The organism is Kineococcus auxinigenes, assembly GCF_050871525.1.
Taxonomy (GTDB): Bacteria; Actinomycetota; Actinomycetes; order Actinomycetales; family Kineococcaceae; genus Kineococcus.
Window position 1 is genome coordinate 57,672 of sequence record NZ_JBKBCT010000001.1, and the last position, 57,671, is coordinate 115,342.

A 57,671-nucleotide genomic window follows, 5' to 3' on the forward strand; every position below is an offset into this window, starting at 1 on the left:
CTCCAGGCGCGCGTCCAGCCGGCGCCCGTGCCCGCAGAAGTCGGCGTAGCTGGAATCGCCCATCGCCAGCACCGCGAAGCGGGTCGACTCCAGGCGGGGCGCGTCCGGGGCGCGCAGCGCCGACCACAGGGCCGCGCCGTTGTCCGGGGCGTCGCCGTCGCCGAAGGTGCTCGTGACCACCAGCACGGTGCCCGCCCCGGCCACGGCCCCCGGGTCGGTGGTGTCCATGGCCCGCAGGTCCACGGCGTACCCGCCCGCGCGCAGCTGCTCGGCGAAGGTCTCGGCGCGCTCGGCGGCGCCACCGGTCTGCGAGGCCCACAGCACCGTCACGCGCTGCGCGGGGTCCTCCTCGGGCGCGCGCGAGAACATCCCGGCGAGCAGCCCGTCCACCCAGGCGCGGGTGCGGGTGTCGAAGGGCGCGGACGGCGGCAGCACCGGCACGCCCGTGACCCCCTCCTGACGGCGCCCCTGCAGCACGCCGTCGAGGTAGGTGCGCTGCACCTCGTCCAGCGCCGGCGGCGCGGACGCGGCGGCGACCAGGACGGGCGGCTGCGCGTTCTCGTCCGCCGCGCCCTCGTCCGTCGCGGTGCCGCCGGTGCCGGGGCCCCCGGGGCGCGGGCCCACGCGGGTCAGGCGCACCGCGCTGACCTTGAACTCCGGCTGGAACGAGACCGGGTCCACCGCGTCGTTCGTGACGGCGTTGACGGCCAGGTACTCGCCGTAGGAGTCGTTCCAGTGGAACGGCGCGAAGCAGCCGCCCGGCTGGACGCGGTCGCTGACGCGCGCGGGCAGCACGGCGCGCCCGCGGCGGGACGCGATCTCCACTTCCTCGCCCTCGGCGATCCCCAGGGTGCGCGCGTCGTCGGGGTGCACCTCCACGAAGGGCCCGGGGTCCAGCGCCGTGAGCCTGGCGACCTTGCCGGTCTTGGTCATGGTGTGCCACTGGTGCTGCACGCGCCCCGTCGTCAGCACGAACGGGTGGTCCTCGTCGGGCAGCTCCGCGGGGTCCACGTGCGGGCGGGCGAGGAACTGCGCGCGCCCGTTCGGCGTGGCGAAGCGGAAGCCGTCGCCGGCGCGGTAGCGCACCGGGTTGCGCCGGCCCTCGTCGCCGGGCGGGCTGGGCCACTGCGCCGGCCCGCCGCGCAGCTTGGCGTAGTCGATGCCGCGCAGGTCGTACCCGGTGCTCGGGTTGGCGAACCGGCGGATCTCCTCGAACACCTCCTCGGAGGACGAGAACGCGAACGCCTCGCCGTGCCCGAGCTCCGTGGCGACCATCGCGATGAGCCGCCAGTCGGGCAGCGCGTCGCCGGGGGCGTCCACGGCCTGCGGCAGCAGGGTCAGGGTGCGCTCGGAGTTCACGGTGACGTACGTGGACTCCGCCCACAGCGCCGCCGGCAGCAGGACGTCGGCGTAGGCGGTGGTCTCGGTGTCGGCGAAGGCGTCCTGGCAGACGACCAGTTCCGCCGCCTCCAGGCCCTCGACGACGGTGCGGCGGTTGGCGACCGAGGCGACGGGGTTGGTGCAGACGATCCAGCACGCCTTCACCTCGCCGGCGGCCATCCGCTCGAACACGTCGACGGTTCCGGTGCCGGTGTCCGGGCGGATCGTCCCGCGCGGCAGGCCCCACACGTCCTCGGTGAAGGTGCGGTCCTCCTCCACCAGGACCGAGCGCTGCCCGGGCAGGCCGGGGCCCATGTAGCCCATCTCCCGCCCGCCCATCGCGTTGGGCTGCCCGGTCAGGGAGAACGGCCCGCTGCCGCGGCGCCCGATGGCGCCGGTGGCCAGGTGCAGGTTGCACAGGGCGTTGGTGTTCCAGGTGCCGTGGGTGCTCTGGTTCAGCCCCATCGTCCAGCACGACATCCAGTTCCCGGCCTCGCCGATCCAGCGCGCGGCGGTGCGCAGGTCCTCCTCGGCCACCCCGGTGACCGCGCTGACGGCGGCGGGGGAGTAGTCCGCGAGCAGCGCCTCGACGGCGTCCCAGCCGTCGGTGAACCGCTCGACGAACGCGGTGTCGACGTGACCGGCCTCGACGATCAGGTGCAGCAGGCCGTTGAGCAGGGCCAGGTCGGTGCCGGGGCGGATCTGCAGGAACAGGTCGGCCCGCTCGGCCGTGGCCGTGCGGCGCGGGTCCACCACGATCAGCTTCGCGCCGGCCTTCAGCCGGTCCGCCATCCGCAGGAACAGGACCGGGTGGCAGTCGGCCATGTTGGCGCCGGTGACGAGGAAGACGTCGGCGTGGTCGAAGTCGTCGTAGGAACCGGGCGGGCCGTCGGCGCCCAGGGAGGACTTGTAGCCGGCGCCGGCGCTGGCCATGCACAGGCGGGAGTTCGACTCCAGGTGCCGCGTGCGCAGGTACCCCTTGGCGAGCTTGGTCGCCAGGTACTGCGCCTCCAGCGACATCTGCCCCGACACGTACAGGGCGACCGCGTCGGGGCCGTGCTCCTCCACGATCGCCCGCAGCCGCGCGGCGGTGCTCGCGACCACCTCCGCCAGTGCGGCGTCGACCGGCTGGGCACCCCGCTCGGGGCGCACCGCAGCCCGCTCCAGCCGGCCCCCGGCCAGCATGAACTCCGCGCTCGTGGCGCCCTTGGTGCACAGGCGTCCCGCGTTGGCCGGGTGCTGCCGGTCACCGGTGACGCCCTGGGCGGTGCGCCGGCCGGTGACCGGGTCGGTCCGGACCTGCAGGACGATCCCGCAGCCCACGCCGCAGTACGAGCAGGACGTGCGCACCGTCCGCGGGGAGGCGTCGGTGGAGGTCTCGGGCGCCATGGGCCCAGCAGAGCCGATCCGTGTTTCCGGGGCGTTTCCCGGCCGTCACGCCGGGGCTGCCTCGCCCTCACAGCGGGTGCTGAGCGGTGAGATCGCGGTGCGGGTCAGTCCCGCAGGTCCAGCCGGGCCACCTGCGCCTCGTCCAGCTGCACGCCCAGCCCCGCCGTCGAGGAGCGCAGCTCGTCGATGCTGCGCGGGCCCACGATGGGGAACGTGGGGAACGGCTGGGCCAGCACGAACGCCAGCGCGACGGCCGTCGCCGGCACGCCCAGTTCCGCCGCCAGCTCCTCCGCCCGCCGCTTGCGCTCGAAGTTGGCGTCGCTGTAGTAGCAGCGCACCAGGTCGGCGTCGCGGCGGTCGGCCGGGTCGGCGCGGGCGAAGAACCCGCGCGCCTGCGAGGACCACGGCAGCAGCGGCACCTGCCGCTCGGTCAGCCAGCGCTTGGAGGCCGCGTCGGTGACGTGCTGGCACCCCGCCCAGGGCACGTCCAGCGCCTCGGCCAGGCCGAAGTGGTTGCTGAGCACCGAGAAGCCCCGCTTGCCGTTCGCGGCGGCCCACGCGTTCGCCTCGTCGAACCGCTCCAGCGTCCAGTTGGAGACGCCGAACACGCCGATGCGCCCGGCGTCGGCGTGCTCGTTGAGCACGTCGACGAACTCGCCCACCGGCACGTCCAGGTTGTCGCGGTGCAGCAGGTACAGCTCGGCGCGCTCGCGCTGCTGGTTCTCCAGCGACTCCAGCAGCTGCCACGTCATGCCCTGCGGGGTGCACTCGGGGGTGTGCCCGCCCTTGGCGACGACGACCGCCTCGGAGTGCAGCCCGCGGTTGGTCAGCCACTGCCCCAGCAGCTTCTCGTAGCGGCCCTGCCCGTACCACCAGGACGTGTCGAACGTCGTGCCGCCGGCCTCCCAGAACGCGTCGAACAGCGCGGACGCGTGCGCGAGGTCGGGCTGGTTGTCCACGCCCATGACGACGCGGGACAGGGGCTTGTCGAGCCCTTCGACGTTGCCGTAGCGCATCGGGTTCGGGGAGGCGACCCGCAGCGGCAGGCCGGAGACGGGGGGGATCGCGGCGGTGTCGCGCTCGAAGGGGTAGCGCACCCCGACCGCCGCGCGCCAGCGGTCGAGCACCGCGGACGTGGCCAGGGAGTCGTCCAGGGAGTGCTCCACCGCACCGGCCGAGACGTCCTCGCCGCGCCCGGCCGCCTCGGCCAGCCGCGCCAGCGCCGCCGCCTCGGCGGCGTAGGGCAGGTGCCCCTCGGTCTCGGGGCCGAACGTGATGACCTGCTCGGGCTCGCCGGCCCGGCGCAGCACGATGCCCGTGCCGGCGCCGATCGCCCACGGGTCGGCCAGGTGGATCGAGCCGGCCGAGCCGTGCACCGCCACCGCCGGCGGCTCGGCCAGGCGCACGCCGGTGCGCACCGTGGCGGTGACGCCGCCGTCGAACTCCAGCGCGGCCACGGCCCACTCGTCCACCCCGGTGGGGCCGACCGTGCCCGACCCGCGCAGCGAGGTGAGCACCGCCGGTCGCCCCAGGGCGGCGGCCGCCACGGCGCGGGCCATCGTCACGGGGTAGCCGCCCACGTCGAGGATCCCGCCGCCGGCCAGGTCCGCGTCGAACAGGCGGCCGGTGGGGGAGCCCGCGGCGAAGGAGAAGCTCGCGTCGACGTGCAGCACCCGCCCCACGGCGCCGGAGCGCACCAGATCCAGCAGGGCGCGCTGCTGGGGGTGGAAGGCGTACATGTACGCCTCCAGCAGCACCCGTCCGCTGGTGCGGGCGGCGTCCACGACGGCCATGGCGCTGCCGTGGTTGGGCGCCAGCGGCTTCTCGCACAGCACGTGCTTGCCGGCGCGCAGCGCGGCGATCGCCAGGGGGGCGTGGACGGTGTGCACGGTGGCGACGTAGACGGCGTCGACGCCCGGGTCGGCCAGGACCTCGGCGTGGGTGCCGGTGCGCGCGCCGGGGGCGACCTCGTCGGCGAACGCGCGCGCCCGCTCGGCGCCGGAGCTGCCGACGGCGACGATCTCGCCGGCCCCGGAGGAGGGCAGCTGGGAGGCGAAGCGGCGGGCGATGGAGCCGGGGCCGAGCACGGCCCAGCGCAGGGGGGCAGCAGGGGGCGTCACGGGACGCTCCTTCGCGGTCGTGGGGGAGCACCGTGATCGGTCACGGCGGCCCCGGGAGCCTAGGGAGGCGGCGCACGGCCGGTCAACGCCCCCGCCCGCCGGGGCCCCGCGCCCGCGCCCGGGCCGGCTCCGGGACCTAGGATCGCGGGGTGAGCCCCGACACCCCCGCGAACGCCCCCGCAGCGCAGCCGGACGGTCCCGTCGCGGCCCCCGGCGTCGACGTCAAGCCCCGCAGCCGACAGGTCACCGACGGCCTGGAGGCCACGGCCTCGCGCGGGATGCTGCGCGCGGTCGGCATGGGCGACGAGGACTGGGTCAAGCCGCAGATCGGCGTGGCCTCCAGCTGGAACGAGATCACCCCCTGCAACCTGCCGCTGGACCGCCTGGCCAAGGCCGTCAAGGACGGCGTGCACGCCGCGAAGGGGTTCCCGCTGGAGTTCGGCACGATCTCCGTCTCCGACGGCATCTCCATGGGGCACGAGGGGATGCACTACTCCCTGGTCAGCCGCGAGGTCATCGCCGACTCCGTGGAGACCGTGATCAGCGCCGAGCGCCTCGACGGATCGGTCCTGCTGGCCGGCTGCGACAAGTCCCTGCCCGGCATGCTCATGGCCGCCGCCCGCCTGGACCTGGCCAGCGTGTTCCTCTACGCCGGCACGATCCTGCCCGGCCGGGCGAAGCTGTCCGACGGCAGCGAGCACGAGGTCACCCTCATCGACGCCTTCGAGGCCGTGGGCGCCTGCGCGCGCGGGCTGATGTCCCGCGAGGACGTCGACACCATCGAGCGCGCCATCTGCCCGGGCGAGGGCGCCTGCGGCGGCATGTACACCGCGAACACCATGGCGGCCGCCGCGGAGGCGCTGGGCATGTCGCTGCCCGGCAGCGCGGCCCCGCCGGCCACGGACCGCCGCCGCGACGGGTTCGCGCGCCGCTCCGGCCAGGCGGTGGTGAACCTGCTGGCGAACGGGATCACCGCCCGGCAGATCATGACCAAGGAGGCGTTCGAGAACGCCATCGCCGTGGTCATGGCGCTGGGCGGCTCCACCAACGCGGTGCTGCACCTGCTGGCCATCGCCTACGAGGCCGAGGTGGACCTGACGCTGGCGGACTTCGACCGCATCGCGGGGAAGGTGCCGCACCTGGGCGACCTGAAGCCCTTCGGCCGGCACGTCATGGTGGACGTGGACCGCATCGGCGGCATCCCGGTGGTCATGCGCGCGCTGCTGGACGCCGGCCTGCTGCACGGGGACACCCTGACGGTGACGGGCCGGACGATGGCGGAGAACCTCGCGGAGATCTCCCCGCCCGACGTCGACGGCGTGGTGCTGCGGGCGCTGGACGACCCGATCCACCGCACCGGCGGCATCACGATCCTCTCGGGCAACCTCGCCCCGGGCGGTGCGGTCGTCAAGAGCGCCGGGTTCGACTCGGAGGTCTTCGAGGGCACCGCGCGGGTCTTCGAGCGCGAGCGCGCGGCGCTGGACGCCCTGGAGGACGGCACGATCGGCGCGGGCGACGTGGTCGTCATCCGCTACGAGGGCCCCAAGGGCGGCCCGGGCATGCGCGAGATGCTCGCCATCACCGGCGCGATCAAGGGCGCCGGGCTGGGCAAGGACGTGCTGCTGCTGACCGACGGGCGCTTCTCCGGCGGCACCACGGGGCTGTGCGTGGGGCACGTGGCGCCCGAGGCCGTGGACGGCGGGCCGATCGCCCTCGTGCGCGACGGCGACCCGGTCCGCCTGGACGTGGCGGGCAAGACGCTCGAGGTGCTCGTCGAGGACGCTGAGCTGGCGCGCCGCCGGGAGGGCTGGGAGCCGCTGCCGCCGGTGTTCACGCGCGGCGTGCTCGCCAAGTACGCCAAGCAGGTGCAGTCCGCCTCCGTGGGGGCCGTCTGCAGCTGAGCGGTCGTGAGCCGCCGGGGCGCGGTGTCCAGCACGTGGACCTGCTGTCCACGATGTGAGACGTGACGCCCCGGCGGCTGACACCGCCGGGAGGGGCGACTACCGTGCTGCTCATGCGGTTCCTCGTAGCCATCGGACAGCGCGCCCGCTGAGGTCGACGACGATCGACCCGCCGAGCGCGCGACCCCTCACCCACCTACGCGGCGGAGGGGTCTTTTCGCGTCCGGCGCACCGAGCGGCCGGTCGCGTCCGACGACTGCAGGACCCGAGCCGCACCGCCGAGGAGGACTCCAGATGGCCCACGAGCCGATCAGCACCACGCCGATCAGCACCACGCCGGCCGGCGAGCAGGGCCCCAGCGGCCTGCCGCTGGACCCCACGCTCCCCGTCGCGTCGCTCACCGGCGCGCAGAGCCTGGTCCGCTCCCTGGAGGCGGTAGGGGTCGAGGTCGTCTTCGGCATCCCCGGCGGCGCGATCCTGCCCGCCTACGACCCGCTGATGGACTCCCCGCACGTGCGGCACATCCTCGTGCGCCACGAGCAGGGCGCCGGGCACGCGGCCGAGGGGTACGCCGTGGCCACCGGCAAGGTGGGCGTGTGCATGGCCACCTCCGGCCCGGGCGCCACGAACCTCGTCACGCCCATCGCGGACGCCAACATGGACTCCGTGCCGATGGTGGCCATCACCGGGCAGGTGGGCGCCGCGGCCATCGGCACCGACGCCTTCCAGGAAGCCGACATCGCCGGCATCACCACGCCGATCACCAAGCACAACTACCTGGTGACCGACCCCGCCGACATCCCGCGCGTGATCGCCGAGGCGTTCCACCTGGCCGCCACCGGACGTCCCGGCCCGGTCCTCGTGGACGTCGCCAAGTCCGCGCTGCAGGCGCGCACCTCCTTCGAGTGGCCCACCTCGGTGGACCTGCCCGGGTACCGCCCGGTCACGCGCCCGCACGGCAAGCAGGTCAAGGAGGCCGCGCGGCTCATCGCCGCCGCGCAGCGCCCGGTGCTGTACGTCGGCGGCGGCGTGGTCAAGGCCGACGCCTCCCCGGAGCTGCGCGCCCTGGCCGACCTGACGGGCATCCCCGCCGTCACCACGCTCATGGCCCGCGGGGCCCTGCCCGACTCCCACCCGTCCAACCTGGGCATGCCCGGCATGCACGGCACCGTCGCGGCGGTGGCGGCCCTGCAGAAGTCCGACCTGCTCATCACCCTGGGCGCCCGCTTCGACGACCGCGTCACGGGCGAGCTGTCCAGCTTCGCGCAGGGCGCCAAGGTGATCCACGCCGACATCGACCCCGCCGAGATCGGCAAGAACCGCGCGGTGGACGTGCCCATCGTCGGCGACGCCAAGCTGGTGCTGGCCGAGCTGACCACCGCGGTGGCCGCGGAGTTCGAGGCCAACGGGCGCGCCGACACCACCGCCTGGACCGAGCAGACCCAGTCCTGGAAGCGCACCTACCCGCTGGGCTACACCGAGCCGGACGACGGCACCCTCTCGCCCCAGCACGTCATCGAGCGCATCGGCGCCATCGCCGGCCCGGAGGCGGTCTACGTCTCCGGCGTGGGCCAGCACCAGATGTGGTCGGCCCAGTTCGTGAAGTACGAGAACCCGCGCACCTGGCTGAACTCCGGTGGGCTGGGGACGATGGGCTACGCCGTGCCGGCGGCCATGGGCGCCAAGGTGGGGCGCCCCGACACCGTCGTGTGGGCCATCGACGGCGACGGCTGCTTCCAGATGACCAACCAGGAGCTGGCCACCTGCACCCTCAACGGCATCCCCGTGAAGGTGGCGATCATCAACAACTCGAGCCTCGGCATGGTCCGCCAGTGGCAGACCCTGTTCTACTCCGAGCGCTACTCCAACACCGACCTGCACTCCGGCGACCACTCGACGCACTCCGCGCCGGTCCCGGACTTCGTCAAGCTCGCGGACGCCTACGGGTGCGTGGGCCTGCGCTGCGAGCGCCCCGAGGACGTCGACGCCACCATCGAGAAGGCGATGGCGATCAACGACGTGCCCGTCGTCGTGGACTTCCGCGTCCACCGCGACGCGATGGTCTGGCCGATGGTCGCCGCCGGCGTGAGCAACGACCAGATCCAGTACGCCCGCGGGCTGTCCCCGGAGTGGGACCGCGAGGCCGACAGCGACGGCGTGTCCAGCGACGACCCCGCCGCGCAGAAGGTGATCTCCTGATGAGCCGCCACACCCTGTCCGTCCTGGTCGAGAACCGGCCCGGTGTCCTGATGCGCATCACCTCGCTGTTCGCGCGCAGGAACTTCAACATCCACTCCCTCACGGTCGGACCGACCGAGCGCAGCGAGATCTCCCGGATGACCATCGTCGTCGACGTGGCCTCGCAGCCCCTGGAGCAGGTGACGAAGCAGCTCAACAAGCTCGTGAACGTCCTGAAGATCGTCGAGCTCGAGGACGACGCCTCGGTCCAGCGCGAGCTGGTGCTCGTGAAGGTCCGCGCCGACGCCTCCGCCCGCGGCGAGGTCGTCGACACCGTGGCGCTGTTCCGCGCCCACGTCGTCGACGTCTCCCCGGACGCGGTCACCGTCGAGGCCACCGGCAGCCCCGAGAAGCTGGCCGCGCTGCTGCGCGTGCTGGAGCCGTTCGGCATCCGCGAGCTCGTCCAGTCCGGTGCCGTCGCGCTCGCGCGCGGCGGCCGGGCCATCTCCGACCGCGCCCTGCGCTCGGCCTGAACCACCCACCCGCAACGCACGAACCGACGAGGAGAGAACCCCACGTGGCCGAGATGTTCTACGACGACGACGCCGACCTGACCAGGATCACCGGCAAGAAGGTGGCGGTCCTGGGCTTCGGCAGCCAGGGCCACGCCCACGCCCTGTCGCTGCGCGACTCCGGCGTCGACGTCGTCGTCGGCCTGAAGGAGGGCTCCAAGAGCCGCGCCAAGGCCGAGGAGCAGGGCCTGCAGGTCCTCACCCCGTTCGAGGCGTCCAAGGCCGCCGACGTCATCATGGTCCTGGTTCCGGACCACCTGCAGCGCGGCCTGTACGCCGAGGCGATCGAGCCGAACCTGACCGCCGGCAAGGCGCTGTTCTTCAGCCACGGCTTCAACATCCGCTTCGGCTACATCAAGCCCCCGGCGGACGTCGACGTCGTCATGGTCGCCCCCAAGGGCCCGGGCCACCTGGTGCGCCGCGAGTACGTCGACGGCCGCGGCGTGCCGGTCATCGTCGCGGTGGAGCAGGACGCCACCGGTGGCGCCTGGGACCTCGCGCTGGCCTACGCCAAGGCCATCGGCGGCCTGCGCGCCGGCGGCATCAAGACCACCTTCACCGAGGAGACCGAGACCGACCTGTTCGGCGAGCAGGCCGTGCTGTGCGGTGGCGCCTCCGCGCTGGTGCAGACCGGTTTCGAGGTCCTCACCGAGGCCGGCTACCAGCCGGAGGTCGCCTACTTCGAGTGCCTGCACGAGCTGAAGCTCATCGTCGACCTCATGTACGAGGGTGGCATCGCCAAGCAGCGCTGGAGCGTCTCGGACACCGCCGAGTGGGGCGACTACGTCTCCGGCCCGCGCGTCATCGACGCCTCGGTCAAGGAGCGCATGAAGGAGGTCCTGAAGGACATCCAGGACGGCACCTTCGCCCAGCGCTTCATCGAGGACCAGGACGCCGGCGCCCCGGAGTTCAAGCGCCTGCGCGCCGAGGCCGAGCAGCACCCGATCGAGGCCACCGGCCGCGAGCTGCGCAAGCTCATGGCGTGGGTGAAGTCGGACGACTCCGACTACGTCGAGGGTTCCGCCGCCCGCTGACACCGCGCGTCCCGTGCCCCCGCGTCCCTCCCGGGACGCGGGGGCGCGCTCGCTCCCGGGGTCGGGCAGTGCGACGGCCCCGCCTCGGCGAGGCACCGCGCCGCTGCGTTCAGTAGTGTCGCCGGACACGGTCGAGGACCGGGTGCGGACGGGGGTGGGCGTGGTGGCGGACGTCCTGGCGTGCACGAGGTGACGGGTGCCGAGGGGCTGCTGCCCGCGGACGAGCAGGCGCGACTGGCCGAGTGCGTCCGGGAGCCGATCCACGTCCCGGGAGCGGTGCAGCCCCACGGCGTCCTGCTGGCCGCCGACCCGGCCACCCTCGAGGTGGTCCAGGTCAGCGCCAACTGCAGGCAGCTGCTCGGTGCGGAGGTGCACGAGGTCCTGGGGCGCCCGCTCGAGGCCGCTCTCGGGACGGGGTGCACGCGGCGGTTGCGCACCGCTCTCGCCGCGTCCGACGACGCCGCGGTGCCGGCGCTGCGCGCCAAGGTCGGCGGTCTCCCCGTCGACGTGAGCGCCCACGCCTCCGGGGACCTCCTGGTCGTCGAGGTCGAGCCCGCCGGCGCCGTCTCCCCGGCTCGTCTCCTGGCCGACCTGCACGCCGCCACGGGTCGGCTCCTGCGCAGCGGGACGATCGAGGAGGTGCGCACGGCGACGGCGCAGGAGGTCCGCCGCCTCACCGGCTTCGACCGGGTGATGGTGTACCACTTCCACCCCGACGGGCACGGCGAAGTGGTGGCCGAGGACCGCGTCGACGAGGTCGAGCCGTACCTGGGCCTGCACTACCCGGCTTCCGACATCCCCGCCCAGGCGCGCCGCCTGTACCTGCTGCAGCAGTCGAGGCACATCGTCCTCGGCGCCGACGGACCGGCTCCGCTGCTGCGCCTGGCCGGCACCGCCGGTGGCCACGACACGGCCCCCCTGGACCTGAGCCACGCCCACCTGCGTGCCGTCTCCCCGCACCACGTGCAGTTCATGCGCAACATGGGGATCGCCGCCAGCATGTCGCTGCCCCTGGTCCACGACGGCGAGCTCGTCGGGATGGTCTCCTGCGGGGACCGCCGGGCCCGGCACGTCCCGCACCCCCTGCGCCAGGCCTGCGAGGTCCTCGCCCAGCAGCTCACCTCCCGGCTCACCGCGCTGCACGAGACCCGGCAGCTGAGCCGGCGCCTGGAGGTCCAGCACGTCCGCACGCGCCTGGTGGAGCAGATGGTCGGGGCCGAGGACGTCTCCGACGGCCTGACCCGCGGGGAGGTCACCCTGCTGGACCTCGTCCCCGCGCACGGCGCCGTCGTCTCCCTGGAGGAGGAGCTCGTCCAGGTGGGTGAGACGCCGCCCCCGGCCGAGGTGCTGGCGGTGGTGGAGCGGCTGCGCAGCACCGAGGAGGGGGACTTCCCCCTCGTCAGCGACGCGCTGGCCCTGGAGCGGCCCGACCTCGCGGGACTGCTGCCGTCGGTGGCCGGGGTGGTGTTCGTGCCCTTCGGGGGCGACCGCGACTACCTCCTCTGGTTCCGCCCCGAAGTGGTGCAGACGCTGGACTGGCTGGGGGAGCAGTCGCTGCAGAACCGGGACACGCCCCTCTCGCCGCGCAACTCCTTCTCGTCGTGGCGCCAGAGCGTCTCCGGCCGGTGCCTGCCCTGGGACCCGGTGGAGGTCGCCGAGGCGTGCGAACTGCGGCGCGACATCGACGCGGTGCTGCTGCGCCGTGCCGAGAGCCGGCTGGCCCACCTCGGGATGCACGACGCCCTGACGGGCCTGCCCAACCGGCGCCTGCTCATGGACCGGCTCGGGCACGCCCTGGACCGCCACCACCGGGGAACGGCCGTGGCGCTGCTGTTCATCGACCTGGACCGGTTCAAACTCGTGAACGACTCCTTCGGCCACGACGTGGGCGACGCCCTGCTGCTGCACGCGGCGCACCGCATCAAGCGCGCCGCCCGGGCCAGCGACACCGTCGCCCGGCTGGGCGGCGACGAGTTCATGGTCCTGTGCGAGGACACCGACGCCGGGGCCGCCGGCGTCCTCGCGCAGCGCATCGTCGACGCGTTCCAGGAGCCGGTCGAGATGGAGGGGCGGGAACTGCGCATCACCGCCTCCATCGGGGTGACCACCGCCCAGGAGCACCACCGCCCGGCGGACCTGCTGCGCGAGGCGGACACCGCGATGTACCTCGCGAAGCAGGAGGGCCGCAACAGGGCCTCCCGGTTCGAGGCGGGCCTGCGCTACCAGGCCCTGCGCCACCTGGACACCGAGCAGGCGCTGCGCCGGGGGCTGGGACGAGGCGAGCTGGAACTGCACTACCAGCCGATCGTCGACGTCCCCACCGGTGAATTGCGCGGTGTCGAGGCGCTGCTGCGCTGGGACCGGCCCGGCGTCGGGCACGTCCCGCCGGACGAGTTCATCCCCCTGGCCGAGGAGACCGGCTTCATCGTGCCGCTGGGCGAGTGGGTCCTCGACGAGGCCCTGCGCCAGCTGAGCACCTGGAGGAGCCGGGGCCACCTGCCGCCCGGTTTCCGCATGGCGGTCAACCTCTCCCCGCAGCAGCTCGGCAGCCCGACCCTCGTCGCCGCGGTCCAGCGCTCCATCGAGCGCAACGGCACCGCACCTTCGGAACTGAGCCTGGAGATCACCGAGACGACGCTGATGTCGGAGCGCTCGAGCATGAGCGAGGCGGTCGAGGCGCTGAGCTCCCTGGGCGTCGGCCTCTCCATCGACGACTTCGGCACCGGTTACTCATCCCTGGCCTACCTGCGCTACCTCCCCGTCCAGCAGCTGAAGGTGGACCGCTCCTTCGTCAGCGGCGCGGCACCGGGCTCGCGCGACGTCGCCCTCGTCGCGGCCGTGTGCGGGCTCGCGCAGGAGTTCGGGATGACCTGCGTCGCGGAAGGGGTCGAGCGGGCGGAGGAACTCGCGATGCTCGCCGAGATCGGGTGCGACTCCGCGCAGGGGTTCCACATCGGCCGGCCCGAACCCGCCGAGGCCCTCGCCGCCCGCTGGCGATCGCTCGCCGCGGACGGCGTGGACCTGCGACCGCGGTAGCGCGCGGGCCCGGCGCGCCACCGGCTCGTCGTCAGCCCGCCGGCCCCTCGAACGCCGGGGTGCCGTCGGCGTTCCAGGACAACCGCTGCACGCGCGCGTGCCGGTTCGGGTCGTACAGCGGGTCCTCGCCCTGGAACCCCGGGTAGTCGCGCGCGTGGAAGACGAACAGGTCGGTCACCCCGTCCTCGGCCACCGTGAAGGAGTTGTGGCCCGGGCCGTACCGGTCCACCTCCGCGCGGGTGGTGAACACCGGCTCAGGGGTCTTGCGCCAGGAGGCGGCGTCGAGCAGGTCGGCGTCCTCGTCGGCGGTCAGCAGGCCCACGCAGTACCGCTCGTCGGTGGCGCTGGCGGAGAACGCCACGAAGACGCGGCCGTTGCGCACCAGCACCGCCGGACCCTCGTTGACCGCGAACCCCTGCACCTCCCACGGCAGGGTCGGCGTGGCGATCCGCACCGGTTCACCACCCAGGGCGGTCGGGGAGGCCATCGGGGCGATGTACAGGCTGGAGTTCACGTCGATGCCGGGTTCGCGCTGCGCCCACAGGTAGTAGCGGCGACCGCGGTGCTCGAACGTCGTGGCGTCGAGCTTGAACGAGCCGAACGGGGTGGGGACCTCCTGCGGCTCGCCCCAGCCGGCGGGGTCGCGCGGGTCGGCCAGCGAGGACTCGATGACGTACATGCGCATGGCGAAGACGTCGTCGGAGTCGCCGGCCGCGAAGTACGCGTACCAGCGGCCGTCGATGCGGTGCAGCTCCGGCGCCCACACGTGCCCGCCCGTCGGCCCGCTCGCGGGGCGGCGCCACACGACCGTCTCGGGGGCCGTGCGCAGCCCGGCGATCGTGGACGACCCGCGCACCACGACGCGGTCGTACTCCGGCACCGAGCCGGTGAAGTAGTACGTCCCGTCCACCGGCGGGGTGATGAACGGGTCGGCGCGCTGCTCCACCAGCGGGTCGGGGGTCGGTGCGCCGTGCAGCCGGTCGTCGGTCAACGGTCCTCCATCGCAGTCGGGGTTCCGCAGGTTAGTGGGGTCCCGCTCAGCGGGGTCCGGCGTCCCCGCCGAGCCGGCGGAACCGCTCGCGCACCTCGCCCGCGCCGGCACCGGCGCGCAGCAGGCAGGCCAGCAGCACCCGCGCCTGCCCGGCCCGCAGCTCTCCCGAGGGGACCGCGCCCGCCGCGGCGAGGTCGTGCCCGCCCCCGCCGCCGCCGTACCCGGCGCTCACCGGGCCGCCGGGCACGCGGGTCGTCACGACCACGGCGACACCCGCTCGGGTGCAGCGGCGCACCGCCTCCACCACGTCCGCGCTGGCGTTGCCCGAGCCCAGCGCCTGCAGCACGACGCCGCGCGCCCCCGCGGCGAGCGCGGCGTCCACCAGCACCCCGTCGGCCCCCGGGTGCACGGCCACCACGTCCACCCGCGGCCACGGCGCGTCCGTCCAGGGCAGCGGTCCCACGCGCGGCAGGGGCGCGGCGGGGGAGGAGAACGCGTCCAGGTCCGTGGTGTGTCGCTTGCCCAGCCCCACCGCCCGGTGCACCCGGCCGCCGAAGGCGACGAGCACGCCGCGCCCGCGCGCGGCCGGGTCCAGCGCGGTGCGCGCGGCCAGGGCGACGTTGGCGGGACCGTCCGGCGCGGGGTCGTCGGCGGTGCGCTGCGCCCCGGTCAGCACCACGGGCCGGGCGTCGTCGTGGTGCAGGTCGAGCAGGAGCGCCGTCTCCTCCATCGAGTCCGTGCCGTGCAGGACCACCACCGCCGCCACCGCGGGGTCCGCCAGGGCGCTCGCGGCGGCTGCGCGCACCCGCGCCGCGTCGGCCAGCGTCAGGCTGGAGGAGTCAGCGTGCAGCACCTCCACCGCCCGGACCCGCACCCCCGGGGCCGCGCCGGCCACCAGGTCCGCCGCCCCCAGCGACGGGGTGCTCACCCCGTGCTCGTCGCGGGTGCTGGCGATCGTGCCGCCCGTGGTCAGCACGGCCAGGACGGGGGCACGGGGAGGTGTTTCGGGCACGGGCCCAGGATGGCGTGCGGGGCCGCCCGGCCGGGGTGCGGGGCGCCGGGGCCGGTGGGAGGCTCGCGCGCATGAGCAACCTCAGCGACGACGACATCACCACGACCCCGCTCGGCGCCGGTGGCGGCGGCGACGCGGACTCCGGCGACAGCGACGCCACGCAGGTCGACCCCTCCGGCTCGGACGCGGCGGGCGTGGACCCCGCCGGCGGTGAGGGCGGCGACGCCGACTCCGGCGACAGCGACTCCACCCAGGCCGACCCCTCCGGCTCCGACCCGGCCGGTTCCGACCCCGCCGGGAGCTGACGTGACGCTGGCTCCCTCCCGTCCCGGCGCCGCTCCCACCACGGGGGCGGCGCCGGGCGCGTCGGCGCTGCAGCGGTGCTTCGGTGCGGCGGCCGGCGCGATCGCCACCGAGCACTGGAACACCCGCCCGCTGCTGGTGCGCGCCGCCGAGCGCTCCGGGCAGGGCGGCCGCGCCGACTTCGACGACCTGCTGTCCACCGCGGACGTCGACGAGCTGCTGGGCCCGCGCGCGCTGCGCACCCCGTTCTTCACGATGGTCAAGGACGGCGTCGGCCTGCCGCGCAGCGCCTTCACCCGCAGCGCCGTCGCCGGCAACCAGCAGCTGAGCGACCTGCCCGACAGCGACGGGATCGCCCGTTCCTTCGCCGACGGCGCCACGATCGTGCTGCAGGCGCTGCACCGCACCTGGCCGCCGCTGGCGACGTTCTGCGCCGACCTGGCCGCCGAGCTGGGTCACCAGTGCCAGGTGAACGTCTACGTCACCCCGCCGGGCGCGCAGGGCTTCAAGCCCCACCACGACACCCACGACGTGGTCGTGCTGCAGGTCGACGGCCGCAAGCACTGGACGATCCACCCGCCGGCGGTGGAGCTGCCGCTGAAGTCGCAGCCGTCGAAGGCCCTGGGGCCGGACCCGGTCGGCGGGCGCGCCCCGGTGATCGACACCGTGCTGGAACCCGGCGACGCGCTGTACCTGCCGCGCGGCTGGCTGCACTCGGCCCGCACCACCGAGGAGCGCTCCGTCCACCTGACGGTGGGGCTGCTGGCCACCACGTGGGCGGACGTCCTCGCCGACGCCGTCGCCTCCGCCGGCCGCGACGACGTGGCGCTGCGCCGCGCCCTGCCGCTGCCCGGTCAGGACCTCGAGCTCGGGGAGTTCCGGGCGGCGGCGGCGCGCTGGCTGGAGGGCCTGGACGAGGCGGCCGTGCGCCGGCTCGTCCAGCGCCGCCGCGAGCGCGCCGTGCCCGCCGAGCCGGTGGGGGCGCTGGCGCAGGACGCCACCGCCCGGGCGCTCACCGCCGGCACGCGCCTGCGACCGCGCCGCGGGCTGACGACGCGCCTGGCCGACGCCGGCGAGCGCGTCGAGCTGGTCCTGCCCGACCGGCGCGTGGCCTTCCCCGGCTGGGTGCGCCCGGCCCTGGAGCAGGTGCTGGCCTCGGCGACCACGTCCGCCGGTGAGCTCGCGGCCGCGGCGACCGGGGTGGCCGAGGACGACGCGCTCGTGGTGCTGCGCCGCCTGCTGCGCGAGAACGTCCTGCTGCCCGCGGGGCCGGCCTGAGCACTGTCGGGTCCGCTGCCGCCGCCGCCGGCGAGCGGTTCTCCTGCGCCGCGCGGGCGCAGGGGGACCGCGACCAGCTGCTGGGCACCGCCACGCCGGTGCGCGGCTACCTGCTCGTGGAGGAGCCGGGACCGTGGGGTCCGGGCGCGGTGCCGGCGTCCCGGCTGGGGGAGGGCACCACGGCCCGGTTGCGCGAGGCGGCCGCCGCCCTGGGCGTGAAGCTGCTGCTGGTGCGCCGCCCCGACGCTGCCGGCCGCGACCCCGGTGGTCCGCGGCGGCTGTTCCTGGCCGACTGCCGCCGCGGCCGCACCCGGCTGCGCACGCGCCTGGCACCGCCCGACGGCCTGGCGGACGCCGTCGCCGTGGACGACGGCGTCCGCCAGGACGACGGCTGGCAGGACGCGGCCGGGCCGCTGCTGCTGGTGTGCACGCACGGGCGCAAGGACTGGTGCTGCGCCGTGCGGGGCCGTCCCGTGGTCGCCGCGCTCGCCGCCCTGGACGCGGACGCGGTGTGGGAGTGCTCGCACCTGGGCGGGGACCGCTTCGCCGCCACCGCGCTGTCCCTGCCCGGCGGCGCGGTGCACGGGCACCTCGGGCCCGGTGACGCCCCCGCGCTGCTGGCCGCCGTGCGCTCCGGCCGCGTGCTGCCGCAGCGGCTGCGCGGCCGGTGCGGCGACGCGGGGGTCGTGCAGGCCGCCGAGGGCCACGCGCGCCTGGTGCTGGGGGAGGACCGCCTGGACGCGTTCACACCGCTGCACGCCGGTCGCCTGCCGGAAGGGCCGGACGGACGGGTTCGCTGGCGGGTCCGCTTCGACGCGCACGGCCTGCTGGAGGTGGACCTGGCCGAGGGGCAGGCGCCGGCGCACCGGCTGACGTGCTCGGCCGGCACCGCCCAGCGGGCGCGCACCTGGGATCTCTTGGGGCTGCGCCGCTGACGGCCGTCACCGGCCGTCAGCGGCGCGTACCGGTCACTCGCCCTTCAGGCGCCCGGCGATCGTCACGACGCGGGTGGCCAGGTGGTCCAGCGCGTTCAGCTGCGCCTCGCCCAGCGGGGTGTCGTTGTTCGCCCCGGTGACGTGGGAGACGCCGTAGGGGTTGCCGTCGACGAACTTCAGCGGGTCGGTGTACCCGGGGGCCACGACGAGGCCGCCGAAGTGGTGGATCGTGTTGTAGAGCGCCAGCAGGGTGGACTCCTGCCCGCCGTGGGCGGTCTGGCTGGCGGTGAACCCGGCGTACACCTTGTCCGCCAGCAGGCCCTGTGCCCACTGGGGCCCCAGGGAGTCGATGAACGTCTTCAGCTGCCCGGCGATGTTGCCGTAGCGGGTGGGGGAGCCGAACAGGACGGCGTCGGCCCACACGACGTCCTCGGCCGTCGCGGCGGGTTCCGTGGCGTTCGCGCCGTGCTCGGCCTGCGCCTCGCTGGTGGCGCGCTCACCGCCGGTGGTCTGGCGCGCGACCTGCCGCAGCCGCACCTCCGCGCCGGCGCGCTCGCCGGCCTCGGCGGCGCGCTGGGCCATGGACCGCACGGTGCCGGTGGCCGAGTAGTAGACGATGGCGAGCTTCACGCTCACGGCGTTCCCCCTCCGAGTCGTTGAACCGGCAACCAGCCGGTGGGATCAACGTAGCCCCGCGCGCACCGGGCGTCGAGACGGGCGGGTGCCCCCAGCGGGGCCACCCGCCCGCCACCGCGGCTCAGGCCGGTCCGGCGCCCAGGACGACCTCGAACTCCAGCAGGCTGGCGCCGGTGGCCACCGGCTTCGCCCGCTCCCCGGCGTGCGCCTCCTTCGCGCCACCGCCCGCCCACGCCTGGAACGCCTCCTCGGTCTCCCACTTCGTGTACACGAAGTAGCGGGACTCCCCGGCCACCGGGCGCAGCAGCTCGAACCCCAGGAAGCCCGCGGTGCCCTCGACCGCGCCCATCCGGTGCGCGAAGCGGCGTTCCAGCTCCGGCCCCCCGCCCTCGGGGACCTCGATCGCGTTGATCTTCACCACAGCCATGCCGTCAGCCTGCCACGCGGTCCGCGGTCCGCGGTGCGGGTCGGCGGCCGGTCAGCGCAGCGGGAACCGGTGCAGGCCGGGGACGCGCGCGGTACCGGCCGGCACGGCCCCCTCGCCGGACCAGCCGACGGTGACGCCGCGCGCCACCGCGCCCAGCAGGTGGGCCTCGCCGGGGCAGACGCCCAGCTGCGAGGGGGTGGGCAGGGTGAAGGCGATGCCGACGCGCGCGGTGTCGCTGTCCAGGCGGGTCATCCCGAAGACCTCGGAGACCGCCAGGTGGGTGCGCTCGGTGAGCACCGGGACGCTGCGCACCCGGGGCAGCAGTTGCCCGCGGCAGCGCACCACCAGGTCCACGCGGGTCCCCGCGGTCTCCACCAGCGACGTCGTGGGCACCTCGCACTCGGCGGACCACCCGGCGTCGGCGGGGTCGCAGGACGGGATCCCCCCGTAGGCGTCGAAACCGGCGAGGTCCACGGTGACGAGCCCGTACCCGCACAGCGCGGCGCTGCGGCCCCGCCAGCAGTCGTCCGACCACGGCCTGCTCTGCGCCGGGCCGACGGTCTCGACGGTGGCGCGCTCCACGTGCAGGCCGGGAACCGGTGCCGCTGCGGCGGAGCCGGTGCCGGTGGACCACAGCGCTGCTGCGCTCAGCAGCGCGACGGCGGCGGTGGCGCTGCGTCGGACGGTGCGCTTCACGGTGTTCCCCCCTCGAACGGCCGAACCCCCCGGCTGGCCGTCACCCATGGTGCACGGTGAGTCACCAACAGGGAGGGGGTTCGCCGGAAGTCCCGCCGAACGGGTGACGGGCACCACCGTCGGTGACGAGGTGCCGGACGACGTGGGCGCCGGAGCGCGGCGGCCGGGCGGATCCCCTCCGCCCGCCCGGCCACCCGCGCACCCGGCCGCGCCCCTCAGTCGGCGATCGCCGCCACGGGGGGCGTGCGCGCCGCGCGCCGCGCCGGCAGCACCGAGGCCAGCACCCCGGCCAGCGCGGCGACCACCACGATCCCGGCGATCCGCGCCCACGGCACGTCGAGGACCACCGGGCCCTCGGCGGCGAGCGCCGACGCGGTGCCCGCCAGGCCGTACGCCGTGCCCAGCGCGACGCCCAGCACCCCGGCCACGCCGGCCACCAGCAGCGCCTCCCAGGCCAGCAGCGCCCTCAGCTGCCCGCGGGTCAGGCCGAGCGCGCGCAGCAGGCCCGACTCCTGGCGCCGCTCCACCACCGACAGCGCCAGGGTGTTGCCCACGCCGATCAGCGCGATGACGACTGCCACGCCCAGCAGGCCGGTGACGATGAGCAGCATCGTCGTCAGCACCTGGTCGAAGGACTCGCGCACCGCCACCACGCCGCTGACGTCGCTGCTGGGCAGGGCCGCGGTGACGACCTCGGTGATCGCGTCGACCGCCGCACCCTGCTCGTCGGCGTCCAGCGCGTCGTCCAGCCGCACCCACGCGCCGCGCACCGCCGCGGCGGGGTCGGCGCGGCGCAGGTCGGCGGCGGTCATCAGCGAGCCCTGCTCGGAGTCGGGCGCCACGACGACCCGCAGGTCGACGGGTGTGCCGCCCTCGCCGGCCACGGTCACCGCGTCGCCGTCGGCCAGGCCGAGGACCTCCGCGCCGTACCCGGAGACCACCAGCTCCCCGGGTGCCGGCACGGGCGCGCGCTGCTGCGAGCGCACCACCTGCGCCGCCTGCGCCGGGTCCACCCCCGCCACGCCCGTCGTGTCGCCGTCGTCGAGGGAGACCTCCCCCTCCAGCACCGGCACCGCGCCCGCCACCCCCGACACCTGGCCCAGCTGGTCCAGCAGCGCGTCGTCCACCGGCTCGTCCCAGGAGGAGACGACCACGTCGGTGGGGTAGCCGGCCTCCAGCAGGTCCCCGGCCGTGGCCCGCGTGGAGGAGGCGCCGACCACCATCGCCGTGGTGAGGGTGACGCCGATGAGCAGCGCCGTGGCCGTGGCCGCGGTGCGGCGCGGGTTGCGAACCGCGTTGCCCGCGGCCAGCCGCGCCGGCACGCCGCCGCCGCGCACGAGGCGGCCGGCCAGACCGACGACCGCCGGGACCACCCGCTGCGCGAGCAGGACCACGCCCACGAAGCTGACCGCCCCCGCCAGCACCGCCGGCTCCAGCTGACCCGCCGAGGAGAACAGCACCAGCGCGGCCGCCGAGGGGACCGTCAGCAGCAGGCCGGCGACCAGGCGGACCGCACCGCCGCGCGAGCGCACCGGGACGGCGGCCAGCGGGCGCAGCGCCGCCAGGGGGGCGACGCGGGTCGCCGCGCGCGCCGGCGCCAGCGCCGAGAGCACCGTGACGACGGTGCCCAGCACCACACCGGTCACCAGCGGCAGCACCGGCACGACGAGGGTGCCCAGCGGGATCGGCGAGTCCGCGTCGGCGGCCACGGCCGAGACCACCGCGGCCAGCCCCACCCCGGCGCCCGCGCCGGCCAGCGAGGCGAGCAGGCCGACGGCCGCCGCCTCCAGCAGCACCCCGCGCGCCGCCTGGCCGCGGGTGGCGCCCACGCAGCGCAGCAGCGCCAGTTCACGGGTGCGCTGCGCCAGCAGCACCGCGAAGGTGTTGGCGATGACGAGGCCGGCCACCAGGACGGCCACCGCGCCGAACACCAGCAGCACCGCGGTCAGCGCCGCCGCGTCACCGGTGAACGCCGAGGCCACGTCCCCGGCGGCCTCCTCGCCGGTGCGCACGACCAGCTCTCCCGTCGCGGCGGCCGGCACCGCGGCGGCGACCCGGTCGGTCAGCTCCCCGGCGTCCGCTCCGGGCGCGGCCGCCACCCGCAGGCGCGCGGGGTCCTGCGCGCCCCAGGCGCGCAGCTGCTCGTCGGTGGCGAACACGCGCCCGTACAGGCCCGCGGTCGGGTCGCCCGCCAGGTCCACCAGGCCGACGACCCGCACCTCGGAGGTGACCGCCTCGGTGCCGTCCTCACCGGTCCACCGGGTCACCTCGAGCACGTCGCCCACCGCGGCGTCGAGGCGGTCGCTGACGGCGACCTCGCCGGGCGCCTGCGGCAGCCGGCCGGCGCTGGTGCGTTCCCAGCGCAGCGGTCCGGGCGCCGTGACCGCCTGGGCCTGCGCGTAGGAGGAGCCGGTGCGCCCGGGCAGCAGCACCTGCACGCCCGTCTCGCGGTCGGCCGAGACCTGCGCCAGGCCCGGCAGGGCCCGCACCTGCTCCTCGGCGGCGCCCAGCGCCGCACCGCCGGCCGCGGGGTCGGCGTCCTCCGGTGCGGTCACGACCGCGGCGCTGGCGACGAACGGGGCGCCCACGGCCTTGAGCAGGCTCGCGCTCGCGGAGGAGTTCAGCACCAGGGTCGCCACGACGAACGCGACCGCGATGACGACGGCCAGGCAGGAGGCGAGCACCCGCCCGCCGTGGGCGCGCAGCTGCGCCAGGGTCGTCCTCAGCACGGCTCAGGCCCCCAGGGTGCGCAGGGCGTCGAGGACGTCGTCGGGCGAGGGGGCGGTCAGCCCGCCCGCCAGGCGCCCGTCGGCCAGCAGCACGACGCGGTCGGCGTAGCTCGCCGCGACCGGGTCGTGGGTGACCATGACGACGGTCTGCCCGAACTCGCGCACGGCCGAGCGCAGCAGCCCCAGAACCTCCGCACCGGCGCGCGAGTCGAGGTTCCCGGTGGGTTCGTCCGCGAACACCACGTCGGGGCGCGGCAGCAGCGCGCGGCCCACGGCGACGCGCTGCTGCTGTCCACCTGAGAGCTCAGACGGCTTGTGCCGCAACCGGTCCGTCAACCCCAGCCGCTCGACGACCTCGTCGTACCAGGCGCGGTCGGCAGAGCGTCCCGCCAGCTGCAGCGGCAGGACGAGGTTCTCCCCGGCCGTCAGGACGGGCAGCAGGTTGAAGGACTGGAAGACGAAACCCACGCGGTCGCGCCGCAGCCGCGTCAGGTCCGCGTCGCGCAGCGCGGTGAGTTCCGTCTCGCCCAGGAACACCTGCCCGGCGGTGGCCGTGTCCAGGCCGGCCAGGCAGTGCATCAGGGTGGACTTGCCCGAGCCCGACGGGCCCATGATGGCGGTGAACTCCCCGCGGGAGAACTCCACGTCCACGCCCGCCAGGGCGTGCACGACGGCGTCGCCGCGTCCGTACGTCTTGCGCAACCCGGCGGCGCGCACGGCCGGGGCCGAGGCGTGCACGACCTCCGGCGAACGGGTGGGGCGGGGTGTGGGCACGGGGTTTCTCCTCGCGGGTGCAGCGGCCGCCGGCACCGCCGGCGTCGAACCCCTCGACCGTAGGGAGCCCGCACCCCGCACCGCGTCGGGCGCGGAGGTGATCTCCGGCCCGCCGCGCCCTCGCCCCACCGGTGGAGGCGCCGCCCGCACGTCATCCCCGGGTCGTACGCGCATGGCCGCCCCGGTGGGAGCGCTCCCGCGCGGCGGCCTCAGCGGGCGTCGCGCAGCACGTCCCCCGGGTGCACCATCCCGGCGGTGTAGGCGAGCACGACGGCCTGCACCCGGTCGCGCGAGCCGGTCTTGGCCAGCACCCGGCCCACGTGCGTCTTCACCGTCGCTTCGGAGACGACGAACCGCGCGGCGATCTCGGAGTTCGTCAGCCCGTGCGCCATGCACTCCAGCACCTCCCGCTCGCGCGGGGTGAGGTCGGCCGGCAGCTCCCTGGGCGCCGCGGCGGTCGCCGCCCCCTGGCGCAGCAGCGGGCCCACGTGCTGCAGCAGCCGGCGCGTGGAGCTGGCTGCGATGACCGCGTCACCGGCGTGCACGGTGCGCACCGCGGCGAGCATCTCCTCCGGCGGGGCGTCCTTGAGCAGGAACCCGCTGGCGCCGGCACCGATCGCGGCCACCACGTACTCGTCCAGGTCGAACGTGGTGAGCACCACGACCCTCGGCGGCTCGGTGCCCTCCGGCCGCGGCGCCGACGTGATGCGGCGCGTGGCCTCGATGCCGTCGACGCCGGGCATGCGCACGTCCATGAGCACCACGTCGCACGGCGTGGTCTCCACCAGCCGCAGCGCGGCGAGCCCGTCGGAGGCCTCCCCGACCACCTCCAGGTCGGGCTGGGAGTCGATGACCATGCGGAAACCCGCGCGGACGAGCTGCTGGTCGTCGACGAGGGCGACGCGGACGGTGGGCACGGTTGCTCGGCCTCCAGTGCGGGGTTCGGGTGGTTCTCGCGGGTTCAGGACGCGTAGGGCAGCGTCGCACGCACGCTGAACCCGCCGCCGGGCCGTGGCCCGCTGACCACCGCGCCGCCGTGCAGGCGGGCGCGCTCGGCCATCCCGACCAGGCCCTGCCCGCCGCTGCTGGGTTCCACCAGCGCCGAGGCTCCGCGGCCGTCGTCGTCCACGCCCAGGCGCAGCGCGTCGGGGTCCCAGCGCACCTCCACCCGCGCCCGGGCGGCGGGGCCGGCGTGCTTGAGGACGTTCGTCAGCGACTCCTGCACGATCCGGTAGGCGGCCAGCCCGATCGCCGGCGGCACCTCGCGCGGCTCGCCGGTGACCTCCAGGGCCACGTCCAGCCCGCTGGCGCGCACCTGCTCCACCAGGTCGGCCACCCGCGCCGCGTCCGGCTGTGGCGCGCGCTCGTCGCCGGGGCCCTGGCGCAGCACGCCCAGGAGGTTGCGCATGTCGGCCAGGGCCTGGCGGCCGGTCGCCGAGATCGTGCCCAGGACCTCCTGGGCGGCAGCCGGGTTCGCCGCCGCGGCGTAGCGCCCCCCGTCGGCCTGGGCGATGATCACCGACAGGGAGTGCGCGACGACGTCGTGCATCTCGCGGGCGATGCGCTGGCGCTCGGCGGTGGCGGCCAGGCGCGACTCGTTCTCCCGCTCGTTCTCCAGCAGCCGGGCCCGCTCCAGCAGGGCCTGCTCGTTTCGGCGCGAGGCGCGCCGCAACCGGCCCAGCAGCCAGGTGGCCACGACGAGCACGGCGATGAACAGCGCGGCGGCCACGGCGTTCAGCAGGTCCACCGAGGGGAGCACGTAGCGGGCCGGCGCCACCAGCGCGCCGAACAGCCCCAGCAGCAGGCCGCCGCGCGAGGCCCACGGCGCGGCGTACGCGGCCAGGGAGTACAGGGCGATGAGCACCGCGACGTTGGCCACCTGCGGGTCGGCCGCGAGCACCGGCTGCAGCAGGCCGCCGGCGGCCACGAGCCCGCCGCTGAGCTCCGGGCGCACGCGCCGCAGGGCGAGCGGCAGGCACATCAGCGCGCTGACCAGGACGGCACCACCGCCGGTGGCGGTGGCCGTGGCCACGCAGACGAAGGTCAGGGCCAGCGCGCCCAGCACGTCGAGGAGCAGCACGTGGACGCGGGGCCAGGCCACGAGCCTGTCGAACACGTTCTGCTTCTGCACCGCACGAGCGTAGGCGGGGCCCGGCCACCGGGTCGTCAACCCGTGGGCGCACCCTCGGCGTCCCCCCGCGGGCGGAGACGGCCGTCCGGCTGCTGAGACGTCGGTCCCGCATGGTGGACGCGCCGGCCGGGTGCTCCGATAACCTCCCCGGCATGGCGGACACCCTGCGGCTCGCGGTCATCCCCGGCGACGGCATCGGCCAGGAGGTGACGGCCGAGGCGCTGAAGGTCCTCGGGGCCGTCCTCGACGGCTCCGGCGCGACGGTCGACACCACCGAGTACGACCTCGGCGCCCGCCTGTACCACCGCACCGGCGAGACGCTGCCGGACTCCGTCCTGGAGGAGGTGCGCGGCCACGACGCGATCCTGCTCGGCGCCGTCGGCGACCCCGGCGTGCCCAGCGGTGTGCTGGAGCGCGGACTGCTGCTGAAGCTGCGCTTCGCCCTCGACCACTACGTCAACCTGCGCCCCTCGCGGCTCTACCCCGGCGTGCCCACGCCGCTGGCAGAGCCCGGCGAGGTGGACTTCGTCGTCGTGCGCGAGGGCACCGAGGGCCCCTACGTCGGCAACGGCGGCGCCCTGCGGGTGGGCACCCCCCACGAGATCGCCACCGAGGTCAGCGTCAACACCGCGTTCGGCGTCGAGCGCGTCGTGCGCGACGCCTTCGCCCGCGCCGCCGCCCGCCCCCGCAAGAAGCTCACCCTCGTGCACAAGCACAACGTCCTCGTGCACGCCGGGCACCTGTGGCGGCGCACCGTCGAAGCCGTGGGCGCCGAGTTCGGCGACGTGTCGGTCGACTACCTGCACGTGGACGCCGCGACGATCTTCCTCGTCACCGACCCCGCCCGCTTCGACGTGATCGTCACCGACAACCTCTTCGGCGACATCCTCACCGACCTCGCCGCCGCCGTCACCGGCGGCATCGGGCTGGCCGCCTCCGGCAACGTCAACCCCGACCGCACCGCCCCCAGCATGTTCGAGCCCGTCCACGGCTCCGCCCCCGACATCGCCGGCCAGCAGCTCGCCGACCCCACCGCCGCCGTCCTCAGCGTCGCCCTGCTGCTGGAGCACCTGGGCCTGGACGCCGCCGCCGCCCGCGTCGAGGCCGCCGTCGCCACCGACCTGGCCCGCCGCGCCTCCGGCGAGGTCACCGGCCCGCGCAGCACCGCCGCCGTCGGCGACGCGCTCGCGGCGCTCGCCGCCGGCTGAACCACCGGCCCCCGGCGCGCCCGCCGGGAGTACCGTCGTCCGCACCGATCCACCGCCCGCCTTCTGCGAGGAGCCCCCGTGAGCACCACCGCCACCGAGACCCCGACGAGCTTCCCCGTTCAGGGCTCGGCCACCGTGGTGAGCCCCGAGCGCCGCGCGGAGATCCTGGCGGCCCCCGGGTTCGGCAAGCACTTCACCGACCACATGGCCACCGCCACCTGGACGAGGGGCACCGGCTGGCACGACGCCGCGATCGTGCCCTACGGCCCCCTGCAGCTGGACCCCGCCGCGGCCGTCCTGCACTACGCGCAGGAGGTCTTCGAGGGCATGAAGGTCTACCGGCACGCCGACGGTTCCGTCTGGTCGTTCCGCCCGGAGGCCAACGCCGCCCGCCTGGCCCGCTCCGCGCGCCGGATGGCGCTGCCCGAGGTGCCCGAGCAGATGTTCCTCGAGGCCATCACCTCCCTGGTGCGCGCCGACGAGGCGTGGGTCCCCAGCGGCGGGGAGTCCTCCCTGTACCTGCGCCCGTTCATGGTGGCCACCGAGGCGTTCCTCGGCGTCCGCTCCGCGCACGAGGTGAAGTTCCTCGTCATCGCCTCCCCGGCCGGGAACTACTTCACCGGCGGCGTGAAGCCCGTCTCCATCTGGCTGTCGCAGGACTACACCCGCGCCGCCTTCGGCGGCACCGGCTCGGCCAAGTGCGGCGGCAACTACGCCGCCAGCCTGGCCGCCCAGGACGAGGCGCACGCCAACGGCTGCGACCAGGTCTGCTTCCTGGACGCCACCGAGCGCCGCTACGTCGAGGAGCTCGGCGGGATGAACCTCTTCTTCGTCCACGACGACGGCACGATCGTCACGCCCGAGCTGACCGGGACCATCCTGGAGGGGATCACCCGCGCCTCGATCCTGGAACTGGCGAAGGACCTCGGCCACGGGGTCGCCGAGCGCCGCGTCAGCATCGACGAGTGGCGCGAGGGCGTCGCCTCCGGCCGCATCACCGAGGTGTTCGCCTGCGGCACCGCCGCCGTGGTCACCCCCGTCGGCAAGCTGGTCTCGCGCGACGGCGAGCTCGTGCACGGCACCGGCGGACCCGGCGAGGTCACCTCCACGATCCGCGAGAAGCTGCTCGACCTGCAGTACGGCCGCGCGCAGGACACCCGCGGCTGGACGACCCGCCTGGTCTGAGCGCACGCCGCGTTGAGGGGACCTTCGTCCCCTCAACGCGGCGCCGGGGCGGCCGATCCACCTGGTGTGATCTCCTCCCTCCGCGACCTGCGCGTCGCCACGAAGCTGTTCGCCGGTTTCGGCGTCGTCTGCCTGCTGCTCGCCGCGATCGTCGGTGTGGGCATCGCCAAGCTGGGGACTTCCCAGCAGACGCTCGGCACCATGGCGAACAGCGGCCTGACGTCCGTGAAGACGATCGAGCGGGTCCAGAGCGCTGCGCTGCAGCTGCGCCTGGACCTGGCGAACCTCGTCATGGTGACCGGTGAGGACCAGGTCGCCGCCGTGCTGGAGAAGATCTCCGCTGACGACGCGGTCTTCGACGAGGCGTGGGCGGCGTACCGGGCGAGCGGCCCGGCCGCCAGCGCCGCCGACCAGGAGTCGTACGAAGCGCTCATCGCGGAGTACCGGCAGATGCGCGAGCCGCTGTTCGACCTCGCCCGGGCCGGCGACAGCGAGGGCTTCATCGCGCTGCGCGCCGAGACCACGATGCCCCTGTTCAAGGAGATGGACGCCGCGCGGGACGCGCTCGCCGAGACGGAGGCGCAGGCGGCGCAGGACATCGCGGCCCAGGGTTCCTCGGACTACCACGCTGCCGTGGTGCTGTTCCTCGTCGTGGGTGCCGCGGCGGTGGTGCTCGCGGTGCTGATCGCCGTGGTCATCGCCCGCTCCGTGGCTCGCCCCCTGGCCCGCACCCTGGACGTGGTCCAGGGCCTGGCCGCCGGCCGCCTGGACCAGCGGGTCGGCTACGAGTGCGCCGACGAGGTCGGCCGCCTGGCCGGCGCGGTGGACGCCACCATGGACACCCTCACCGCCACGATGCGCCGCATCGGCGGGGCGTCGCAGACGCTGGCCGCCTCCAGCGAAGAGCTGTCCGCGGTGGCCACCCAGCTGTCCTCCGGCGCGACCCAGTCCGGTTCGCAGTCGCAGGTCGTCTCCGCCGCGACCGAGGAGATCTCCGCCTCCATCGGCACCGTCGCCGCCGCCGGCGAGCAGATGACCGCGGCGATCCGCGAGATCTCCAACTCCACCGCCGAGGCGTCCTCCGTCGCCTCCGCCGCGGTGACCTCCGCCGCCGACGCCTCGGCGATCCTGGACCGGCTGTCCGCCTCCTCCCGCGAGATCGGTGAGGTCGTCAAGCTCATCACCTCCATCGCCGAGCAGACGAACCTGCTGGCGCTGAACGCCACCATCGAAGCGGCCCGGGCCGGGGAGATGGGCAAGGGCTTCGCCGTGGTCGCCGGCGAGGTCAAGGAACTGGCCCAGCAGACCGCCCGGGCCACCGAGGAGATCGTCGGCCGGGTCAACGCCACCCAGACGGACGCCTCGGCCGCGGCGGGGGCGATCGGGCAGATCACCGAGGTCATCGCGCGCATCGACGCGCTGCAGGCCACCATCGCCGCCGCGGTGGAGGAGCAGTCCGCCACCACCTCGGAGATGGTCCGCAACGTGGGCGAGGTCTCCACCGGCAGCCAGGAGATCGCGGTGAACATCTCCGGCATCGCCGCAGCGGCCGAGCAGACCACGGCGGGGGCGGGGCAGACCGCCGCCACGGCCGGCGAGGTCTCCCGCGCCGCCGCCGAGCTCAACGAGCTGGTGGCCACCTTCACCCTGCCGCGCGGCTGAACCCCGCCACCCGGCCCCCGCCGCCCGGCCCACCCCTCCCGCCGGGGAGGCGGCGGGCCGGGCGGCGGCGCGCTCACTAGGGTGACCGCATGCGCATCGCCAGGTTCTCCTCCGCCGGTTCCGACCCGCGCTACGGCGTGGTGGAGGGCGCACCGGGGGAGGAGGAGATCCTCGTCGTCTCCGGCGACCCGCTGTTCACGCCGCTGAACCCCACCGGCGAGCGGGTGCCGCTGGCCGACGCCCGGCTGCTGGCCCCCGTCATCCCCCGCAGCAAGGTCCTGGGCGTCGGGCGCAACTACGCCGCCCACGCCGCCGAGCTGGGCAACGAGGTGCCCGAGGAGCCGCTGGTGTTCACCGTGCCGAACACCTCGGTGGCCGGCCCCGGTGACCCGCTGCCGATCCCGGCGTGGGCGGGGGAGGAGCTGCACTACGAGGGCGAGCTGGCCGTGGTGATCCGCCGGCTGTGCAAGGACGTCCCGCGCGATCGGGTCGGCGAGGTGGTCTACGGCTACACCGTCGCCAACGACGTCACCGCCCGCAGCCTGCAGGGCCCGGACAAGCAGTGGTGGCGCGCCAAGGGCGCCGACGGCTTCACGCCGCTGGGCCCGTGGATCGAGACGGACCTGGACCCCTCCGACGTGCGGATCGTGACCCGCCTGGCCACCGGGCCCGGCGAGGAGGGCGAGGTCGTCCAGGACGGCCGGACCTCGCTCATGGTCCACGACGTCCCCTCGATCATCGCCCACGTCTCCCGGGCGATGACCCTGCTGCCGGGCGACGTCATCCTCACCGGCACGCCCGCCGGCGTCGGTCCCGTGCGCGCGGACCAGCGCGTCGACGTCGAGGTCGAGGGCATCGGCACCCTGTCCACGCCGTTCACGGCCCCCCGGGACTGAGCGGCCGGGCTGGACCGCGGGACGGAGCGGGACGGCGGGCCGGGCCCGCAATAGGCTGGCGGGGCCATGACTGAGACCGCTCCCGCCCCCGCCGTCCCGGCGCCCGGCTCCTCCGCCGTCCGCGTCCGCTTCTGCCCCTCCCCGACGGGCACCCCGCACGTCGGGCTCATCCGCACGGCCCTGTTCAACTGGGCCCACGCCCGCCACACCGGCGGCACGTTCGTCTTCCGCATCGAGGACACCGACGCCGCCCGCGACAGCGAGGAGAGCTACGCGCAGATCCTCGACGCGCTGCGCTGGCTGGGCCTGGACTGGGACGAGGGCGTCGACGTCGGCGGGCCGCACGAGCCGTACCGGCAGAGCCTGCGCCGCGGGATCTACGACGACGTCGTGCAGCGTCTGCTGGCGGCCGGGCACCTGTACGAGTCGTACTCGACGGCCGAGGAGATCGAGGCGCGCCACGAGGCCGCCGGGCGCTCCAAGGTGCTGGGCTACGACAACCACGACCGCGAGCTGACCGCGGAGCAGGTCGCCGCGTTCCGGGCCGAGGGCCGGCAGCCCACGCTGCGGCTGCGGGTGCCGCAGGACCGCGACTACTCCTTCGACGACCTCGTGCGCGGGCGCATCGAGTTCAAGGCGGGCTCCTTCCCCGACCCCGTCCTGGTGCGCGCGAACGGCGAACCGCTCTACACGCTGGTCAACCCCGTGGACGACGCCCTCATGGGCATCACGCACGTGCTGCGCGGGGAGGACCTGCTCAGCTCCACCGCCCGGCAGATCGCCCTGTACGAGGCGCTCATCGACATCGGCGTGGCGAGCGCCGTCCCGCGCTTCGGGCACCTGCCGTACGTGATGGGCGAGGGCAACAAGAAGCTGTCCAAGCGCGACCCCGAGTCGAACCTGTTCCACCACCGCGAGCGGGGTTTCACCCGCGAGGGGCTGCTGAACTACCTGGCGCTGCTGGGGTGGGGCATCGCCGAGGACCGCGACGTCTTCACCCTGGAGGAGATGGTCCAGGCCTTCGACGTCGCCGACGTCAACGCCTCCCCGGCCCGCTTCGACGTGGCCAAGGCGGAGGCGATCAACGCGCAGCACCTTCGGATGTTGGCGCCGGAGGACTTCCGTGAGCGCCTGGTGCCCTACCTGCAGGCCGCCGGCGTGCTGCCCGCCGAGCCGAGCGCCGAGCAGCGCGCGCGGCTGGCCGCGGCGGCACCGCTCGTGCAGGAGCGGATGACCCTGCTCGGCCAGGCGCCGGGCATGCTGGGTTTCCTGTTCACCGCGGACGGGGACGTGGTGCTGGAGGAGGACGCCGTGGCGGCGCTGCGGCCGGAGGCGGCCGACGTGCTCGACGCCGCGCTCGCGGCGCTGGAGCCGCTGGGGGAGTGGACCACGCCGGCGATCGAGGCGGCGCTGCGCGCGGCGGTCGTGGACGGGTTGGGGATCAAGCCCAAGTTCGCCTTCGCGCCGGTGCGCACGGCCGTGACCGGCCGGCGGGTGTCCCCGCCCCTGTTCGAGTCGATGGAGATCCTCGGCCGCGAGTCCTCGCTGGCGCGGTTGCGCCGGCTGCGCGCGACGCGGGGCTGAGCCCGGCGGCCCGCCACCGGACCCGTCCTGCGGAAGGGTCCGGTGGCCGCGCCGCTCAGGTCCGGCGCGCCCGAGCCGATTTGGGGGGCGGCGCCCGGACCCGGTAGAGTCTGCGACGCGCCCGGGCGGTTCGCCGGCCGGGAAGATCACCATGGGGTATGGTGTAATTGGCAGCACGACTGATTCTGGTTCAGTTAGTCTAGGTTCGAGTCCTGGTACCCCAGCGCAGCTCCTTCCGTCAGGAAGATTCAGCTAGGGCCCCGTTGTGTAGCGGCCTAGCACGCCGCCCTCTCAAGGCGGTAGCGCGGGTTCGAATCCCGTCGGGGCTACTCCAGGAGATCACCGCTCGGTGGTCTGCCACTGGATCACACCTGTTCCTCGCGGGACGGGTGAGCTGGGGCCCCGTTGTGTAGCGGCCTAGCACGTCGCCCTCTCAAGGCGGTAGCGCGGGTTCGAATCCCGTCGGGGCTACTCCAGGAGACCCCCGGTCATCGACCGGGGGTCTTCGTCGTTCCCGGTGCCTGCCGGGTCAGCTCCCGAAGCGCACGGCGGAGTGGTGCTGCTGCGCCAGGCGGCGCAGCGCCAGCAGCACAGGCTCGTGCAGCACGGTGCCGAGCACCGCGAACTCCACCGCGTCCGCGGCGTCCCCACCCGGGACGGCGGCCACCTCGTCGCGGGCCACGTCGTCCGCGGCGCGCACGTACCGCTGCAGCGCTGCCGGGTCCACGGGCAGGCCCGCCCCCTCCAGCGCCGCCAGGGCGGCGCCCAGCTGGGTGAGGCTCGTGCAGTCGGGGTCCACCCGCCAGCCGGCGTCCGCCACGAGGGTGGCGGCCGCTTGCAGGCCCACGGCGGGCGGCTGGGTGGTGACGGGGCCCGCCAGCGCGTCGTGGGCGGTGCCGAGCGCGACCAGCAGGGGGGTGGTGTCCGCCAGGCAGGCCAGCACCTGCCGGACGCGGGCGATCGGCAGGCCGCCCACCTCGGTGAGCGCGCGCACCAGGCGCAAGCGGCGCACGTGCTCCTCGCCGTACTCCGCCCGCGTGGCGCCGGTGGCGCGCCCGGGGGGCAGCAGCCCTTCGCGCAGGTAGTACTTGATCGTGGGCACGGGTACGCCGCTCGCAGCGGCCAGGGCGGAGACGAGCATCGGGACCCCTTGACTGGATAGTGCCACTACCCAATGCTGGGTAGTGGCACTATCCAATCATTTCCGCACCCTGGAGGCACTCGTGCGCGTCCCCATCGGCCGGACCACCCACGAGCACGACGGCGAGGTCGTCGTGTTCCTCATCGGGATGCGCCTGAACTCCCCGTGGCGGGTGCGCGCGTGGCTGCCCGTCGCGGCCGCGATGCCGGCCATGCTGCGCGAGCTGGCGCAGCACCCCGGGCACGGCATGCTCGGCACCCGCAGCGGCGTCGGCTCCGGCGGACCGTTCGTGGTGCAGTACTGGCGCGACCTGGAGTCCCTGCACGCCTACGCCCGCCTCGACGGGGGGTTGCACCGCCAGGCCTGGCAGCGGTTCAACGCCCGCGCCCGCGCAGCCCGCGGGGCGGTCGGGATCTGGCACGAGACCTACGTCGTGCCCGCCGGGCACCACGAGTCCATCGGGGTGGACGTGCCGCCCGCCGGGCTCGCGGCCGCCACGCGCACCGTGCCGGTCGGCAGGGGGCGTGAGCGCGCCGCGCAGCGGATGCAGCTGCGCGAGCCGTCGGGGGCCTAGGGTCCGGGGCGTGGCCGTCATCCACCAGGCGCAGCTGGTCCCGACCAAGCTCGAGCTCGTCTCCCGCTGGCTGCCCGCGCAGCCGTGGTGCCCCGCGGGGGCGGGCGAGCCCGAGGCGGTGGGGGCCTACCGCTTCGACGACCCCGACGGGGAGGTGGGCCTGGAGGCGCACCTCGTGCGCGTCGCGGGCGTGCTCGTGCACGTCCCGCTGGCCTACCGGGGCGCCGAGCTGCCCGGGGCGGCCGAGCGGCTCGTGGGGACGATGGAGCACTCCGTGCTGGGGCGGCGCTGGGTCTACGACGCCGGTGCCGACCCCGTGCACGCCCGGGTGCTCGCCGACGTGGTGGCCGCCCGCGCGCAGCAGGCGGCGCTGGTGGACCCCGCCGGCGCCCCGCTGCCGGCCCCGCTCGTGCGGGTCGCCGCCGGCGGTCCCGCCACCGGTCCCGAGGCCGGGGCGGTCACGACGGCCGCGGTGGCCGGCGTGCGGGTGGGGGTGGTGCGCGTCCTCGACGGCACCGCCGCGGCCCCGGTGGGCGCGGGCACGCTCGTGGGCACGTGGCCCGGGCAGGAGAGCCCGGTGCTGCTCGCCTGGACCTCCTGACGCGCTCCCTCAGGCGTCCGCCGGGGCCACCTGCGCCGGCAGCTCCGCGGGCCGCAGCGCCGCGGTGAACGCCTCGGCGGTGGCGACCACGGCGTCGGCGTGCCGGCGGCCGGGGTGGCGCCCGAAGCGCTCGGCCGGGCCGGAGACGGACACCGCGGCCACCACGCGCCCGGAGGGTCCGCGCACGGGAGCGCTCACCGAGGCCAGGCCCGCCTCGCGCTCGCCGCTGGAGTGCGCCCAGCCGCGCCGGCGCACCCCCGACAGGGCGGCGGCGTCGAAGCGGGCACCCAGCAGCTCCACCGACAGCCGCTCGGGGTCGTCCCAGGCCAGCAGCACCTGCGCGGCCGATCCCGCGGCCATCGTCATGGACGCGCCCACCGGCACGGTGTCGCGCAGGCCGTGCGGGCGGTCGGCGGCGGCGATGCACACCCGGTGCTCGCCGTGGCGGCGGTACAGCTGGGCGCTCTCACCGGTGCTGTCGCGCAGGGCGCTCAGCAGCGGCCCGGCCGCGGCCACCAGCCGGTCCTCGCCGGCGGCCGCGGCCAGCTCGGCGTGCCGGTCGCCGAGCACGAACCGCCCCTGCAGGTCGCGCGCGACGAGGCGGTGGTGCTCCAGGGCGACCGCGAGCCGGTGCGCCGTGGGCCGGGCCAGCCCGGTGGCCGTCACCAGCTGCGCCAGGCTGGCCGGGCCCGCCTCCAGGGCGCTGAGCACCTGCACGGCCTTGTCGAGCACGCCGACTCCGCTACTCTTGTCCACGGAGCGATACTGGCGTCTCAAGTCGTGAGACGCAAGGACCGATGGACGCCCAGCGGCCGGAGACCCCGGCGCGGGTGCCGTGGTGCCGACGAGGGGAGAGCGACGTGGGACGCACGCTGGCGCAGAAGGTCTGGGACGAACACGTCGTCCGGCGCGGGCAGGACGGCGAGCCGGACCTGCTCTACATCGACCTGCACCTGGTGCACGAGGTCACCAGCCCGCAGGCCTTCGACGGCCTGCGCCTGGCCGGGCGCCCGGTGCGCCGCCTGGACCTGACGATCGCCACCGAGGACCACAACACCCCCACCGCCGACATCGACCGCCCGCTGTCGCTGCTGGCGGACCGCACCTCCGCCAAGCAGCTGCAGACGCTGCGCGAGAACTGCGCCGAGTTCGGCGTGCGCCTGCACCCCCTCGGCGACGCCGAGCAGGGCATCGTGCACGTCGTCGGCCCGCAGCTGGGCCTGACCCAGCCGGGCATGACGGTGGTGTGCGGCGACTCGCACACCTCCACCCACGGCGCGTTCGGCTCGCTGGGCATGGGCATCGGCACCAGCGAGGTCGAGCACGTCCTGGCCACCCAGACGCTGCCGCTGAAGCCGTTCAAGACGATGGCCATCACGGTGAACGGGCAGCTCAAGCCCGGCACGACGGCCAAGGACGTCATCCTCGCCGTCATCGCCGAGATCGGCACCGGCGGCGGCCAGGGCTACGTCCTGGAGTACCGCGGCGAGGCGATCCGCGCGCTGTCGATGGAGGGGCGCATGACGATCTGCAACATGTCGATCGAGGCCGGAGCCCGCGCCGGCATGGTCGCCCCCGACGAGACGACGTTCGCCTACCTCAAGGGCCGCCCGCACGCGCCGCAGGGCGCGGACTGGGACGCGGCGGTCGAGCACTGGCGCACCCTGCACACCGACGACGACGCCGAGTTCGACGCCGAGGTCGTCCTCGACGGCTCGCAGCTGGAGCCCTTCGTCACCTGGGGCACCAACCCCGGCCAGGGCGTCCCGCTGTCCGGTTCGGTGCCCGTCCCCGAGCGGATCGGCGACGACGGCGAGCGCCAGGGCGTCGAGCGGGCCCTGGAGTACATGGGCCTGGCCGGCGGCACCCCCATGCGCGACATCGCCGTGGACACCGTCTTCATCGGCTCGTGCACCAACAGCCGCATCGAGGACCTGCGCGCCGCCGCCGACGTCGTGCGCGGCCGCCGCAAGGCCGACGACGTGCGCGTCATGGTCGTCCCCGGTTCCGCCAAGGTGCGCCTGCAGGCCGAGGCCGAGGGGATCGACAGGGTCTTCAAGGAGTTCGGCGCCGACTGGCGCTTCGCCGGCTGCTCCATGTGCCTGGGCATGAACCCCGACCAGCTCGCGCCGGGGGAGCGCTGCGCCTCGACCTCCAACCGCAACTTCGAGGGCCGGCAGGGCAAGGGCGGGCGCACCCACCTGGTGAGCCCGCTGGTGGCCGCGGCGACCGCGGTGCGCGGCACGCTCAGCTCGCCCGCCGACCTCGAACCGATCGCCTGACCCCGTCGCCCCAGACCCCCGAGGAGCTGTCCGTGGAGAAGTTCACCGTCCACACCGGTGTGGGAGTCCCGCTGCGGCGCACGGACGTCGACACCGACCAGATCATCCCCGCCGTGTACCTCAAGCGGGTCACCAAGACCGGCTTCGAGGACGCCCTGTTCGCCGGCTGGCGCGGCGACCCGTCCTTCGTGCTCAACCAGGAGCCCTACCGCGCCGGGTCCGTCCTGGTGGCCGGCAAGGACTTCGGCACCGGCTCCAGCCGCGAGCACGCCGTCTGGGCGCTGCGCGACTACGGCTTCAAGGCCGTCCTCGCGCCCCGCTTCGGCGACATCTTCCGCGGCAACTCCGGCAAGCAGGGACTCCTGGCGGCCGTGGTGGAGCAGAGCGACATCGAGCTCATCTGGAAGGCGCTGGAGGCCCACCCGGGCACCGAGGTGACCGTCGACCTCGTCGAGCGGGTCGTGCGCGTGGACGACTTCACCGCCGCCTTCCAGGTCGACTCCTCCATCCGCTGGCGGCTCATGGAGGGGCTGGACGACATCAGCCTGACGCTGCGCCACGCCGACGAGATCACCGACTTCGAGGCGCGTCGCCCCTCCTTCAAGCCCACCACGCTGCCCGCCCGCGCGGACGCCTGACCCGCCACCCGCGACGGCCCCGGCTCCCGCTGCACCGCAGCGGGAGCCGGGGCGTCGTCGTTCGGGAAGCGTTGCAGGACAACAGGTTCCGGGTGCCCGTCGGTGGGCCGGCGCTGCCGGGTGCCCCGTGCCGGGCAGCTGCGCGCAGGCCTGCCGAACCCGCTGCGGCCCAGCGCCCCCGCACGCCGGTGCCACCGAGTCCCTTGTGCCGCAACGGCTCGCCGCCGCGCGCCTGGTGGACTCGGGTGATCGCGAGTCGTACCGTTCTTCCGTCGGGCTCCTGCTCGGCCGCGCGCGAACTGCCGCGCGAGTGGTGTCAGCACGGACGTTCGCACCGAGGAGGATCCCCGTGAACAAGGCGGAACTGGTCGAGGCGCTCGAGGAGCGCCTGGGCGGCAGGAAGCAGGCGACGACGGCCGTGGAGGCTCTCGTCGAGACCATCACGGTGGCCGTCGCCAAGGGCGAGAAGGTCGCCATCAGCGGCTTCGGCACGTTCGAGAAGCAGGTGCGCAACGCCCGCACGGGCCGCAACCCGCGCACCGGCGAGGCCGTGAAGATCAAGAAGACCTCGGTGCCGCGGTTCCGCCCCGGCACCGCCTTCAAGGAGGTCGTCGCCGACTCCAAGGCCCTGCGCGCCTACAGCGCCGCGCTGAAGGAGAAGAACGGCGGCACGGCGGCCGCGGCGAAGAAGTCCGCACCCGCCAGGACCGCCGCGCCGGCCGCCTCGGCAGCTGCTGCCCCGGCGCGCACGACCGCTCGCAAGGCAGCCGCCCCCGCGGCCACCGCCCGCGCCACCACCGGCCGCGCGAGCGCCGCCACGCGCCCGGCGGCCACCGCCACGGCCAAGAAGGCGGCACCGGCCAAGACCGCCGCCCCGGCCCGCACCGCGGCGCGCCGCCCGGCCAAGAAGGCCTGAGGCGCCACGGCCCCGACGGGGTCGACCCGCACGCACGACGCCCCCGTCCCGGACCCGGGACGGGGGCGTCGTGCGTGCGGGTGGTTCAGCCGTGGCGGTTCAGTCGCGGAAGGTCTCGATGCGGGCCCCCAGCGGCGTGAGCCGCTCGGCCAGCTGCTCGTAGCCGCGGGCGATGATGTCCACGTTGCGCAGCACCGAGGTGCCCTTCGCGGCCAGCATCGCGAGCAGCACGACCACCGCGGGGCGCAGCGCCGGCGGGCAGAGCACCTCCGCACCCGACCAGCGGGTCGGGCCCTCCACCAGGACCCGGTGCGGGTCCAGCAGCTTCACGCGCGCCCCGAGCCGGTTCAGCTCGGTCAGGTAGATGGCGCGGTTGTCGTAGACCCAGTCGTGCACGGTGGTCGAACCCTCCGCGCTCGCCGCGATGACCGCGAAGAACGGCAGGTTGTCGATGTTCAGCCCCGGGAACGGCATCGGGTGGACCTTGTCGATCGGCGCCCGCAGCGAGGAGGGGTGCACCGTGATGTCGACCAGCCGGGTGCGCCCGTTGGCCGCCGGGTACTCCTCGGAGAGGTCGTAGCGCAGCCCCATCTCCTCCAGGATCGCCAGCTCGATCTCGAGGAACTCGATGGGCGCGCGGGTGACCGTCAGTTCCGAGTGGGTGACGATCGCCGCGGTGAGCAGGCTCATCGCCTCCACCGGGTCCTCGGAGGGGGAGTAGTCCACGTCCACGGAGATGTCCGGCACGCCGTGGACGACCAGGGTCGTGGTGCCGATGCCGTCGATGCGCACGCCCAGCAGTTCCAGGAAGAAGCACAGGTCCTGGACCATGTAGTTCGGGCTGGCGTTGCGGATCGTCGTGACGCCGTCGACCCGGGCCGCCGCCATCAGCGCGTTCTCGGTGACGGTGTCGCCGCGCTCGGTCAGCACGATGGGGCGCTGCGGGCGCACCGAGTCGTCCACGGTGGCGTGGTAGTGGCCGGTCGTCGCCGTCACCTGCAGGCCGAAGGGGCGCAGCGCCACCATGTGCGGCTCGACGGTGCGGGTGCCCAGGTCGCAGCCGCCGGCGTAGGGCAGCTGGAACTCCTCGAAGCGGTGCAGCAGCGGGCCCAGCAGCATGATGATGCTGCGGGTGCGCCGCGCGGTCTCGGAGTCCATCGCGTCCAGGTCCAGCGCCTCGGGCACGTCCAGGACGAGGTCGGCCTCGTTGATCCACTCGTAGCGCACCCCGATGCTGCCCAGCACGTCCAGGATGCGGTGGATCTCCAGGATGCGCGCCACGCCGCGCAGCGTGGTGCGGCCGCGGTTCAGCAGCGCCGCGCACAGCAGCGCGACCCCGGCGTTCTTGCTGGACTTCACCGCGATGCTGCCGGAGAGCTGGGTGCCGCCGTGCACGCGCAGGTGCGTGGGGGCGGGGCGGCCGATCGAGACGAAGTCGTCCTGCAGAGCGTGACCGACGCGCTGGAGCATGTCGATCGTGACGTTCTGCTGCCCCTGCTCCATGCGGTGCACCGCGCTCTGCGACGTGCCCAGCCGTTCGGCGAGCTGGACCTGCGTGAGGCCGCGGTGCTTGCGGGCGTCACGGATGAGCGCGCCGATCTGGGTGAGGTGGTCACCCGTCGGCTGGGTCGTCGACTCGGTGGAGACTGCCATGTCGGCCACCGTATCTCACATGTGAGATAAATCTGGGCAAGCCCCGGTCCGCGGCGTGTCCCGACTGTCCTAGCGTGACACGCGTGTCCTCCGCCCCCCTCACCTCCTCGCCGCGTGTCGCCGTCATGGGTGCCGGCGCCTGGGGCGCCGCCTTCGCCCTCGTCCTCGCCGACGCGGGCTGCCGCGTCACCCTGTGGGCCCGCCGGCCCGAGCTCGCCGCCGAGGTCCGCGAGCGGCGCACCAACCGCGCCTACCTCGGTGACGTCGTGCTCCCGGACGGCGTGGACGCCACGGCCGACGCCGCCTCGGCCCTGAGCGGTGCCGACCTCGTCGTGCTGGCCGTCCCGCTGCAGCGGCTGCGCGAGCAGCTCACCGCCTGGCGCGGGTCGCTGCCGGACGTGCCCCTGGTGTGCCTGGCCAAGGGCGTGGAGGCCGGCACCGGGCTGTTCGGCACCGAGGTCGTCGCCGACGTCACCGCGGCCGGCCCCCAGCGCCTCGTGGCCGTCTCCGGACCCAACCTCGCCGCCGAGATCGCCCACCGCCAGCCCGCCGGCACCGTCGTGGCCTGCGCCGACGCCGCCGTGGCCGCCCGCGTCGCCGCCGCCTGCACGTCCCCCGCCTTCCGCGCCGAGCCGGCCACCGACGTGCTGGGCGTCGACGTGGCCGGGGCCGTGAAGAACGTCGTCGCCCTCGCCGTCGGCATCGCCGAGGGCGCCGGGCACGGCGCCAACGCGCGCGCCGCCGTCCTGACCCGCGGCCTGGCTGAGACCACCCGCCTCGGCCTGGCCCTGGGCGCCGACGCGGCCACCTTCGCCGGGCTCGCCGGCGTGGGCGACCTCGTCGCCACCTGCGGCTCGCCCCTGTCGCGCAACCACCGCGCCGGCGTGGCCCTCGGCCGCGGCGCGAGCCTGCCCGAGGCGCTGGCCGCGGCCGGCGGCACCGTCGAGGGCGTCACCTCCGCCCCCGCCGTGCTGCGCCGCGCCGCCGGGGCGGGGGTGGCGCTGCCCCTGGTGGAGCAGGTCGCCGCCGTCGTGGGCGCGGGCGCGGTGCCCGAGGGCCTGGCCGCCCGGCTCGTGGGCGGCTGAGGCCGGGCTCAGGCGAGGGGCGCGGCGGCGTCCAGCGCCTGCGACAGGTCCGCCCACAGGTCCTCGACGTCCTCCACGCCCACGGACAGCCGCAGCAGCTCCTCGGGCACCACCACCGGCTCGCCCGCGTGCCGGCGGCGCCGCTCGATCAGCGACTCCACGCCGCCCAGGCTCGTGGCCGGCACCCACAGGCGCACCGCGTCCACGACCGCGTCGGCGGCCGCGGCGCCACCGGCGACCTCGATCGAGACCAGCGCGCCGAAGCCGCTCATCTGCCGGCGCGCCAGCTCGTGCCCGGGGTCGTCCGGCAGGGAGGGGTGGCGCACCCGCGCCACCGCCCGGTGCCCGCGCAGCCGCAGCGCCAGCTCCGCGGCGCTGCGCTGCGAGCGCTCCAGCCGCAGCGGCAGCGTCCGCAGCCCCCGCAGCGCCAGGAACGCCTCCATCGGCCCCGGGATCGCCCCGTGCAGCGTGCGGTGCCGCACCAGGCGCGCCAGCAGCTCCTCCGAGCGCGTCACCACCGCCCCCAGCACCACGTCCGAGTGCCCCGAGAGGAACTTCGTCACCGAGTGCACGACCACGTCGGCGCCCAGGTCCAGGGGCCGCTGCACCAGCGGGGTGGCGAAGGTGTTGTCCACCACCACCAGCGCCCCGCGCTCGTGCCCGGCGGCGGACAGCGCCGCCAGGTCCGCGACCTCCAGCAGCGGGTTCGTCGGCGACTCCAGCCACAGCAGCGCCGGCCCCGCCACGGCCGCCAGGGCCGCGCGCACCCCCGCCGCGTCCGTGACGTCCACCCGCTCCACGCGCGCGCGCCCCTGCTCCACCAGCAGGTCCAGCACCGAGTGGGTGCCGTTGTAGGCGCCGTGCGGCACCAGCACGGTCGCGTCGGCCGGCACCAGGTGCAGCGCGGCGCTCACCGCCGCCATCCCCGAGGCGAACGCGCGGGCCGATCCGCCCTCCAACGCGCCCAGAGCGGTCTCCAGGGCCTCCCACGTCGGGTTGCCGAAGCGGCCGTACCCCAGGCCCCCGCCGTCCATCGAGCCGCCGCCCACGTAGGTGGAGGTCAGCGAGACGGGCGTGTTCAGCTCGCTGCCGGGTCCGCGCGGCGGGCGGCCGGCCACCACGGCCAGCGTCTCGGGGGACATCTCGGGCAGGGGGTTCTCGGGCACGCACGCACCCAACCACACCGCCGGTAGGGTGCCCGCCGATGAGCACCCAGGTCAGCGCCAAGCCGCGCGTCGCCGTCCTCTTCGGCGGCCGTTCCTCAGAGCACGCCATCAGCTGCGTGACCGCGGCGGGCGTGCTCGCCGCGATCGACCGCGAGCGCTACGACGTGGTGCCCGTGGGCATCACCCGCGCCGGGCGCTGGGTGCTCGTGCCCGACGACCCCACGCTGTTCGAGCTCACCGGCGGCAAGCTGCCCGAGGTGCCCGCCGCCGGGACGCGCGTCGCGCTGGCGCAGGAGGTGTCCGAGGGGGCGCTGCAGAACCTGGACGAGCCCGCCGCGGGGGTGGCCGCCCTGCAGCGCGTCGACGTGGTCCTGCCGCTGCTGCACGGACCCTTCGGCGAGGACGGCACCCTGCAGGGGCTGCTGGAGCTGTCCGACACGCGCTACGTCGGCTCCGGGGTGCTCGCCTCCGCCGTCAGCATGGACAAGCAGGCCATGAAGGTCCTGCTGGAGGGCGCCGGGCTGCGCGTGGGCCCGTGGACGTCCTTCCACGCCCGCCGCTGGGCGGCCGACGAGGCCGGCTGCCGCGCCGAGGTGGAGGCGCTGGGGTACCCGGTGTTCGTCAAGCCCGCCCGCGCCGGCTCCAGCATCGGCATCTCCCGGGTCCAGGGCCCCGGCGAGCTCGCCGCGGCCGTGGCCGAGGCCGTCGCCCACGACCCCAAGGTCGTCGTGGAGGCGGCCGTGAGCGGCCGCGAGATCGAGTGCGGCGTCCTGGAGGACCTGGCCGGCGGCGAGCCGCGCACCAGCGTGCCCGGGGAGGTCGAGGTCGTCGGCGACCACGACTTCTACGACTTCGAGGCCAAGTACCTCGACTCCGCCGGCGTGCGCCTGACGTGCCCGGCGGACCTGCCCGCCGAGGTGGTCGCGAGCGTGCGGCGCACCGCCGTGCGGGTCTTCGAGGCGATGGGCGCCGAGGGCCTGGCCCGCGTCGACCTCTTCGTCGACCCCGAGCGCGGCGAGGAGGGGATCGTCGTCAACGAGATCAACACGATGCCCGGCTTCACGCCGCACTCGATGTTCCCGCGCATGTGGGCGGCCACCGGCGTGGACTACCCCGAACTGGTGGACCACCTGCTGCAGCTGGCGCTGCAGCGCCCCACCGGCCTGCGCTGAGGAGGGCGCGCCCGCGCCCTCACACGCAGGCGCGCGTCTGCGGGATCGCCGACACCGCCGCCGCCAGGTCCACCAGCGGGGCGGTGACACCGGTCCCGGTCAGCCGGCCGCCGTAGCGGACGGTGACCTCCACGGCCGGCTCGCGCCCGTAGGTGAGGAACCGCACGGCCCGGTCGCTGCGGGCGTCCTGCACCCAGTCCACGGTGCTCGCCTCGTCCGGGCCCACCGGCAGGCACGGCTTCGTGGTGGGGCCGATCACCGCCGCCCCGCAGCGCAGCACCACCTGCTCGTCGCCCCACACGGCCACCCCCGCCGCGCCCTGCGGGCTGCGCGCCAGGCCCTCCAGGACGTCCGGCAGCGCCCGCAGCAGCCGCTCGCACGCCGGGTCCGTGCCCGCCGGGGCCGCCTCCACCCCCGTGCTGCCGGTTCGGAACGCCCACGCCGAGGCGCCCACCAGCACGCCCACCGCGACCGCGACCGCGACGCGCTGCCGGGTGCGCGAGGCGCCCCGCCGCGGTGCGGGAGCCGGCGGCGGGGACGACGGGGACGGCGGTCCGGGAGGGGGCATCGCCGTTAGTGTGGCCGGGCCGCGCGAGAGGGCGCGGGGCGGGTCCACCGGGCCCGCCGGCGCGGGCGGGCGGGAGCATCGGTGCGGGTCGGGGACCTCGACGAGTCGGAACTGCTGGCCCGGGTGCTGCCCCTGCTGCCGTCCGAGGCGCTGCTGGGCCCCGGCGACGACGCCGCGGTCGTGGCCGCCCCCGACGCCCGGGTCGTGGCGACCACCGACGTCCTCGTGGAGGGCCGCGACTTCCGCCGCGACTGGTCCACCGGCGCCGACGTCGGCTGGAAGGCCGTGGCGCAGAACGTCGCCGACGTCGCGGCCATGGGCGCCACGTGCACGGGGCTGCTGGTGGCGCTCGGCCTGCCCGGGGACCTGGACGTGGCCTGGGTGGAGGACTTCGCCGCCGGCGCCGCGCAGGCCTGCCGGGCGCTGGGCGCCGTCGTCGTGGGCGGCGACCTCTCCGGCGCCTCCGAGGTCGTCGTCGCCGTCACCGCCCTGGGCGACCTCGCCGGACGCGCACCGGTGCTGCGCTCGGGAGCCCGCCCGGGCGACGTCGTGGCGCTGGCCGGCTCGCCGGGCCGCTCGGCCGCGGGCCTGGACCTGCTGCGCGCCGGGCGGTCGCGCGGCCCCGGGTCCGTGCCGGACCTGCTCGCCGCGCACCGCCGGCCCGTGCCGCCCGTCGCGCTGGGACCGGCGGCCGCCGACGCCGGCGCCGTCGCCCTCATGGACGTCAGCGACGGGCTGCTGCGCGACGCCGGCCGCATCGCCGCCGCCAGCGGGGCCGTCCTCGACCTGCACCTGGCGGGCGCCGTGCTCGCCGGGTGCGCCGGCGCCCTGGCCGCCGCCACCGGTGCCGACGCCGCCACGGCGCGGTCGTGGGTGCTCACCGGGGGCGAGGACCACGGGCTGCTGGCGTGCTTCCCGGCCGGGGCGCGGGCGCCGGAGGGCTTCCGCGCCGTCGGCCGGGTGCTCGCCGGGGCGCCCGGCGTCCTCGTGGACGGTGAGCCGTGGTCTGGCGCCGGTGTGGGCTGGGACCACTTCCGGGGGCGCTGACCGCACTGCCCGGCGGCGCCGGTGCCGACCTGCTCCGGACGGCGGGGAACCCGCCCCGGACGCACCGCGGGGCCGGTCCGAGTGGACCGGCCCCGCAGGGGTCGTGCTGTGCGCGAAGGGTCAGCGCGTGACCTTGCCCGCCTTCAGGCAGGAGGTGCACACGTTGAGCCGCTTCGGCGAACCGTTCACCGTGGCCCGCACCCGCTGGATGTTCGGGAGCCACATGCGGTTGGTGCGCCGGTGCGAGTGCGAGACGCTCTTGCCGAAGCCAGGGCCCTTGGCGCAGACGTCGCAGTTGGCAGCCACGGGGTACTCCTGGGGTCGTGAGGGGTGGAGGGGCGACGACCCCGCAGGGGTGTCGACCGGTGCCGGGGAGTCCCGGACACCGCCGTCCACCATAGCCGAGCCGGGCGGGTGCGGGCGAACCGGTGCCTCGCCCCCCGTCCGGCGCAACCCCGTCCCGTGAATCCGCCCCGCGGCCTCCAGCCGGCCGCCGCGGCTTCCGATGGGGACTCGTGCCCGCGCGGACCCGTCCCGACCGGAGCGGAGAGCCCTGGTGGGCGCCCCGCGACGGCGCCGCGGGCACCCGAGCGGCCGGTGCGCTGGCGCTGTTCGGGGCGCTGTACATGGTCCTGGGCGCGCTGCTGATCCCCAGCAGCACGAACGGGAGCCGCTGGGGACTGCCGGCCTCCGTCGCCGCCGCCGCGCTCCTGGCGGCCATCAGCGCCGTGCCCGCGCTGGCCCCCCGGCGGGTGCCCGGCTGGAGCGCCGTCGCCCTGGTGCTGGTGGGCGTCGCGGAGATCCTCGCGCTGGACCTCGTGACCGTCGACACCAGCGCCAGTGCGCAGGTCTTCCTGTGGTGGCCGGCCATCTACGCCGCCTACCACCTGCGGCGCGCGGCGGCGTGGGCGGTGGCCGCCACCTGCCTGGCCGCGCAGGTCGCCCTGCTGCTCGTCCTCGCCGGACCCGGGCTCGTGGGCCGCGACACGCCGGCGTGGGCCGTCACCGCCGCGGTGGTCACGGCCATGGTCTCCGGCGCCCGGGACCGGCAGGCGGCCCTGCTGGAAGATCTGCGCGCCGAGGCGGGGCAGGACGGGCTCACCGGTCTGTCCACCCGCCGGGCGTTCGACGACGCCCTGGCCCGGCACCTGCGCCAGGGCTCGGTGGGTGCGCTCGTGCTCGTCGACGTCGACCGCTTCAAGGAGGTCAACGACGAGCACGGGCACGCCGCCGGCGATGCGGTCCTGCGCACCGTCGCCGGGGAGCTGCGCGCGGTCTGCCGCCCCGGGGACGTCGTGGCCCGGCTGGGTGGCGACGAGCTGGCGGCGCTGCTCGTGCACGCCGACCCCCGTCCCCCGGCGGGGCCCGGGACCACGTGCCCGCTGGCCCTGGCCGCGGCGGAGCGCTTCCGCGCCGCCGTCGCCGGTCTGCGGGTCCCCACCCCCGACGGCTCGCCGGGTCCGCGGCTCAGCGTGAGCGTCGGCGTCGCCGGCGGCGGGCTGCCGGGGGAGACGCCCGAACACCTCCTCGCGCGCGCCGACGCGGCTCTGTACGCCGCCAAGCGCGGTGGGCGCAACCGCGTCGTCGCGGGATCCGCGCCGCCCGCTGCACCGCCCGGAGCACCGTCGTCCGCGCCGCTGCCCGGGCGCGTCGGGGGCGGGCAGTAGCCTCCTGGCGTGGACGAGCTGGACGCACCGCTGTCCGGTCGGCTGCCGGCGCCCGCTGCGGCGCTGCTGGCCAAGGAGCTGGGCCTGGAGACCGTCCGCGACCTGCTGTGGCACCTGCCGCGCCGCTACGCCGAGCGCGGGCAGCTCACGCCGATCCGGCAGCTGACCGCGGGCGACGACGTGACGATCGTGGCGCAGGTGGTCCGCACCTCGCCCCCGCGGCGGATGCGCAACCGCGACGGCGCTCTGATGCAGGTCACCCTGGGTGACGGCCGCGACACCGTCAGCCTGACGTTCTTCGCGCGCAGCGTGCGTCAGTTCGCCCACCACGAGCGCCAGCTGCGTGAGGGCCGGCAGGTCCTCGCCTCCGGGCGCGTGGAGGTCTTCAACGGTTCCTGGCAGCTCGCCCGGCCCGACTACCAGCCCCTGGACGACGGCTCCGAGGACGTCGCGGCCCTCGCCGACCGCCCCATCCCGCTCTACCCGGCCACCGGCAAGGCCCCCAGCTGGAAGATCGCCAAGGCCGTGCAGACGGTGCTCGGCGCCACCGCGCAGGTGCCCGACGTCCTGCCGCCCGAGGTCGTCGCGCAGGCGGAGCTGCTCAGCCCGCTGGAGGCGCTGCGGGCCGTGCACACACCCCGCGACCGCGCCGACGTCGCCCGCGGGCAGCGCCGCCTGCGCTACGAGGAGGCCTTCGTCCTGCAGACCGCGCTGGCGCAGCGGCGGGCCAGCACCGCGCGCGAGCGCGCCGTGGCGCGGGTGCGCCGCCCCGACGGCCTGGCCGCCGCCTTCGACGCGCGCCTGCCGTTCCCGCTGACCGGCGCCCAGGCGCGCGTGGGCGAGGAGATCACCGCCGACCTCGCCCGCGAGAAGCCCATGCAGCGGCTGCTGCAGGGCGACGTCGGCTCCGGCAAGACCCTCGTCGCGCTGCGGGCGATGCTCACCGTCGTCGACGGTGGCGGGCAGGCCGCGCTGCTGGCGCCCACCGAGGTGCTCGCCTCCCAGCACCTGCGCTCCACCACCGCCGCCCTGGGTGACCTCGCCGCCGGCGGCCTGCTGGGCGGGCACGAGCTCGCCACCCGCGTGGTGCTGCTGACCGGCTCGATGGGCGCCGCCGCCCGCCGCGAGGCGCTGCTGGCCGCCGCGAGCGGCGAGGCGGGCATCGTCATCGGCACCCACGCCCTGCTGCAGGAGCACGTCGCCTTCGCCGACCTCGGCCTCGTCGTGGTCGACGAGCAGCACCGCTTCGGCGTGGAGCAGCGCGACGCGCTGCGCGCCAAGGCCTCCAGCGTGCCGCACCTGCTCGTGATGACCGCCACGCCCATCCCGCGCACCGTCGCCATGACCGTCTTCGGCGACCTGGAGACCTCCGTGCTCGACGAGCTGCCGCCCGGGCGCGCCGAGGTCACCACCGTCGCCGTGCCGATGCAGAACGAGACGTGGGTGGACCGCGTCTGGCAGCGGGTGGCCGAGGAGGCCGCCCTGGGCCGACAGGCGTACGTGGTGTGCGCGCGCATCGACGGCGACGACCGGGGCGCGCAGCCCGACGACGGCGGCGGCGAGGAGCCGCCACCGGAGGACGGCGAGAAGCGCCGCCCGCCCCTGGCCGTCGCCGAGGTCGTCGAGATCGTGCGGAGCCACCCCGCCACGGCGCACCTGCGCACCGAGGTCCTGCACGGGCGCCTGGCCCCGGCCGACAAGGACGACGTGATGCGCCGCTTCGCCGCCGGCGAGGTGGACGTCGTCGTGTCCACCACCGTCGTCGAGGTCGGGGTGGACGTGCCCAACGCCAGCGTCATGGTCGTCGTGGACGCCGACCGCTTCGGCGTCTCCCAGCTGCACCAGCTGCGCGGGCGCATCGGCCGCGGCGGCCTGCCCGGCACCTGCCTGCTGATGACCGAGGTGGCCGCGGGCTCGCCGGCCGGGCAGCGGCTGTCGGCGCTGGTCGCCACCCGCGACGGCTTCGAGCTGGCCCGCCTGGACCTGGAGCAGCGCCGCGAGGGCGACGTGCTGGGCGCCGCGCAGTCCGGCCGCCGCTCCTCGCTGCGCCTGCTGGGCGTGCTCAAGGACGCCGACGTCATCGCCGACGCCCGTGCCGCGGCGAGCGCGCTGGTCGCCGACGACCCCGACCTGCACCACCACCCCGCGCTGGCCGCCGCCGTCGCCGACCGCGTCAGCGGCGAGACCGAGCGCTTCCTCGAGCGCGCGTGAACGTGCCCCGCGGCGGCTCGGGCGGTGCCGGCGACCCGGTGGTGCTGGAGCTGGACGACCTCGTCGTCGGCTACGGGCGCCCCGTCTGCGCGCCGGTGAGCGTGCGCGTCGCCGCCGGCGAGGCCGTCTGCCTCGTCGGGGCCAACGGCGCCGGCAAGTCCACGGTGCTGCGCGCCGCCGCCGGGCTGCTGGAGCCCCTCGCCGGTGAGGTGAGGATGCGCGGCGAGGTCGTCGACGAGCGCCGCGCCGCGTTCCGCCGCGAGGTCGCCTCCGTGTTCGACGAGGACGCCTGGTTCGGTGAGCTCTCGGTGGCCGAGCACCTGGAGCTGGTGGCGCGCGGGCACGGCGTGCGCGACGCGCAGGCCGTCGTCGACGCCGAGCTGGAGCGCCAGCGGCTGACCGGGGCGGCCGACCAGCTGCCGGTGTCGCTGTCCAGCGGGCAGAAGCGCCGCCTGCTGCTGGCCGCCGCGCTGGTGCGGCCGCGGGCGCTGCTGCTGCTGGACGAGCCGGAGCAGCGGCTGGACCCGCCGGGCCGCGAGGCGCTCGCCGAGCGGCTGGCCGCCGAGCGCGACGCGGGCACCGCCCTGCTGGTCGCCACCCACGACGTCGTGCTGCTGCGCCGTCTCGCCGACCGCGCGGTGGTCGTGGACGACGCGCCCGCGGGGGAGGGCGCGGGCGCTGCGGCCGCCTGCCGCGTGGTCGACGCGCAGGAGGCGGCGCGCGTCGTGAGCGCCCCGGTCCGGTGACGGCCGCGCCTGCGCTGCCCGGTCCCGCCGCCGGTGCGCCGCTGCCGGGGCGGCGCGATCTGGTGCGCGAGGTGGCACCGGCCCGTTCCGCGCGCGGTCTGCGCGCCACCGTCACGGACGCCTACACGACCGTGCTGCAGGCCGGCATCGCCGCGCTGCTGCTGCTGGGCGCCAGTTCCTCGCTGCGCGGTGCCCTGCAGCGGGGTCTGGCCGCACCCGGTGGCGGGCCGGGGCCGACGCCGAGCGTCCCGGCCGTCCTGACCTGCGCGGGTCTGGCCTGCTGCGTGCTCTTGGTGGTCCTGGCGGCGCTGTGCCGGCTGGGGCCGGTGAGCCTGAGCGCTCCGCGCACCGCCTGGTGGGCGTCCCTGCCGGTGCCGCGCGAGCAGCTGCTCCGCCCGGTGCTGCGGGGGCGGGCCCTGCTGGCGGCCGCGGTGGGCTCCCTCGTCGTGGCGTGGGCGGTCTCGCTCGCGCTGGGCGTGGCCGGGGACCTCACCACCGCGGCGCTGCCGGCGCTGGCGGGCGGGGCCGTGCTGGGGGCGGCGAGCGCCGCCGCGGGTTACGTGCTGGTGGCCGGGCTCGCCGTGCGCGGGGAGGTGGAGGCCCTGCTGCGCACCGCCACCGCCCTGGACGCGGCCGCCGTCGGGATCGTGCTGGCGCTGGCCGCCGGGGCGGTGGCCGGGGTGCCGGTGGACGCCGTGCCCCCCTCCGCGCTGGCGGTGCCGGCCGCCTGTGCCGCCGGTGCGGCCGCGCTCGTGCTGGCGGGCGCGGGCCGCCGCCACCTGCGCGACGCCGGCCGCACCCCCTCGGCCTCCCTGCGGCGCGGGGCGGCGCGGCTGGAACGGCTGACGGCGTCCGTGCTCCAGGTCGACGTGCGCGAGCTGGGCCGGGCGCTGGCCGCCGACGGCCCCGGGCGGGTGCGTCCCGGGCGCCGCCCGGCCGGGGCTCGCGCGCCCCGGGTGCGTGGCCCGGCCGGTGCGGTGCTGACCGCGGACGCGCTGCTGCTGCGCCGCCAGCCGCGCCGCCTGGTGACGGCCGCGGTGCTGGCACTGGTGCCGTTCGTCGTGGCCGCCGGCACCTCGGCGCACCGCGGCGCCGCGGCGGTCCTGCTCTGGGCGGCCGGGTACGCGGCGGCCACCGCGCTGGCCGAGGCGGTGCGCGGCGGCGCCCTGGCCCCCGCGGCGGCACGCGCCCTGCCGATCTCCGCCGGGCGGCTGGTGGCGGTGCGGTGGCTGCCCGTCGCGGCGGCGAGCGCGCTGTGGGGGGCGGTGGCGGTGCCGCTGGTGGCCACCACGTCCGGGCTGGTGCACGCCGGGGCGGGTACCGGGTGGGCGTCCTGGGCGCTGCTGGGCGCGCTGGCCGGCCCCGGCTGGGCGTCGGCGGCCGTGCGCGGGGCCCTGCGGCCCGACCCCGACTTCGCCCGCCCGGCGATCGCCACGCCGGCCGGCCCGGTCTCCCCGGGCGTGGCCGCGGCGGTCACCACGGGCCCGGACCTCGCGGCGGTGGCCACCCTGCCGGTGCTGCTCGCCCTGCTGGCGCGCGGCGCACCGGGAGCGGCGCTGGCCGGGCAGTTGGCGGTGACGGCCCTGGTGGTCGTGGTGGGGTGGGCCTACGCCGCGCACCGCGCGCGGCGGCTGTCGTGACGCGCGCGGTGCGCGCGGGGGAGGGGGCACGGTGACGCGCATCGTGGCGGGCGCCGCCGGTGGCCGGCGGCTGAGGGTGCCGCCGGGGGAGACGACCCGGCCCACCAGCGACCGGGTGCGCGAGGCGCTGTTCTCCGCCCTGGACGCGGCCGGGGCGGTGGACGGCGCGCGCGTGCTGGACCTGTACGCCGGCTCCGGGGCCCTGGGCCTGGAGGCCGCCAGCCGCGGCGCGCGCGAGGTGGTGCTCGTCGAGGTGGCGCGGGCGGCCGCGCAGACCGCCCGCGCCAACGCCGCCGCCCTGGGCCTGCCGGGCGTGCGCGTGGAGCACGAGCGCGCCGAGCGCTTCCTCGCCGGCCCCCGCGCCGCGGACGGGGCCGGCTGGGACCTGGTGCTGGTGGACCCGCCGTACGCCGTGGACGAGGAGGCGCTGGCGGGCGTGCTCGCCGTGCTCGCCCCGCTGCTGGCCGACGGTGCCACCGTGGTGGTGGAGCGCTCGTCGCGCAGCCCCGAGCCGCGCTGGCCAGCGGCCTGGCCCGCGGCGCGCCGGCGGCGCTACGGGGAGACGAGCGTGTGGACCGTGCACCTGGACGGGCCGGGCGGCTAGCGTGCCGCGCGTGTCCGACGCGACCACGGAACCGGCTGGTGCGGTGCGCCGCTGCGTGTGCCCCGGCAGCTTCGACCCGGTGACCCTGGGCCACGTCGACGTCGTGCTGCGCGCGGCGGACCTGTTCGACGTGGTGCACGTGGGCGTCGCCGTCAACCCGGCCAAGCAGGGCCTGTTCAGCGGCGCCGAGCGCGTGGAGCTCGTGCGCGCCGCGCTGGACGCCGCCGGGGGCGAGCGGGCCGCGCGGGTGGTGGTGGAGGAGTTCTCCGACGGCCTGCTCGTCGAGCACTGCCGGCGCCTGGGGGCCCGCGTGGTCGTCAAGGGCCTGCGCGGGGGCACCGACTACGCCTACGAGCTGCCGATGGCGCTGATGAACCGCCACCTGGCGGGGGTGGAGACGCTCTTCCTCGTCGGCGACCCCCGCTTCGAGCACGTCTCCTCCAGCCTGGTCAAGGAGGTCGCCCGCCACGGCGGCGACGTCTCGGGCCTGGTGCCGGAGCCGGTGCGCGGGGCGCTGCTGCGCCGCCTGGGCGGGCCGGTGGGGGAGGATGACCCGCGACCGCCGCGAGGCGCGGCCGGTGGACCCTCTGGAGGCAGGTAGTCGTGGAAGTGCACGAGAAGCTCGGTGAGCTCGCCGCGCTCGTGTCGGGGGCGCGCGCGGTGCCCCTGTCGTCGTCCGTGGTCGTGGACCGCGAGCAGCTGCTCCGGCTCGTCGCGGAGGTGCGGCGCCTGCTGCCGGCGGAGGTCCAGCAGGCCGGCGACGTGCTGGCCCAGCGCGACGAGGTCCTCGAGGCGGCGCGCGCGGAGTCCGAACGGGTGCTCTCGCAGGCGCGCGCGCAGGCCGAGGAGCTCACCGAGTCCCAGGCCGTCACGCGCGCCGCCCGCGAGCGCGCCGAGCACATCGTGGCCACGGCCCGCGAGGAGGCCAAGCGGTTGCGGCTGGACGCCGACGCCTGGTGCGACGGCAAGCTCGGCGACTTCGAGGAGGAGCTGGAGCGCCTGCAGCAGCAGGCCCGCCGCGGGCGGGACCGGCTGAAGGTGCGCGCCCCCGAGCAGGACGGGGCGGTCGCCGAGGAGCCCCGGGACGCTCCCGCGGCCGCCGGGGCGCACCCGGCACCGCGCCCCGCACAGGAGGGCTGAGCGCTCCGGGACCACCCGGCGGGGTGCGATTCGGTACCGGGCGCCCTGCTCGGTTACCCTTGACCCCGGCCTCGACGCCGGTGAGCGCCACCACCCCTCGGCACCCGTGCCGTCAGGGTGGGGACGACCACGGGCGGCGGGGCCGCGTGGTGCTCCGATGCGGCACCCGCGTGGTGCTCCGAGCGTGAGAGGCAGGACGAGTGGTCAAGGTGCAGGAGGGTCGGCTGGACCCCGGCGCCCCGCTGGTGCTGTCCACCCACGAGCTGGGCCGTCGCCCGGGCACGATGCGCACGCTGCGGCGCACGGTCCCGGCCCCGGCGGACCTGGGCATCGCCGTGATCGGCGTCCCCGAGGGCAGCGACCTCGAGCTGGACCTGCGGATGGAAGCGGTCATGGAGGGCGTGCTGGTCTCCGGCACCGTCCGCGGCCGGGCCGTGGGCGAGTGCGTGCGCTGCCTGACCGAGGTGACCGAGGACGTCGAGGTCGAGGTCCAGGAGCTGTTCGCCTACCCCGGCAAGACGCCCGCCGAGGTCGGCGAGGACGACGACGAGGTCCGCGAGGTCGCCCCCGGCGAGCTCATCGACCTCGAGCCCGCGGTGCGCGACGCGGTCGTGCTGGAGCTGCCGTTCCAGCCCGAGTGCGACGGCCCGTGCCAGCAGGACTACGAGATCGGCGTCTCCGAGCGCACGCCCGGCGGCGCCGAGGACACCGAAGAGCCGGCGGACCCCCGGTGGGCCGCCCTGCAGGGCCTGCTCGAGCAGCAGCCCGGCCAGACCCCGTCCGACCCGAGAGAGAAGAGCTGACCGTGGCCGTCCCGAAGCGGAAGATGTCCCGCAGCAACACGCGGTCGCGCCGCGCCCAGTGGAAGGCGTCCGAGGAGACGCTGACCCGCACCGTGCAGCGCGGCCAGGTCGCCTACCAGCGCCCGCACACCGCGCGCGTCGTGACCGACTCCGCCGGCACCCCCCTGTACCTGGAGTACAAGGGCCGCAAGGTCAAGGACCTCTGAGCTGACCGCTCAACAGGACCGCGCCACCCGGTCGGGCGACGTCCCCGACGTCGCCCGGCTGGTGGGTGCCCTCGGCGTCGACATCGACGCCGACCTGCTCGTGCAGGCGCTGACGCACCGCTCGTACGCGTACGAGCACGGTGGTCTGCCGACCAACGAGCGCCTGGAGTTCCTCGGCGACTCCGTCCTGGGGCTCGTCGTGACCGACAGCCTGTACCACCGCCACCCGGACGTCTCCGAGGGCCGGCTGGCGAAGCTGCGCGCGGCGGTCGTGAACTCCCGCGCGCTGGCCGAGATCGCCCGCGGTCTGGACCTCGGCGCCCACGTGCGCCTGGGCAAGGGCGAGGAGACCACCGGCGGGCGGGACAAGTCCTCCATCCTCGCCGACACCATGGAGGCGGTCATCGGTGCCGCCTACCTGTCGCTGGGGCTGGAGGCTGCGCGCGAGTTCGTGCTGCGCCTGACCGCGGGCGTGCTGGAGTCCTCCGAGCGCCTGGGCGCCGGCACCGACTGGAAGACGGCCCTGCAGGAGCTGACCGCCGCCTCCGGGCTGGGCGTGCCCTCCTACGCGATCACCGACTCCGGCCCGGACCACGCCAAGAGCTTCGCCGCCGACGCCGTCGTCGGCGGCACCGCCTTGGGCCACGGCGAGGGGCGCAGCAAGAAGGAGGCCGAGCAGAAGGCCGCCGCGACCGCCGTGCAGGCGCTGCAGGAGGCGCAGGCCGCGCACGCCGCCCGCACGCAGGGCTGAGCGGGGCGTGCCCGAGCTCCCCGAGGTCGAGGTCGTGCGCCGCGGCCTGGCCCGCTGGGTCGCCGGCCGCCGCGTGCGCGAGACGCACCTGCTGCACCCGCGGGTGGCGCGCCGCCACGTCGCCGGCCCCGCCGACGCCGTGGCCCGCCTGGACGGGACCGTCCTCGCCGACGCCGTGCGCCGCGGCAAGTACCTGTGGCTGCCGCTGGTGGACCCGCTGCGTGGCGCGGCCGCCGAGGCGCTCGTGGTGCACCTGGGGATGAGCGGCCAGCTGCTCGTGGAGGCCGAGGACGCCCCGGAGGAGAAGCACCTGCGCGCCCGCTGGCGCTTCGACGGCTCCCGCACCCCGGACGGCGCGGCGGGCACGGAGCTGCGGTTCGTGGACCAGCGCACCTTCGGCGGCCTCGCCGTCGTCCCCCTGGTGCCCACCCCCGACGGCGGCCCCGGCGGGCTGGGCGAGGACCCGGGCGCCGCGTGGGGCCCGTTCCTGCCCGCGCCGGTCGCGCACATCGCCCGCGACCCGCTGGACCCCGCCTTCGACGACGCCGCGTTCGCCCGGCGGCTGCGCGAGCGCACCACCGGCCTCAAGCGCGCCCTGCTGGACCAGGCGCTGATCTCCGGGGTCGGCAACATCTACGCCGACGAGGCCCTGTGGCGCGCTCGCCTGCACTACGCCCGGCCCACCCGCACGCTGCGCGCCGCGCAGGTGGAGGTGCTGCTGGCCGGGTTGCGCGAGGTGATGACGGCGGCGCTGGCCGCGGGCGGCACGAGCTTCGACGCCCTGTACGTCAACGTCAACGGCGCCAGCGGGTACTTCGACCGCTCCCTGGCGGTGTACGGGCAGGCGGGGCGGCCGTGCCCGCGGTGCGGCACGCCGGTGCGGCGCGACGCCTTCATGAACCGTTCGTCGTTCACCTGCCCGGCGTGCCAGCCGGCACCGCGCACCCCGGCCGCCTGACCGCCCCCGCGACCCGCTGGCCCCTCACCCCGGGCGCAGCTCCGTCCACGTCTCGGTGACGCCGGGCAGCGCGGTCACGGAGGTGCCGGTGAGCTCCTCGACGAGTCCGAAGAGCCACCCCTCGGTGTCCGCGCGCGGTGCCGCCTCGTACGGCGACGGTGCGCCCTCGTCCACGACCACCTCGCCCTCGCTGATCACCAGCAGCCGTGACGTGTGCCCGGTGTCGGCGGCCTCGAGCACGTAGGTGTCGGTGGTCCCCGAGTACAGGACGGCCAGCGCCCGCTCGCCCCCGCTGCTCGCAGCCAGGGACTCGGGCACCTGCTCCAGCGCCGCCGCCGCGAAGTGCACGTGCAGCAGGCCGTCGCGCACCGCGGCGGCCACGGGGAACCCCTCGAACACCTGCGAGGTGCCCGCCCCCGCGCTGAACCCGGGCGGCAGCGACTCCAGGCCCCCGGTGGCGAACAGGTCGGCTCCGTTCCAGCTCACCGGGGCATCCTGCCCGCCGTCGCGCCCCTACGCTGCCCGTCGTGGACACCTCGACCGCGGCGGGCGGGACGCCCCCGGTGCCCGAGCGGTTGACCGTCTTCGTCTCCGGCGACGTGCAGGGCGTCGGCTTCCGCTGGTGGACGCGTTCGCAGGCCCTGGAGCTCGGCCTGTCCGGGCGGGCCGTCAACAAGAGCGACGGACGCGTCGAGGTCGTCGCCGAGGGCCCGGCGCGGCGGCTGGAGGAGCTGCTGGAGCGCCTGCGCGAGCAGCCCAGCGCGCACGAGCGACCGGGCCGGGTCACCGCCGTCGTCGCCCACCGCACCGCCGCCCGCGGCGTCAGCGGCTTCACCACGCGCTGAGCGTCCCCACCGCGCGGCGTCCCGGGCGGGGCCCGGGGCGAAGTTAGGCTCCTTGCCCGTGCACCTGAAGACCCTCACCCTCAAGGGGTTCAAGTCGTTCGCGTCGGCGACGACGCTGCGGCTGGAGCCGGGCATCACGTGCGTGGTCGGCCCGAACGGCTCGGGCAAGTCCAACGTCGTGGACGCTCTGACCTGGGTGATGGGGGAGCACAGCGCCAAGAGCCTGCGCGGCGGCAAGATGGAGGACGTCATCTTCGCCGGCACCACCGGCCCGGCCGGGCGCGCCGCGCTGGGCCGCGCGGAGGTCAGCCTCACCATCGACAACTCCGACGGGGCCCTGCCCATCGAGTACGCCGAGGTGACGATCACCCGGACGATGTTCCGCACCGGCGGCTCCGAGTACGCGATCAACGGCGCGCAGTGCCGCCTGCTGGACGTGCAGGAGCTGCTCAGCGACTCCGGCATCGGCCGCGAGATGCACGTCATCGTCGGGCAGGGCCAGATCGACGCGGTGCTGCACGCCTCCCCCGAGGAGCGGCGCGCGTTCGTGGAGGAGGCCGCCGGCGTCCTGAAGCACCGCCGCCGCAAGGAGAAGGCGCTGCGCAAGCTCGACGCGATGGAGGGCAACCTCACCCGCGTCGCCGACCTGGTCACCGAGATCCGCCGGCAGCTCAAGCCCCTGGGCCGGCAGGCCGAGGCGGCCCGGCGCGCGCAGGTCGTGCAGGCCGACCTGCGCGACGCGCGCCTGCGGCTGCTCGCCGACGACCTCGTGCAGGCCACCAGCTCGCTGCAGCGCGAGGAGGCCGACGAGGCCGCGCTGCAGCAGCGCCAGCAGCGGGTGGAGGCCGAGCTGGCCGAAGCCACCGGCCGGTTGCGCGCCGCGGAGGCCGCCGCCGCGGCCGCCGCCCCCGACCTCGCCCGCGCCGTGGAGACCCACCACCGCCTGCAGGCCCTGGCCGAGCGGCTGCGCGGCGTGCGGGCGCTGGCCGCCGAGCGCCTGCGGCTGCTGGCCGCCGAGACCGACGAGCAGACCGGCCGGCGCGACCCGGAGGAGCTGTCCGCCGCGGCCGCGCGGGTGCGCGCGGAGGAGGCCGAGCTGACCGGCAGGGTCGCCGAGCACCGCGCCGCCCTGGACGACGTGCTGGCCCGCCGGGCCGAGGCCGACCGCGCCGCCGCCGAGGAGGACCGCCGGGTGGCCGC

At 75.9% G+C, this 57,671-nt stretch carries 52 protein-coding genes and 3 tRNA genes (2 of these 55 cut by a window edge); 37 read left to right on the forward strand and 18 right to left on the reverse strand.

Annotated features, from left to right (window positions below; all coding sequences use genetic code 11):
- Both ACRYR9_RS00245 and ACRYR9_RS00250 read right to left on the reverse strand, forming a co-directional pair.
- Positions 1-2,769: the 5' portion of a molybdopterin-dependent oxidoreductase gene (locus ACRYR9_RS00245; protein ID WP_432493030.1), read on the reverse strand. Its footprint begins 1,311 nt before the window's first position; the window shows 2,769 of its 4,080 coding nt (coding positions 1-2,769); the start codon lies at positions 2,767-2,769; its stop codon lies off the left edge, out of view.
- A gap of 104 nt (positions 2,770-2,873) precedes the next feature.
- Entirely contained in the window at positions 2,874-4,889 is a 2,016-nt protein-coding gene (locus ACRYR9_RS00250) for an aldo/keto reductase (protein ID WP_432493032.1), read from the reverse strand.
- Positions 4,890-5,038: 149 nt separating this feature from the next.
- Here ACRYR9_RS00250 and ilvD point away from each other — a divergent pair, with 149 nt between their 5' ends.
- The 5 genes from ilvD (at position 5,039) to ACRYR9_RS00275 (ending at position 13,610) form a co-directional block, all read left to right on the forward strand.
- The gene (gene ilvD, locus ACRYR9_RS00255) at positions 5,039-6,790 is read left to right on the forward strand and encodes a dihydroxy-acid dehydratase (RefSeq protein WP_432493034.1); all 1,752 of its coding nucleotides are present in this window, start codon (positions 5,039-5,041) and stop codon (positions 6,788-6,790) included.
- A gap of 294 nt (positions 6,791-7,084) precedes the next feature.
- Entirely contained in the window at positions 7,085-8,989 is a 1,905-nt protein-coding gene (locus tag ACRYR9_RS00260) for an acetolactate synthase large subunit (protein ID WP_432493036.1), read from the forward strand.
- Positions 8,989-9,501 carry an acetolactate synthase small subunit gene (gene ilvN, locus ACRYR9_RS00265; protein ID WP_432493038.1) on the forward strand — a complete coding sequence of 171 codons (513 nt, stop codon included), beginning with the start codon at positions 8,989-8,991 and terminating at the stop codon, positions 9,499-9,501. Before ACRYR9_RS00260 ends, ilvN begins: the two co-directional genes overlap by 1 nt.
- Before the next feature lie 44 nt (positions 9,502-9,545).
- Complete coding sequence (gene ilvC, locus ACRYR9_RS00270; protein ID WP_432493040.1) at positions 9,546-10,574, forward strand: ketol-acid reductoisomerase; 1,029 nt, start codon at positions 9,546-9,548, stop codon at positions 10,572-10,574.
- Between the two features lie 189 nt (positions 10,575-10,763).
- Positions 10,764-13,610 (forward strand): bifunctional diguanylate cyclase/phosphodiesterase, encoded by a 2,847-nt coding sequence (locus tag ACRYR9_RS00275; RefSeq protein WP_432540175.1) that lies wholly within the window; start codon positions 10,764-10,766, stop codon positions 13,608-13,610.
- Between the two features lie 31 nt (positions 13,611-13,641).
- Here ACRYR9_RS00275 and ACRYR9_RS00280 read toward each other — a convergent pair whose 3' ends face one another.
- Positions 13,642-14,601, reverse strand: a complete 960-nt coding sequence (locus ACRYR9_RS00280) for a glycoside hydrolase family 43 protein (RefSeq protein ID WP_432493044.1) — start codon at positions 14,599-14,601, stop codon at positions 13,642-13,644.
- Positions 14,602-14,647: 46 nt separating this feature from the next.
- Positions 14,648-15,613 (reverse strand): asparaginase, encoded by a 966-nt coding sequence (locus ACRYR9_RS00285; protein ID WP_432493046.1) that lies wholly within the window; start codon positions 15,611-15,613, stop codon positions 14,648-14,650.
- Positions 15,614-15,684: 71 nt separating this feature from the next.
- Here ACRYR9_RS00285 and ACRYR9_RS00290 point away from each other — a divergent pair, with 71 nt between their 5' ends.
- From ACRYR9_RS00290 to ACRYR9_RS00300, 3 genes are all read left to right on the forward strand, one after another.
- On the forward strand, positions 15,685-15,918 hold the full coding sequence (locus ACRYR9_RS00290) for a hypothetical protein (protein WP_432493048.1): 234 nt from the start codon (positions 15,685-15,687) through the stop codon (positions 15,916-15,918).
- A 1-nt stretch (position 15,919) separates the two neighbouring features.
- Positions 15,920-17,194 carry a cupin domain-containing protein gene (locus ACRYR9_RS00295; protein WP_432525985.1) on the forward strand — a complete coding sequence of 425 codons (1,275 nt, stop codon included), beginning with the start codon at positions 15,920-15,922 and terminating at the stop codon, positions 17,192-17,194.
- 98 nt (positions 17,195-17,292) lie between these two features.
- Entirely contained in the window at positions 17,293-18,129 is an 837-nt protein-coding gene (locus tag ACRYR9_RS00300) for a sucrase ferredoxin (protein WP_432498499.1), read from the forward strand.
- A gap of 33 nt (positions 18,130-18,162) precedes the next feature.
- Here ACRYR9_RS00300 and ACRYR9_RS00305 read toward each other — a convergent pair whose 3' ends face one another.
- From ACRYR9_RS00305 to ACRYR9_RS00335, 7 genes are all read right to left on the reverse strand, one after another.
- Positions 18,163-18,711 (reverse strand): flavodoxin family protein, encoded by a 549-nt coding sequence (locus ACRYR9_RS00305; protein WP_432498504.1) that lies wholly within the window; start codon positions 18,709-18,711, stop codon positions 18,163-18,165.
- Positions 18,712-18,886: 175 nt separating this feature from the next.
- Positions 18,887-19,192, reverse strand: a complete 306-nt coding sequence (locus tag ACRYR9_RS00310; protein WP_432498496.1) for an antibiotic biosynthesis monooxygenase family protein — start codon at positions 19,190-19,192, stop codon at positions 18,887-18,889.
- 51 nt (positions 19,193-19,243) lie between these two features.
- A complete protein-coding gene (locus ACRYR9_RS00315; protein ID WP_432498493.1) occupies positions 19,244-19,888 on the reverse strand; it encodes a hypothetical protein in 645 nt (214 codons plus the stop codon).
- A gap of 215 nt (positions 19,889-20,103) precedes the next feature.
- Positions 20,104-22,617: an ABC transporter permease gene (locus tag ACRYR9_RS00320; protein ID WP_432498490.1), complete on the reverse strand. Its 2,514-nt coding sequence runs from the start codon at positions 22,615-22,617 to the stop codon at positions 20,104-20,106.
- A 3-nt stretch (positions 22,618-22,620) separates the two neighbouring features.
- Positions 22,621-23,391 carry an ABC transporter ATP-binding protein gene (locus tag ACRYR9_RS00325; protein ID WP_432498488.1) on the reverse strand — a complete coding sequence of 257 codons (771 nt, stop codon included), beginning with the start codon at positions 23,389-23,391 and terminating at the stop codon, positions 22,621-22,623.
- Between the two features lie 209 nt (positions 23,392-23,600).
- Positions 23,601-24,308 (reverse strand): response regulator transcription factor, encoded by a 708-nt coding sequence (locus tag ACRYR9_RS00330; protein WP_432498485.1) that lies wholly within the window; start codon positions 24,306-24,308, stop codon positions 23,601-23,603.
- A 44-nt stretch (positions 24,309-24,352) separates the two neighbouring features.
- Positions 24,353-25,522, reverse strand: a complete 1,170-nt coding sequence (locus ACRYR9_RS00335; RefSeq protein ID WP_432509490.1) for a sensor histidine kinase — start codon at positions 25,520-25,522, stop codon at positions 24,353-24,355.
- A gap of 152 nt (positions 25,523-25,674) precedes the next feature.
- On the opposite strand from ACRYR9_RS00335, the gene ACRYR9_RS00340 reads away from it, so the two are divergent.
- The 8 genes from ACRYR9_RS00340 (at position 25,675) to ACRYR9_RS00375 (ending at position 32,528) form a co-directional block, all read left to right on the forward strand.
- Positions 25,675-26,730: a 3-isopropylmalate dehydrogenase gene (locus ACRYR9_RS00340; RefSeq protein ID WP_432498481.1), complete on the forward strand. Its 1,056-nt coding sequence runs from the start codon at positions 25,675-25,677 to the stop codon at positions 26,728-26,730.
- A 78-nt stretch (positions 26,731-26,808) separates the two neighbouring features.
- The gene (locus ACRYR9_RS00345; RefSeq protein ID WP_432498479.1) at positions 26,809-27,915 is read left to right on the forward strand and encodes a branched-chain amino acid aminotransferase; all 1,107 of its coding nucleotides are present in this window, start codon (positions 26,809-26,811) and stop codon (positions 27,913-27,915) included.
- 66 nt (positions 27,916-27,981) lie between these two features.
- On the forward strand, positions 27,982-29,577 hold the full coding sequence (locus ACRYR9_RS00350; RefSeq protein WP_432498477.1) for a methyl-accepting chemotaxis protein: 1,596 nt from the start codon (positions 27,982-27,984) through the stop codon (positions 29,575-29,577).
- Between the two features lie 89 nt (positions 29,578-29,666).
- A complete protein-coding gene (locus tag ACRYR9_RS00355; protein WP_432498311.1) occupies positions 29,667-30,473 on the forward strand; it encodes a fumarylacetoacetate hydrolase family protein in 807 nt (268 codons plus the stop codon).
- Positions 30,474-30,539: 66 nt separating this feature from the next.
- Complete coding sequence (gene gltX / locus ACRYR9_RS00360) at positions 30,540-32,057, forward strand: glutamate--tRNA ligase (protein ID WP_432498313.1); 1,518 nt, start codon at positions 30,540-30,542, stop codon at positions 32,055-32,057.
- A gap of 152 nt (positions 32,058-32,209) precedes the next feature.
- A tRNA-Gln gene (locus ACRYR9_RS00365) sits at positions 32,210-32,281 on the forward strand.
- Positions 32,282-32,313: 32 nt separating this feature from the next.
- Positions 32,314-32,386, forward strand: a tRNA-Glu gene (locus ACRYR9_RS00370).
- Positions 32,387-32,455: 69 nt separating this feature from the next.
- A tRNA-Glu gene (locus ACRYR9_RS00375) sits at positions 32,456-32,528 on the forward strand.
- Between the two features lie 58 nt (positions 32,529-32,586).
- Here the strand turns inward: ACRYR9_RS00375 and ACRYR9_RS00380 are convergent.
- Positions 32,587-33,198: a MerR family transcriptional regulator gene (locus ACRYR9_RS00380; protein WP_432498315.1), complete on the reverse strand. Its 612-nt coding sequence runs from the start codon at positions 33,196-33,198 to the stop codon at positions 32,587-32,589.
- A gap of 82 nt (positions 33,199-33,280) precedes the next feature.
- Here ACRYR9_RS00380 and ACRYR9_RS00385 point away from each other — a divergent pair, with 82 nt between their 5' ends.
- On the forward strand, positions 33,281-33,772 hold the full coding sequence (locus tag ACRYR9_RS00385; protein WP_432498318.1) for a DUF4188 domain-containing protein: 492 nt from the start codon (positions 33,281-33,283) through the stop codon (positions 33,770-33,772).
- A gap of 10 nt (positions 33,773-33,782) precedes the next feature.
- Positions 33,783-34,373: a CG0192-related protein gene (locus ACRYR9_RS00390; RefSeq protein WP_432498320.1), complete on the forward strand. Its 591-nt coding sequence runs from the start codon at positions 33,783-33,785 to the stop codon at positions 34,371-34,373.
- A 9-nt stretch (positions 34,374-34,382) separates the two neighbouring features.
- On the opposite strand, the gene ACRYR9_RS00395 is transcribed toward ACRYR9_RS00390, so the two are convergent.
- On the reverse strand, positions 34,383-35,129 hold the full coding sequence (locus ACRYR9_RS00395; protein ID WP_432498322.1) for an IclR family transcriptional regulator: 747 nt from the start codon (positions 35,127-35,129) through the stop codon (positions 34,383-34,385).
- A gap of 104 nt (positions 35,130-35,233) precedes the next feature.
- Here ACRYR9_RS00395 and leuC point away from each other — a divergent pair, with 104 nt between their 5' ends.
- From leuC to ACRYR9_RS00410, 3 genes are all read left to right on the forward strand, one after another.
- Complete coding sequence (gene leuC / locus ACRYR9_RS00400; protein ID WP_432498324.1) at positions 35,234-36,655, forward strand: 3-isopropylmalate dehydratase large subunit; 1,422 nt, start codon at positions 35,234-35,236, stop codon at positions 36,653-36,655.
- Between the two features lie 32 nt (positions 36,656-36,687).
- Positions 36,688-37,293 carry a 3-isopropylmalate dehydratase small subunit gene (gene leuD / locus ACRYR9_RS00405; protein WP_432498327.1) on the forward strand — a complete coding sequence of 202 codons (606 nt, stop codon included), beginning with the start codon at positions 36,688-36,690 and terminating at the stop codon, positions 37,291-37,293.
- A 349-nt stretch (positions 37,294-37,642) separates the two neighbouring features.
- A complete protein-coding gene (locus ACRYR9_RS00410) occupies positions 37,643-38,209 on the forward strand; it encodes an HU family DNA-binding protein (protein ID WP_432498329.1) in 567 nt (188 codons plus the stop codon).
- Positions 38,210-38,308: 99 nt separating this feature from the next.
- Here ACRYR9_RS00410 and ACRYR9_RS00415 read toward each other — a convergent pair whose 3' ends face one another.
- Complete coding sequence (locus tag ACRYR9_RS00415) at positions 38,309-39,862, reverse strand: helix-turn-helix domain-containing protein (RefSeq protein WP_432498332.1); 1,554 nt, start codon at positions 39,860-39,862, stop codon at positions 38,309-38,311.
- A gap of 125 nt (positions 39,863-39,987) precedes the next feature.
- Here ACRYR9_RS00415 and ACRYR9_RS00420 point away from each other — a divergent pair, with 125 nt between their 5' ends.
- Positions 39,988-40,947: an NAD(P)H-dependent glycerol-3-phosphate dehydrogenase gene (locus tag ACRYR9_RS00420; RefSeq protein WP_432498341.1), complete on the forward strand. Its 960-nt coding sequence runs from the start codon at positions 39,988-39,990 to the stop codon at positions 40,945-40,947.
- 8 nt (positions 40,948-40,955) lie between these two features.
- Here the strand turns inward: ACRYR9_RS00420 and ACRYR9_RS00425 are convergent, their stop codons facing one another.
- Entirely contained in the window at positions 40,956-42,089 is a 1,134-nt protein-coding gene (locus ACRYR9_RS00425) for a trans-sulfuration enzyme family protein (RefSeq protein WP_432498344.1), read from the reverse strand.
- Between the two features lie 62 nt (positions 42,090-42,151).
- On the opposite strand from ACRYR9_RS00425, the gene ACRYR9_RS00430 reads away from it, so the two are divergent.
- Positions 42,152-43,285 carry a D-alanine--D-alanine ligase family protein gene (locus ACRYR9_RS00430; protein ID WP_432498334.1) on the forward strand — a complete coding sequence of 378 codons (1,134 nt, stop codon included), beginning with the start codon at positions 42,152-42,154 and terminating at the stop codon, positions 43,283-43,285.
- Positions 43,286-43,304: 19 nt separating this feature from the next.
- Here ACRYR9_RS00430 and ACRYR9_RS00435 read toward each other — a convergent pair whose 3' ends face one another.
- Positions 43,305-43,853, reverse strand: coding sequence for a DUF3515 family protein (locus ACRYR9_RS00435; protein ID WP_432498336.1), 549 nt, complete (start codon positions 43,851-43,853; stop codon positions 43,305-43,307).
- Positions 43,854-43,934: 81 nt separating this feature from the next.
- Between ACRYR9_RS00435 and ACRYR9_RS00440 the strand changes: the two genes are divergently transcribed.
- Positions 43,935-44,900, forward strand: coding sequence for a thiamine-phosphate kinase (locus ACRYR9_RS00440; protein ID WP_432498339.1), 966 nt, complete (start codon positions 43,935-43,937; stop codon positions 44,898-44,900).
- Positions 44,901-45,020: 120 nt separating this feature from the next.
- Here the strand turns inward: ACRYR9_RS00440 and rpmB are convergent, their stop codons facing one another.
- A complete protein-coding gene (gene rpmB / locus ACRYR9_RS00445; RefSeq protein WP_380137333.1) occupies positions 45,021-45,206 on the reverse strand; it encodes a 50S ribosomal protein L28 in 186 nt (61 codons plus the stop codon).
- A gap of 209 nt (positions 45,207-45,415) precedes the next feature.
- Here rpmB and ACRYR9_RS00450 point away from each other — a divergent pair, with 209 nt between their 5' ends.
- From ACRYR9_RS00450 to mutM, 11 genes are all read left to right on the forward strand, one after another.
- Positions 45,416-46,567, forward strand: coding sequence for a GGDEF domain-containing protein (locus ACRYR9_RS00450; RefSeq protein ID WP_459077412.1), 1,152 nt, complete (start codon positions 45,416-45,418; stop codon positions 46,565-46,567).
- Positions 46,568-46,576: 9 nt separating this feature from the next.
- Positions 46,577-48,778 (forward strand): ATP-dependent DNA helicase RecG, encoded by a 2,202-nt coding sequence (locus tag ACRYR9_RS00455; protein WP_432498982.1) that lies wholly within the window; start codon positions 46,577-46,579, stop codon positions 48,776-48,778.
- Positions 48,775-49,524 carry an ABC transporter ATP-binding protein gene (locus ACRYR9_RS00460; protein ID WP_432498985.1) on the forward strand — a complete coding sequence of 250 codons (750 nt, stop codon included), beginning with the start codon at positions 48,775-48,777 and terminating at the stop codon, positions 49,522-49,524. Before ACRYR9_RS00455 ends, ACRYR9_RS00460 begins: the two co-directional genes overlap by 4 nt.
- On the forward strand, positions 49,521-51,164 hold the full coding sequence (locus tag ACRYR9_RS00465; protein ID WP_432498988.1) for a DUF6297 family protein: 1,644 nt from the start codon (positions 49,521-49,523) through the stop codon (positions 51,162-51,164). The genes ACRYR9_RS00460 and ACRYR9_RS00465 overlap by 4 nt, the downstream gene beginning before the upstream one ends.
- 31 nt (positions 51,165-51,195) lie before the next feature.
- The gene (gene rsmD / locus ACRYR9_RS00470; protein ID WP_432538134.1) at positions 51,196-51,768 is read left to right on the forward strand and encodes a 16S rRNA (guanine(966)-N(2))-methyltransferase RsmD; all 573 of its coding nucleotides are present in this window, start codon (positions 51,196-51,198) and stop codon (positions 51,766-51,768) included.
- 10 nt (positions 51,769-51,778) lie between these two features.
- Positions 51,779-52,369 carry a pantetheine-phosphate adenylyltransferase gene (coaD, locus tag ACRYR9_RS00475; RefSeq protein WP_432491632.1) on the forward strand — a complete coding sequence of 197 codons (591 nt, stop codon included), beginning with the start codon at positions 51,779-51,781 and terminating at the stop codon, positions 52,367-52,369.
- A gap of 2 nt (positions 52,370-52,371) precedes the next feature.
- Positions 52,372-52,908, forward strand: a complete 537-nt coding sequence (locus ACRYR9_RS00480) for an ATP synthase subunit B family protein (protein WP_432491634.1) — start codon at positions 52,372-52,374, stop codon at positions 52,906-52,908.
- Between the two features lie 209 nt (positions 52,909-53,117).
- On the forward strand, positions 53,118-53,711 hold the full coding sequence (locus ACRYR9_RS00485; protein WP_432491636.1) for a YceD family protein: 594 nt from the start codon (positions 53,118-53,120) through the stop codon (positions 53,709-53,711).
- Positions 53,712-53,713: 2 nt separating this feature from the next.
- Positions 53,714-53,917 carry a 50S ribosomal protein L32 gene (gene rpmF / locus ACRYR9_RS00490; protein ID WP_166611797.1) on the forward strand — a complete coding sequence of 68 codons (204 nt, stop codon included), beginning with the start codon at positions 53,714-53,716 and terminating at the stop codon, positions 53,915-53,917.
- A gap of 61 nt (positions 53,918-53,978) precedes the next feature.
- Positions 53,979-54,668 carry a ribonuclease III gene (rnc, locus tag ACRYR9_RS00495; protein WP_432491638.1) on the forward strand — a complete coding sequence of 230 codons (690 nt, stop codon included), beginning with the start codon at positions 53,979-53,981 and terminating at the stop codon, positions 54,666-54,668.
- A gap of 7 nt (positions 54,669-54,675) precedes the next feature.
- Positions 54,676-55,626, forward strand: a complete 951-nt coding sequence (gene mutM / locus ACRYR9_RS00500; protein ID WP_432491640.1) for a bifunctional DNA-formamidopyrimidine glycosylase/DNA-(apurinic or apyrimidinic site) lyase — start codon at positions 54,676-54,678, stop codon at positions 55,624-55,626.
- Positions 55,627-55,650: 24 nt separating this feature from the next.
- Here mutM and ACRYR9_RS00505 read toward each other — a convergent pair whose 3' ends face one another.
- Positions 55,651-56,112, reverse strand: a complete 462-nt coding sequence (locus ACRYR9_RS00505; protein ID WP_432491642.1) for a hypothetical protein — start codon at positions 56,110-56,112, stop codon at positions 55,651-55,653.
- A 77-nt stretch (positions 56,113-56,189) separates the two neighbouring features.
- Here ACRYR9_RS00505 and ACRYR9_RS00510 point away from each other — a divergent pair, with 77 nt between their 5' ends.
- Positions 56,190-56,471: an acylphosphatase gene (locus ACRYR9_RS00510; RefSeq protein ID WP_432491810.1), complete on the forward strand. Its 282-nt coding sequence runs from the start codon at positions 56,190-56,192 to the stop codon at positions 56,469-56,471.
- A 58-nt stretch (positions 56,472-56,529) separates the two neighbouring features.
- A protein-coding gene (smc, locus tag ACRYR9_RS00515; protein WP_432491644.1) for a chromosome segregation protein SMC crosses the window boundary here: on the forward strand, positions 56,530-57,671 show its start. It continues 2,452 nt past the right edge of the window; 1,142 of the gene's 3,594 nt are visible here — the first part of the coding sequence; its start codon is at positions 56,530-56,532; its stop codon lies off the right edge, out of view.

Bases quoted from the DNA above. Each gene is read 5' to 3' on its own strand.
- ACRYR9_RS00290 (WP_432493048.1), top strand. From the start codon at position 15,685: ATGAGCAACCTCAGCGACGACGACATCACCACGACCCCGCTCGGCGCC.
- ACRYR9_RS00420 (WP_432498341.1), top strand. From the start codon at position 39,988: ATGGGTGCCGGCGCCTGGGGCGCCGCCTTCGCCCTCGTCCTCGCCGAC.
- ACRYR9_RS00340 (WP_432498481.1), top strand. From the start codon at position 25,675: ATGGCGGACACCCTGCGGCTCGCGGTCATCCCCGGCGACGGCATCGGC.
- ACRYR9_RS00310 (WP_432498496.1), bottom strand. From the start codon at position 19,192: ATGGCTGTGGTGAAGATCAACGCGATCGAGGTCCCCGAGGGCGGGGGG.
- ilvN (WP_432493038.1), top strand. From the start codon at position 8,989: ATGAGCCGCCACACCCTGTCCGTCCTGGTCGAGAACCGGCCCGGTGTC.
- ACRYR9_RS00430 (WP_432498334.1), top strand. From the start codon at position 42,152: ATGAGCACCCAGGTCAGCGCCAAGCCGCGCGTCGCCGTCCTCTTCGGC.
- ACRYR9_RS00260 (WP_432493036.1), top strand. From the start codon at position 7,085: ATGGCCCACGAGCCGATCAGCACCACGCCGATCAGCACCACGCCGGCC.
- ACRYR9_RS00425 (WP_432498344.1), bottom strand. From the start codon at position 42,089: ATGTCCCCCGAGACGCTGGCCGTGGTGGCCGGCCGCCCGCCGCGCGGA.
- gltX (WP_432498313.1), top strand. From the start codon at position 30,540: ATGACTGAGACCGCTCCCGCCCCCGCCGTCCCGGCGCCCGGCTCCTCC.
- ACRYR9_RS00380 (WP_432498315.1), bottom strand. From the start codon at position 33,198: ATGCTCGTCTCCGCCCTGGCCGCTGCGAGCGGCGTACCCGTGCCCACG.
- ACRYR9_RS00355 (WP_432498311.1), top strand. From the start codon at position 29,667: ATGCGCATCGCCAGGTTCTCCTCCGCCGGTTCCGACCCGCGCTACGGC.
- ACRYR9_RS00415 (WP_432498332.1), bottom strand. From the start codon at position 39,862: ATGGCAGTCTCCACCGAGTCGACGACCCAGCCGACGGGTGACCACCTC.
- ACRYR9_RS00305 (WP_432498504.1), bottom strand. From the start codon at position 18,711: ATGGCCCAGCGCGCCGCCGAGGCCGGCGAGCGCGCCGGCGCGGAGGTG.
- ACRYR9_RS00435 (WP_432498336.1), bottom strand. From the start codon at position 43,853: ATGCCCCCTCCCGGACCGCCGTCCCCGTCGTCCCCGCCGCCGGCTCCC.